This is a genomic window from Bradyrhizobium sp. Mp27 (genome assembly GCF_029953005.1).
GTDB lineage: Bacteria > Pseudomonadota > Alphaproteobacteria > Rhizobiales > Xanthobacteraceae > Bradyrhizobium > Bradyrhizobium barranii.
In genome coordinates, this window is record NZ_JASAUS010000076.1 from 1 (window position 1) to 42,521 (window position 42,521).

A 42,521-nucleotide genomic window follows, 5' to 3' on the forward strand; every position below is an offset into this window, starting at 1 on the left:
GGCTCAGATCAAGCTGGACATGAACAAGATCACTTGCGGAAATTGGCTAGGATACGGTTCAGCAGACCGAGATTTCGTAAGGTATTTCATGAGCGGCTACTATAACGCGGCTGCAAATAATAATGTTTTGGACTACGACCGCCTGCAAAAGAATTCCGAAAAAGTTGTCGCCTATTGCAAAAAGCACAAATCCGAAACGCTGCCAACCGCCATTCAAAAAAGCGCCAGCTAGGTTGTGGGCCCCGACGGCGGCGTCGCGGCCGGACTCTTGGCCGGCCACATTGCCACTCCTCGACCGAGAGTTGAACGGGCCACTGGAACTGCGCAACCGCCTCATTGTTGCGCGCATAACCGCGCGTGCTTCAGTACGTCTCCTTTTGTTGGCCCCTTTCGGACTCGACAGACTTGGCTGATAATGTCCGCTCACGCGGCTGAAGCGGGCATTAAACATTCGCAGTTTGCGGCCTGCTTATGGCCAATCGGCGCACACGGAATTTGTGTACCAATTCGCATAAATAAAGCCGGGATTGCGCGATTGCAAATACGCTTGCGCGGGGCCGTCGCGCGGTCCCCGCAGGAACTCGCGCCCTCCACAGGACCCTGACGACCGATTGGTCATGGCCCCGGCCCTCTTTGACTGAGCGGGCCCGGAACAGACTTGCTCGAAGAGTGTTGGTCCTGCATCACCGCCCGGTCATAGGCTCTTATCGGTGATGTGAACGCCGGTTGCGCTTCCCGCCTTCCTCTTGAAGAAAGGAGCGCGCCACGAAACGGCGTCGTTTCAAGCAACAAGTGCCGCGGCAAGATCGTCTTGCGTCATTCGCCAAGACGGCGCGCGAAGTTGCGGCGCTTCTTCCCCCCGGGGCAGAAAAAGACAAACTGCTCCGCAAGGCGTCCGGGGCCGATACGGCGGACTGGCTGAACGAAAGCTTAGGGTCAACCGCCCAGCGGCCGCCCAAAGCAACTCCATGAGGGATTATCAAGCGGCTCTTGAAAAGCTTCGGAAGGATGCTGCTGAGGCCGCGCTACTCCGCGATCTTGCCACTGTCCCGACCAAGCGGGAAATGTTCGATATGTTGGCCCTGCGTCTGACCAGCCTTGCCGATCATGTTGAGCTTGCGATGATCGAAGCTTCCAAGACGGCGAAGCGGGCGTAACGCCCTCAGTGCCTTGGTTCACACGGGCAGCGGCTCGCACCGGCAGCGCCACCGCGTCACCATCGCCAGCCGCCGCGCAACGCAAGCGCAGTTCTGTTCTTGGGACAAAAGCGCAAAATCTGCAACTTGATCGAAGCCGCGCGCTCGACCGCGCCAGCATCACGGCGCGGACAGGCGACCGACAGCGGACGGCAACCAACGGAGCATGGATGATGATGGATAAAATCCAACGCGCCATTTTAGAAAATCAAGTCATCCTTGCCGAAGCCCTGTGGATGCTCCTGCATTCGCAAGGTATCAGTTCGGACGCAACGCTTCAGAACGTCTCCGCCCGCATCAGGGCTACCCGGAAGCTGCTCGAAGAACACAGCGAGGAGAACCCTTAGCGCGGCGTCGCCTCATCACCCGTCGAGCGCGGCAGCACGTCACCGCAACGGCGACAGGCGGCCTACGGCACCGCCAAGGCCCGGCAGAAGGCCGTACAGCGCGCCGCCAGCGCCGGGCCATAGGGCGGACACCGGGAGGGGCAACAGCGCACAGACCCTCCGTTGATCTAGGTCAACGTCAGCGATCCTTTAGCGCTCATGCCATGTTCAGCCGCACCTGAGGCGGCTCCCGTCACCTTTCAGTGACGCAAGCGCGAAGAGGGAGGTCCAACATGCATCCGGAGAAGCGTCTTTCGATCAAGTCAGCGACTGTTGCCGGGATTGCTGCTAGCGCCCTGTTGGGGCTTGCAGGTGTCACGCTCAATCCAGCGCCAGCCCAGGCGGTCGTGTACTGCCAGTACGTTGAATATCCAGTGGGTTGCGTTGCCCGGGCAGGCGTCGTGCTGAGGCCTCGTCCGGTGGCGCGCGCTGCGGTCCGTCATAACGCCGGTGGCAATGCAAATGGCGGCGTCAATCGCGTTGGGGCGGGGCGGTAAAGACTTGTTTCGCGGTCACGAGCGAGAAAGAAGCCGTCACCGCTTCGTCCCGGTGGCGGCTTTTTTATCGCCCCCGGCGCGGGCGCAGGCGACCGATGCGGCATCACGGCATGAAACACACTTGGTACGTCACTTTTGAAGTGCCGCCGGATGGCACGCTGTTAAGACGGCGACATCCGCGCTTAACCAAGACGTTTGAAACCGAAGCAGAAGCGAAGGATTTTGCGCGAACCAAATTCAACGAGGGATTGGTCGTCACCGCGGGGACCATGATCCCCCACCTGCCGAGAACGTCAATCCCGTCGCCGGAAATTCCAGCGTGGCTTGAAGCTGACCAAGTAAATGAGAGCAGCGGGCCGACCAAAAAGTAATCTTTGACGACGTTGGCACGCTGCCGGGTGCAACTGCGCCTATTTGATCTAGATCAAGCGCCGGCTCTCGACCTCAGGTGCCATGCTCTGGGGCAACAGCAACCGGGAGCCTGACGATGAGTGAACGTTCGGAGCCGAAACAGGTCTGTCGTCGCAACGCACTCACTTTCCTTGGATACGCGGCCGTGTTTGGGCTTATGGCCTCGCCCGCAATTTTGGCGGTGTCAGAGGCGGAAGCTCAGACCACCACGGCGCCCGCCACGCCCACGACGCCGCCCGCAGACGCGCCGATGTCTGGGACAGAGCGCCGTCAGGAGCGGCGAAGCGGGCGAACAGAAAGGCGCCAGGAACGCCGGACCGGACGCACAGAACGGCGTCAAGACCGGCGCACAGGACGCGACGAGCGACGGGACGCGCGCGACGGCACCCCGACCACTACAACCACCACCGAGCAGAAAAAGTAGTCCGTTCATTAGGGCCAACCACGGCAACCGGGCCGCAGCGCAGGCCCGGGAAGGCCGTACAGCGCGCGCGGATCGCAGGGCCACCGCATGGGGCGCGCCGCGATCCTCAGGCCGTTCGAGCGGCTTAAGCTTCCCGAACTCCAACTCGCGCCCAACGGCAGGATGTGAAACTAGGGCCTAATAGGGCCCGGCAGGTTCGGGCGGGCCTTTCGTTAGTGCGACTAAAACCGAAATATACCTTTAGTTTCAGGTACTTTCACCGCTTTTAACCGGCCGAAAACAGCGCTTGCGGAAAGGACCACACGGTTTTGCCGTACGCACGGCCCGCCATTTCGCCGCAGTTTTTCCAACCCTGTCGACGGAGCCGGAAACTTACAGACGAGACGAACCTGACAGCGCCGCTCATCCGGCGCGAAGTTTTGGGCTCACGGAGAGCAATCCGCCCTGCCCTTGACCTCTCACGCCCGACGCTGCCGCGTCCACCGCAAGCCCGGCTCGCGACAGTGACGACACAAGATCGCCCCTCTTGGTGAGCCGGGATGGGCGACACATACGTCATTTCCGAATTTCGGTAAAGTGGAATATTCTTGCAAGCGCGGCTTGACACCGGCGCAGCTCGGAATGACCCGGTGTTTTGCCCGACGGCCGGGCCCGGCGGCGCGCTCGCGAATATCGTCCCGAACGCGACACGCCTCGGAACCCTGGTTGACGTCGCGCCGTTGTTGAGCACTATCTGCGACAATTCGAGCACGCCGCGGACATAAAGGCGCGGCAATCTCAGGGCTTGTCGATCGCCCCCGCCCTGCTTCCCCGGAGTTCCCATGCATTCTGCCGACCGGCCGGCAACGCGCCTCGCGACGCGGCTCGCCTTTCTCGTCGCGGGCTTCGGCATCGCATGCTGGGCGCCGCTTGTGCCGTTCGCAAAGACGCGGCTCGGCGTCGATGATGGCGTTCTTGGATTGCTCCTGCTCAGCCTCGGCATCGGCTCGGTCGTCGCGATGCTTCTGACCGGAGTCATGAGCGCGCGCTACGGCAGCAAGCCGATCATCATTGCGGGCGGGCTGGGTCTGGCGCTGGTGCTGCCCCTGCTGGCGATCGCAAGCTCGCCTGCAACGCTGGCGCTGGCCCTGTTCGCATTCGGCGCCGCGCTCGGCTCCATCGACGTCGCCATGAACATCCACGCGGTCGAGGTGGAGCGCGACGCGGGCAGCCCGCTGATGTCCGGCTTCCACGCGCTGTTCAGCATCGGCGGCTTCGCGGGATCAGCCTTAATGACTGCGCTGCTTTCGCTGCAACTCGGGGCGCTCGCCTGCACGCTGATCTGCTCCGTGCTGATGCTGATTGCAATGCTGGCGGCCTGGCCGCGCCTGCTTCGTTCGGTGCAGGTGCTGGACGGACCGCTCTTCGTGCTGCCGCATGGCTCCGTGCTCCTGCTGGCGCTGCTCGGCGCCATCACTTTCCTCGTCGAGGGCGCGATGCTCGATTGGGGCGCGCTGCTCGTCATCGGCGCGGGCCTCGTCACGGAGGCGCAAGGCGGGATCGGCTACATCGTGTTCTCGATCGCGATGACCGCGGGACGGCTCGGCGGCGACGCCGTCGTTGCACGCATCGGGGATCGCGCAACATTGTTCTGGGGCAGCATCATTGCGATCGCGGGCTTCGTAGTCCTGCTCAGGGCGCCCGTAGCGGCGGTCGCCATCGGCGGCTTCCTGCTGATCGGCCTCGGTGCATCGAACCTCGTGCCGGTGCTGTTCCGCCGGGCGGCGCGGCAAACGGTGATGCCGACGGGGCTCGCCGTCGCCGCAATCACGACAGCCGGCTATGCCGGCATCCTGATCGGCCCCGCCGGCGTCGGCCTCGTCGCACGCCTTGGAGGATTGCCGACTGCATTCTGGCTGCTGGCCGCGCTGATGGGTCTCGTCACGCTGTCGGCCCGCATCGTCACGGCGGAGCGGCGCCAGACAGTGCGCGCCGATGCCTGAGCGGCCTCACAAATTGCTCAGCCCGATCGACTTGATCACGGGCGCCAGGCTTGCCGTCGTCGCGTCGATGATGCGCTGGAATTTGTCGGGACTCGAATCGATGTCGGGCTCGATGCCCTGGGCACGGTAGTTTGCCTGCATCGCCGGATCGGCCATCGCGACCAGCGTCGCCTGCGCGATCCGGTCGATGATCGCATCGTCGGTGTGCCTGGGTGCGAAGATGCCGAACCAGCCCTCATAGCGGAGATCCGGCATGCCGGATTCGACCGCGGTCGGAATCCCCGGCGCGCCGCTCAACCGCTTTTCGCTGGTGACCGCCAGCAGCCTGACCTTCCCGGCCTCGCCCAGTTGCTTCAACTGGTCGGACATGACGCCGATGACGAGCGATATCTGGCCACCGGCGAGGTCGTTGGTCGCCTGCGAAATGCCCCGATACGGCACGTGGACGATGTCCAGCGCGCCGGCTTGCTGCTTGAAGGATTCGCCAACCAGATGATTGCCGGTGCCGATGCCGGGTGTCCCATAGGACAGCTTTCCCGGATTGTCCCTAGCGTAGGCGATCAGTTCACGCAGATCCGCGGCAGGCACCGACGGATGGACCGCGAAAACCAGCGCAGTGTTGATCAGGCGATAGATGGCGCGAAAATCGTCGACGGAATAGCCGGGATTTCTCGAGGTCAGGGGAATGATGACCTGCGTGCTGCCGTTGCCGAGCAGCAGCGAATAGCCGTCTGGCTCCTCGCGCGCGACCGTCGCGGCCCCGATCGCGCCGCCCGCACCGCCGATATATTCCACGAAGGTCGGCCCAAGCAGCGATGACATCTTGTCCACCCAGGGACGCCCGATCTGGTCCCCCGCTCCACCGGCTCCGTACGGAAGCACCAGACGAATGGGACGAGACGGATAATCAGCGGTTTGTCCGCTGCGCGGGATCGCCGCCAGCGCCGCTGCGCCCGATAGCGCATGGACGAATCGTCGCCGCGAGAAGGAAGCCATGCTCGAATTCCGGAAGTCGGTGGTCACTGTCGAGGCGGGACCGGCTCCCGAACCATCCAGTCTCAGCAATCTGCTACCGCCGTCAATGCGACATCCGGGTGAGAGCACCGGTGTCATCGCCCCGTCATGTCAACATAACCCATTACGTCTTAAGGGTTATTTCGGCGAACCGACCGACCCGAGCCATGCGTGCAGGACTGCCAGCTCTGCCCACTGCTTTCGGCCAGTTTACTGTACGCCTCGTTCTGATAGACCCAAAAAGTAATACATTTTGACTCCCGTTGCGGGGGCAATGGCGCGTGCCAGATCGTACCGAAGACTCGGCCATTTCCTTTGGGCCATTTCGACTATTTCCGAAGTCGCGGCTCTTGGAGAAGGAGGGCTCGCCGCTTCACGTCGGCGGCCGCGCGCTCGATATTCTGATCTTCCTCGCCGAGCGCCCCGGCGAAGTCATCGACAAGAGAGAGCTGGTCAAGCGCATCTGGGCCGACGTCAATGTCGACGAGGGCAGCCTGCGCTTCCACGTCGCTGCACTGCGCAAGGCGCTGGGCGATACCGGCAAGTCCGCCCGTTATGTCGTCAATGTGCCCGGCCGCGGCTACTGCTTTGTCGCCTCGTTCGCCCAGGCGGCCCCGCCGGCCGCTCAGCCCGCCGTGAACATCGCACCTCCCCGCTCCCTTCCCTCGCCGCTCTCGAAAATGGTCGGACGGGAGGAGATCGTCGAGAAGATATCGAACGGGCTTTCGTTGCATCGCTTCATGACGGTGGTCGGCCCCGGCGGCATCGGCAAGACCGCCGTCGCCGTCACCGTCGGGCATCGCAGATCGGCGGATTTCGGCGGGCGCGTATTCTTCGTCGACTTCGGTCCGCTGAGGGATGCCAGCCATATCGCGACCACCATCGCCTCCGCACTGGGACTGACCATCAGCGCGGAGGATCCGACGCCGGCCCTGCTGACATTCCTGAAGACCAGCCCAGCCTTGCTGATCTTCGACAGCTGCGAGCATGTGCTGGATGCGTTGGCACCGCTCGTCGAGCGCATCGTTCGCGACGCACCGCAGCTTCGCGTTCTCGCGACCAGCCGCGAGTCGTTCCGGAGCGACGGCGAAAGGATTTTCCGCCTGTTCCCGCTGGATTGCCCGCCGGAGCGCGAGGACCTGGGTGTCGCCGAGGTCCTCGCTTACCCCGCGGCCCAGCTCTTCGTCGAGCGCATTGCGCAGAGCTCGGGTCCGTTCCAGCTCAGTGCGGAAGAAGCGCCGCTCGTCGCGAGCATTTGCCGGCGTCTCGACGGCATTGCGCTCGCAATCGAGCTCGCCGCCGGCCGTGTCAATGCGTACGGTATTGCCGGCACGGCGTCGCTGCTGGACAGCCGCTTCTCGTTGCAGTGGCGGGGTCGGCGCACCGCCGTGCCACGACATCAGACGCTCGCCGCGGCGCTCGACTGGAGCTACGATCTGCTACCTCCCGCCGAGAGTGCCACGCTGCGACGCCTGTCGGTCTTTTCCGGGCCCTTCGCGCCGGAGGCGGCCGCCGCGGTGGCCGCCGGCGACGGCCTCGGCGCGTCCGAAACGCTGGAGGCGATCGACAGCCTCGTCACCAAATCGCTGATCTCGCCATCCGGCTCGCGAACGCTGCGCTATCGCCTGCTCGACACCACACGCACCTATGCGCATGGAAAGCTGAACGAGCTCGGTGAAACCAGTCAGTTCGCGCGCCGTCATGCAGAGCATTTCCGCGACTTCTTCGAGCGCGCGGAGGCCGATACATCGACGCCGCTGCCGGAATGGCTGAGCATCTATGGCGCGGAGCTGGACAATGTGCGCGCCGCATTGAACTGGGCCTTCGGGCCCGACGGCGACGCTGCACTCGGAATCGCGCTGACGGCGGCTGCCGTCACGCTATGGGTCCGCCTGTCCCTGTTCGCCGAATGCCGCGAGCGCGCCAAGACGGCGCTCACCGCGCTCGGCGACAGCGGCCGCGACGATCGCATTCGCATGCAACTCCTGTCGGCGCTCGGCTGGTCGCTGATGTATGGCGAGGGTCGCGCCCGCGAGGCACGTCCGATCCTCGAGACGACCCTGGAGCTGGCTGACAGGCTCGACGACAAGGACTTCCGGCTGCGCGCGCTCTGGGGCTTGTGCATCGACCAGTTCAACAACGGACAGTTCGGCAAGGCCCGTGCGCTCGCCGACCGGTTTGCGAATGCAGCGGCGAACTCGTCGGACAGGACCGATCTCATGCTGGGCGACCGCCTGATGGCGGTGGCGCTGCATTATCTCGGCGATCAGAACGACGCACGGCTGCGCATCGAGCGCGTTAACGCGTCGCTGCACGTGCTGGCGGAGAAGCCGAAGATCTTCCCGCTCGACCTCAGGATATCGACGCAATATTTCCGGGCCCGCATCCTGTGGCTTCAGGGCCTCGCCGATCAGGCCCAGGCGCTCGCCGCCCGAAACATCGAGGAAGGCCGTGCCAACGGCCACGCGCTGACTTTCTGCAGCGTGCTGGGGCAAGCCGCCTGCCCGATCGCCTTCTGGTCCGGCGATTTCGAGGCCGCGGAGCGCCACGGCGCCGAGCTGCTCGAACACACCGAGCGCCACGCCATCCGGCTGTGGGGCCTGTGGGCACGGGCCTTCAACGCGGCGGTCGTCGTAAGGCGTGGCGACGTCGCGACCGGCCTGCCGCTGCTGCGCGAAGAGCTCAATCGCGCCGGCGATGCGCGTTTCCTGCCGCGCTTTCTTCCGCTGCTCGGCGAACTTGCCGCGTGTTCCGGCGAGGCCCACCAGGTCGACCGTGGCCTCGACGTGATCGAGGACGTCCTGACCCGCTGCAACGACCGGCAGGAGCTGTGGTATCTGCCGGAACTGTTGCGCATCAAGGGCGAATTGTTGCTCAAGAGCCCGCGGCATGCGGGCGACGCCGAGGCGCGCTTTCGCGAGGCCATGGACATTGCCAACCAGCAGGGCGCGCGGTTCTGGGAGCTGCGTGGCGCGATCAGCCTTGCGCGGTTCATGATCGGAGCCGGCCAGAGTCCAGAGGCCCTGGCAGTTCTCGAACATGCATGCGGGTCGTTCAGCGAGGGCGCCGGCATCGCCGATATCCGCAGCGCGCGCGATTTGATCGCGCAACTCCGGACTTGACGAGGCCGGCCGAAGGCCTGCGGCCTTCGCACTGCGCCGCTCGCTTCATCCTGCCCGCGGAATAAAGCCCGGCACGCCGGTCTCGACCACTGTGTTGAACCGGACATTCGTCGTGATGTGGTCCCGCATCTCCCGCATGGCGTCTGCAGGCAGCGTCGAAATATCGAAGTTTTCCTCGATCCGCCGAGGATTGGTCGAGGTCGTCAGGAAAGCCGTGCCGCGCTGGACGGCCCAGGCCAGGGCGACCTGAGCCGGCGTCTTGTGCAGGCGCTCCGCGATAGCGGTGATCACGGGGTCAGCGAGGAGGTTCGGCTTCATGGCGTGTCCCAGCGCGGCAAACGCCTGCAGGACAATTCCATGCTCCCGACAGAAGTCGAGCAGCTCCCATTCGGGCAGGTACGGATGCGATTCGACCTGCACCATGACAGGCCTGATCCGCGCGACCTCGACGATCTCGCGCAGCTTCTCCAAGGTAATGTCCGACAAGCCGATCGACTTGCAGTGCCCCTCGTCGACGAGGCGCTCCAGCGCCCCCCATGTCTCCGCCAACGTCACGCCTGAATCGTAGATCACATGGCCACTCTCGTCCCTCGGGTCCTGCTCGTCGCCGGGTTGAAAGGCGAAGGGGGTATGGATGATGTAGCAGTCGATCTCGTCGACTTGCAGCCGCCGGCGGCTGGCGTCGAAGGCAGGCCTGACCCGCTCCGGCCGATGATTGGTGTTCCATAGCTTCGTCGTAACGAACAGGTCCTGGCGACGAAGCGTGCCCGCCTTGAACGCATCCTGCATCGCGTCGCCGACGGCCGCTTCGTTGCGATAGCGCTCGGCACAATCGAGATGTCGAAATCCGGCCTCCAATGCAGCCCTGGTGGCCTGCCTCGTCACGAGCGGATCCGGAATGAGCGTGCCAAATCCGACTGCGGGAATCGTCACGGCTTCATGCGTGGGAATTCTCGTGTAACGAAGTGAATCGGAGGTCGTCATGGTGATACTCCTTGTTGACTGCTGGCCGCGCGATGCGGACGAAGCGAGCGAAGTTGCGGACACAACGTCATTTCACGACTCTCCGGCGTTAGCCGGCGGGCCGCGGCTTACGAAGAAAGAACACCAGCGGGATCACCACGAGCATGACGAACATCAGAATCTCGAACTGATCGATGACCGCGACCGTGGCCGCCTGGCGCGTGACCATGCCGTTGAGGGCGGCAAGGCCTGGCTTCCCGATCGGGCCCGCAGCATTCGCCGCGACACGATAAGGCGTGAGATGCTTGGCGAGCGCCATATGCACGGCCTGGGTGTTGGCATAGAAGAACAGCTGGACCACCGCGATGCCGATGGTGCTGCCGTAAAGGCGCGACAGGTTGATCAGCGCACTGCCTTCAGGGCGAAGCTTCGGATCGAGCGTTCCGAACGCGGCCCTCACCAGCGCCGGCAACAACATGCCGAGACCAGCGCCCTGGAGGAAACCTGCTTCGACGACCGGCCGCCAATCCATCGCCGGCGAATAGCCGAGCATCAGCCAGTTGGCATAGACCACCAGCGCCATGCCCCCCATGAGGAACGGCCGGTAGTTGACCTGTCCCGGAACCAGGCTGGTCAGCACCAGCGCGCCCACCAGCGCCACGCCGCGTGGAATGCTCATGTAGCCGGTGGTGTCGACAGGGTAGTTGAGCAACTCCTCCAGCATCGGGGACGTCAACGCCAATGTCGGCAGCAGGACGAAGCCGAGCGCAAAGGAGATCACCGTCGAGAGGACGAGATTGCGATCCCTGAACAGCGCCGTGCGGAGAAAATGTTCCTTCTTCGTCAGAACGTGCACGATGAAGAGATAGAAGCCCAGGACCGAAGCGATCGCTTCGACCCAGATCTCCGTCGAGGCGAACCATTCGAGGCGCTCGCCGCGATCCAGCAGCATCTGCAGCCCGATCATGCCGGCGGAGAAGGTCGCCAGGCCGAAGACATCGAAGGGCTGGCTGCGCTCTGCCCGCTTCTCGCCCAGCAACAGGGCCATCGTCAGGGCGATGAAGGCCGTCATGGGCAGGCTGACATAGAAGATCGACGGCCAGCCGTAATATTCGCTGAGCCAGCCACCAAGAGCGGGACCGGTGCTGATGCCGAGCAGCGAGCAGACCGTCAATGCCAGGCCCATGCGCGCTTGTCGCGCCGCCGGCGTCGCCTCCAACAGAATCGCCAATGAGAGCGGCGCAAGTGGTCCGCTCGCCGCGCCCTGGAGAATCCGCGCCAGCACGAACTGGATCGACGTCGTCGCCAGCGTGTCGAGGACAAGACCAAGCGTGAAGACGGCAAGGGCTGCCTGATAGACCGCCTTGCGGCCATAGCGTCCCGCGAGCCATTGCGTGATCGACATGGTCACGGCGCTTGCAGCGATATACGAGGAGAACACCCAGCCGACCTCGTCATTGGCCATCGAGAGCGTGGCCTGGATGTGCGGCAGCGCGGCATTCGGGATCGAAATGTTGACGGCCTGCATGTAGGTCGCAATCAGGGCGGCCGCCGAGATTGCATGATGACCGCCGGTCGCGGTCGATGGGAGGGGCGTGCTCATTTGACCTCCGTCGCAAGCGCAGGCTGGAGCAGATGCAGCCAGTTGCGACGATGGCCGGTGTCGACCCGCGCCGTCACGCTGATGCCGGAGAACAGTGGCCGGGTCGAATCGGGATCGTCGAGCTCGAGGCGCACCGGCAGCCGCTGGACGACCTTGACCCAATTCCCGGTCGCATTCTCCGGCGGCAGGATCGAGAAGTCCGACCCGGTGCCGGGACTCATGCTGACGATATGCGCCTTGAATTTTCGATCCGGATAGGCGTCGACGTCGATCGTCGCCTCCTGGCCCGGCCGCATGTGGGTCAGGCCCGTCTCACGAAAATTCGCCTCGATCCAGACGTCCCGGCTCGACATCAGTGAGAACGTGGGCGCGCCTGCGTTGACGAAACCGCCGATCTGCAGATCGTCGACCTTGGTGACGATACCGTCGTCGGGAGCCCTCACCGTGGCGTAGGAGAGATCGAGCCGCGCGCGATCGAGCTGCGCCCGGGCCGCGCGGACTGTCGGATGGCGGTCGACATCGATGTCGGGGTCGCCGTTGAGCGCGACGACCGTATTGGCGATCTGCTGTTCGATCGATGCCATCCGATGGCGCGCGACCTTCAGATCGGTCTCGGCCCGCTCGTAGACCGCACGCGGTGTGAAGTCGGAGGCGACCAGCATCCTCTTGCGGTCGAACTCGCGCTCGTCGAAAGAGGCCGAGTCCTTCGCCGATTGCAGTTCCGCCTGCTGCTGGCGGTAGGTCGCCTTGAGGGAGTCGATCTGGAGCCGCGCGCTGCCGAGCCGGGCCTCGGCCTGATCGACGGCGATCTGGTAGGGCTCCGCGTCAATTCGAAACAGGACCTGGCCCTGCCGGACGCGCTCGTTGTCGCGAACGGCGATCTCGACCGCCTGGCCGGACACCCGCGCGTTGATGGTGACTTTCGCGGCGCGCACGAACGCATCGTCGGTCGAGACGTATTGTTCCTGCGCCAGATACATGAAGGCGCCGAACGCGGCAGCCGCGGCCGGCACCACGAGCATCAGGGGCCGGCGCAGCCGCCTGGCAAGATCCGCGCCGAACAACAGCGCCGTAGCCTCGCTCCCGCGGAAGCTGCGATCGCCCAACCAGCCGGCCATTGGCGCAAAGTTCAAACCCATCGTCCTCGTCCTTATCTCATTTACTAACGCTCGCTACAAATATTGTACCCCGATGCGGCGATCAAGCCGCGCGGCCATTGATTTTTATAACGATCCATACAAATATACGTGTGAAACATGGCAACCAGGTTCGGACGACATGGCACGGAAAAAGAGCGAGGCGGGACCGGCGCGCCGGGGACGGCCACCCGCCTACGACACTGAGACGGCCCTCAAGCGGGCCACGGAAACGTTCTGGAGGACGGGCTATTCCGGCACGCCCCTGGACAAGGTCGCGGCCGCGACCGGCATGAGTCCACCGAGCCTCTACGCGGTGTTCGGCAACAAGCACGCGCTCTATCTCGAGGCGTTGGCGCGCTATTGGGAGATCAGCCTCGCGGCAACGCGTGAGGCTCTCGCAGGGGACCATCCCTTGGACGAAGCGCTGATGCTGGCCTATGACGCGGCGCTGTCGATCTACTTTTCCGGCAAGGGATCAGCGCGCGGCTGCTTCGTGGTCGGTACCGCGGTGACCGAAGTCGCCGAGGATGCAGCGATCCGGAGCAGCGTTGCGACGGGACTGCGGGCAATCGATGCCGATTTCGAGGCCCGCTTTCGCCTGGCGCAGGACAAGGGCGAGCTGGATCGCGAGGCCGATCCGGCTGCACTTGCGATCCTTGCCGCCGCCACGATGCAGACGATCGCCATCCGCGCCCGCGCCGGCGCACGCCGCGCCGATCTGAGGGAGATTGCCCGCAAGGCGGTGACTGTGATCTGCCGACGCCGGCCGGAAGCGCGTTGAGCCGCGAGGAATTCTCGTGATCGTACGATGAGGGGAGTTCGCACATTTTCACTCCTCGTCAAAAAGCCCTCGGCGGCCGTACGCGACAATCCAGCTAGCCTCCCACGGCGGCCGCGCGCCTTGGCAGCTTCCAGTCGGGCCGGATGAAGTGGCAGGTGTAGCCATCGGGATAGCGCTCGAGATAATCCTGATGCTCGGGCTCGGCTTCCCAGAACTCAGCCGCGGGCGCAATTTCGGTCACCACCTTGCCGGGCCAGAGACCTGACGCCTCGACATCGGCGATGGTGTCTTCGGCAATCCGCTTCTGCTCGTCACTGGTATAGAAGATTGCCGAGCGGTAGCTCGTGCCCAGATCATTGCCCTGGCGGTTGAGCGTGGTGGGATCGTGGATCTGGAAGAAGAACTCCAGCATGGTCCGGAAGCTCGTCTTCGCGGGATTGAAGATGATCTCGATCGCCTCGGCGTGGCCCTCGTGATTGCGATAGGTGGCGTTCTTCACATGCCCGCCGGTGTAACCGACTCGAGTGGAGATCACCCCCGGCTGCCTGCGGATCAGATCCTGCATGCCCCAGAAGCAGCCTCCGGCCAAAACTGCGCGCTCTGTCGTCATCTGATACTCCATTCGTTTCGTCGAGATAGTCAGCGCTTGTCCGCCGCCGGATGCAAGCGCGGGTCATCGTGGTCATCGTGATATTCGAGGCCCAGCGGCCCGATGGCGGAGACCTGTGTGACGTATTCGCCGGACTTCGCCCAGTGAAAATGCCAGGTCTCGCCGGGCAGCACGATAACGCTGCCCGGCGGATAGGCTTTCACCTGGTCGCCATCAAAACGCTCGCCGAGGCCGATGTAGAACACACCTGACATGACCGTGTAGATGCGATCTTCCGGATGCTTGTGCGGCATCAGTTTCGTGCCCCCGGGCACCTTCACCCGGACCACGTAAGGTCCGGGTTCGCTGGGATGGCCGACCATCACGGCCAGCCGCGCGCCCGGCGGGAACGCAGGGAACGGTTGCCAAGCGATGTCCTCGGGGAAAGTCGCCCGGAACCTGTCTTCATCCGGCTGATGCTGGCGAGGCAGATCTTGGCGAGACAGATCTTGGCGAGGCATGGCACCGCTCCCTGTGTTGGATCAGGTCAATTTGGCGTCGAGCGTGATCGCGGCGTTGAGCACCTTCGACACCGGACAGTTCTTCTCGGCCTCGCCGGCGATCTTGGCGAAACCTGCGTCGTCAAGGTTCGGCACCTTGGCGCGAAGCGTCAGTGCCGACTTGCTGATCTTGAAGCCCTTGCCTTCCGGCTCGAGCGTGATGGCGGCTTCCGTCGACAGCTCGTCCGGCGTGAAGCCGGCGAGCTGAAGGCCGAAGGCCAGTGCCATGGTAAAGCAACCGGCATGGGCCGCGGCGATCAACTCCTCGGGATTGGTGCCCTTCTCGTTCTCGAAGCGGGTCTTGAACGAATAGGGCGTCCCGGCGAGCACGCCGGATTCGCTTGACAGATGGCCGGTGCCGTCGCGACCGGTGCCCTTCCAGACTGCTGTTGCCTTGCGGATCATCTCAATTCTCCTTGTTGGTTTTTAAGTTGGTCTTTGGCACCGGTGCTCGGTAGCGGAGGAAAGCGACATTGGCACGACCGCCTGTCACCCCTCCAACCGGCCGAACGCCACAGCGGTTCCGTTAGCCGCTGATTTGACCCACATGGAAGCCGAGCCGGTTCTCGACGTCGCCGGCGCGGTGGAAGCCGCGCGCCATCAGCGCCTTGATGCGGGTCTGGCTGGCGGGACGGCCGAGCGCGGCCAGGAACGCGTCCCACTCCGGCTTGATCTCGTCATCCGGCGGCAGGCTCGCAACATCGACGAGACGCTTGGTCTCGGCGATCGCCTCCTTGTCGAACGACGCAATGCGCATGGCGAGCGCCTCGACGAAGCCGTCGAGCTCCGCATCCGGCAGCGAACGGTTCACGTAGCCGTAACGCTCGGCGAGATCGCCGTGGATGTCGTCGGCACCGAGCAACACTTCGAGCGCGCGGCCTCGGCCCATCAGCCGCGGCAACCGGGCCATCGGCCCGCCGCCGGGCACGAGTCCCGCGCCGACCTCCCATTGCGACAGGATCGCCTTCTCGCGGCTGGCAAAGCGCATGTCGCTGGCCAGCGCGAGCTCGCTGCCGACCCCGGTCGCACGGCCCCGGATCGAGGCAATGGAGACGACCGGCGCGCGGCTGAGGCGCACCAGCATGTCAGGCAGCGCCTGCAGGCCGGTCGGCCCCGGAGGAACGCCGAGAGAGTCCTCCAGCGGCGCTAGGAAGTCGTAATGCGTGATGAAGAAGTCTTCGACGGCGCTGTCGAATACGACGACCTTCACGTCCGGATCGGTCTCAATCGCGGTAATGATGTCGTTGAGCAGCGGAAGGTGCTTCGGGCCGAAGATGTTCACCGGCGGCATGTCGAAGGTGACGCGCCAGTATGTCGGCAGGCGACGCTCCAGGCGAATGTCCTCGGTGGTGAAGATCTGTACGGGGCGGCTCATTGTTCGCACTCCTGATATGTGTGTTCGGAAAAGGGACGCACGGCAGCGCGCGTCCCCTGCTCGGTTCAGATCGACTGGCGCAGCGGGCGGAAGGCGGTGCGCATTTCCGCAGAGAACAGCGCGGGCTGCTCCCACGCTGCGAAGTGGCCGCCCTTGTCGAGGCGGTTGTAGTGCATCAGCTTCGGATAGGCCTTCTCGGCCCAGCTGCGCGGCGCGGCATAGATCTCGTCAGGGAACACGCTGACGGCGACCGGGATCTTGATGTGCTTGGGCGCGAAGAACACCAGCTTGTTCTCCCAGTAGAGCCGCGCCGACGTCACCGCGGTGTTGGTGAGCCAGTAGAGCGTGATGTTGTCGATCACGTCGTCCCGCGACAGGCCTTCGGTCTTGCCGTCGAACACCCGCGCGATCATCCCAGCACTGCGTGCGTCGTGATCGAGCATCCAGGATGCAAGGCCGGCCGGCGAGTCCACGAGGCCATAGAGCGTCTGCGGCCGGTTCGACATCTCGATCGCGTAGCCGAGGCCATGCTTGTAGAAATCATCGAGCTGGTCGTAGGCAATGCGCTCGTCGGCCGAGAGGTTTGACGGCCGCGTCCCGCCCGGCTGAAGCGCCTTTGCGATGTCGTCGGGAACGGTGGCGGGCATGTTGGTGTGAATGCCGAGCAGCTCCGGCGGTGCGATCACCGCCATCTGCTCGGTGACGGCATTGCCCCAATCGCCGCCCTGCGCCACGTAGCGGTTGTAGCCGAGGCGCTTCATCAGCACGATCCAGGCGCGCGCGATGCGCTGAGGATCCCAGCCGAGCTCCGTCGGCTTGCCGGAGAAGCCGTGGCCCGGAAGCGAGGGGATCACCAGGTCGAATGCATCCGCGGCCTTCGCGCCATGCGCGGTGGGATCGGTGAGCGGGCCGACGATCTTCATCTGCTCGATGATCGAGCCGGGCCAGCCATGCGTGACGACCATCGGCAGCGCATTCTCGTGGCGGGAGCGGATGTGAATGAAGTGGATGTCGACGCCGTCGATCTCGGTGACGAATTGCGGCAAGGCGTTCAGCCGCGCCTCCATCTTGCGCCAGTCGTAGTCGTTCTGCCAGTACCGCACGAGCTGCTGGAGCGTCGTGAGCTGCACGCCCTGCGATTGGTCGGCGACGATCTCGCGATCGGGCCAGCGGGTCGCTGCGAGGCGGCGGCGGAGGTCAAGCAGATCTTCCTCGGGCACGCTGACGCGGAACGGCCGGATGGCACCGCTTGCAGCGGCCTTGGCCGGACGCAGCGGCAGCAGGCTCGCCACGCTCGCAGCAACCGCGGTCATCGCGGCCTGGCTCAGCAATTGACGGCGGTCGGGATTGAGAATGTCGGCTCGTGCTTGCGTTGTCATGGCGGATCTCCCTTGCTCTGGTCGGTGACGCCAACCGAATTTCGAAATCGACGCGTCGGTTTGTCGTGAAGAGAGATTGGCGCAGGTCCTGGCAATTAGCTCGTTATCGGTTGTTAGGCCGCGTTAGCCGTTGCGAGTCCGCGGGATGCAAGAGAGCGAGCGTCGATGACGATGCGCGCGATGCAGAAGCGACACGGCGCGCGACGAGTTCGATCGGCGCGCGCCTGTCTGTGAATTCAGGAGATGGGTTCATTACAACTCAGGAGGGCAGCGGTTGGCCAGCCTGCTCGCGGACGATGTAGTCGGCATACCAGTCCGCCCAGTTCTCGTCGTGTCCGCCGATGCGCTTCTCGTGCTCACCATGCGCGACAGCGGCACGTCGCAGGGTTGCGGCCAGATCGGCCGTTGAGCCAAACGTCGTGCCGTCACCCGCGATGCGTCCAGGCAGGCGCGTCGTGACCTCCTGGAACAGCCAGCCATTGCCGTCGGGATCGCTGAACGGGGCAAACGAGCTGTAGCTGCCGCGCTTCGGGTCAGCACCGCTGACCCGGACGCTGCCGAACAGATACGGCTCGTCCGGACCGGCGTGAACGTCGCCCGCACCATGGAATGGTGCGCTCACCGCGATGCCACGGTCGAGCAGATCCCGTCGCGCCGCCGCCAGATCGGAGACGATCAGGTACAGCCCGCGCGCCGAACCCGGCGCTGCCGGTGTAACGTTCTTGCCGAAGATCACCGAACAGGCCGAACCCGGCGGCGTGAACTGGATCACGCGCCATTCGTCACCTGAGGCAAAATCGGCGTCCAATCGCCAGCCGAGGCGCGCGTAGAACGCCTTGGCGCGGTCGACATCCGACACGGGGATGACGACGATCTCGAGCTTCAGATCAACGCCACGCGATGTCGAAGATGTGTTCGGAGACCCGGCCGCGGCGTCGCGGTCGATTTCGGTGGTGGCCATGTTGAACTCCCTGAGTTGAAATTGAAGCGAGCTTCAAGCGGCAGTGGGCATCACGATCGTCACGCGTGTGCCGCCCTGGCTCGCCTCGCCCTGCAACCGCGCGTCGATACTGCGTGCGAGCCCTTCAAGGATGCGGCTGCCGGTGCCCTGAAGCGGACCGGTCGCGCCGATGCCGTTGTCAGCCACCGTGCAGAGCCAGGCGCCGTCGCGGTTGGCCATTTCGATGCGGATCAGCGCATCGTTCCTGTCCGGGAAGGCATGTTTGGCGGCATTCGTGACCAGCTCCGTCAGCATCAACGCCAGCCGATGACACTGCGATGCCGGCAGTGCCCCGCTCTCGATCGCTGCCTCGCAGCGGATGCCGGCCGGTTCCAGCACTGCCTCGGAGAGCGCCTCGCACAGGTTTTCGAAGAAGGCCTCGACGGAGACGGCGGTCAGACTGTCGCTGTCGGACAGAAGCTGATAGAGCCTGCCGAACGCGACGATGCGCTGCTCGAACCGGTCCACCGCGCCCGACATATCCCTGGTGCCCGGCCGCGAGAAGTCGCGGCGGACTGACGCACCCAACAGCGTCAGCGTGTTCTTCATCCGATGGTGGGATTCCCGCAGCACGAGTTCCCAATCACGCGACTGATCATCAAGGCTGGCAATGTGCTGAGAACGAACGAAATGGTCGCTCGTCTCCAAGCCGATAGCGGACATGATAGCCTCCCCGTTGGATCTAGGACCTAACTCGAAGCCTATACTGGATGCACCGCGCGCGTTTTGCTCGTTAGACGTTGCAAGATTTTGTTATGATCGGCGGCATCACAAGTTGGCGGCCAGACCGTCCTATCGACGGTCAAGCACACTGACGGGTCGTCCCGATCGCTTCCCAAGCCGCTCGCGTTTAAGCGAAATTTGTCACACATCATCCCGGTGCGGCCGGATGATTTGCCGCGCGATTTCGCCACTTTCGACCAGTTTACTCATAACCTCGTTCTGCTAGATCAGGATGCGGACAACAGCCCCTTCACTGGATTCATTGGCGCGTGGTGGACACTAACGACCAGGATGCGGCGATTTCCTTCGGGCCATTCCGGCTGTACGCAAGGTCACGCCTGCTCGAGAAGGACGGCGCTCCGCTTCACCTCGGCGGCCGCGCACTCGACATCCTCATTTTTCTCGTCGAGCGCGCCGGCGAGGTCATCGACAAGCGTGAGTTGATCAAGCGCGTCTGGGCCGACGTGACGGTCGATGAAGGCAGCCTGCGCTTCCACATCACGACGCTGCGCAAGGCCTTGGGGGATGCCGGCGAAGGCTCCCGCTATGTCGTCAACGTGCCCGGCCGAGGCTATTGCTTCGCTGGCCCGCTGGCCCGGTCCGAATCGTCGGAGACGCGGACAGGCCCGGCCGTCCCGTCACCTCACATACTGCCGCCGCCGCTTGCCAGGATGATCGGACGAGACGACGCGGTCGAGCGGATTTCCACCGAGCTTGCGCAGCATCGCTTCGTGACAATTGTCGGCCCCGGCGGGATTGGCAAGACTTCCGTCGCGCTCGCCGTCGCGCATCGCGAGCTCCAGGCCTTCGGCGGTCAGGTCAACTTCGTTGATTTCGGCGCGCTGACGGATGCCAGGCTCGTTCCAAGCACCATCGCCGCCACGCTCGGCCTGACGGTCAATTCCGAGGACCCGATGCCGGGCCTGCTGACGGTGCTGCGCAACCGTCAAATGCTGCTGATCTTCGACAGCTGTGAGCACATCATCGACGAGCTCGCGCCCCTGGCCGAGCACATCGTCCAGGAGGCGCCCGAGCTGCATATTCTCGCCACCAGCCGCGAATCCTTTCGCACCGAAGGCGAACGCGTCCACCGGTTGTTTCCACTGGACTGCCCGCCCCAGCGCGATGGGCTCGGCATCGCCGACATCCTTGCCTATCCCGCAAGCCAGCTCTTCGTGGAACGCATTGCCGAGAGCCTGGGCGAATTCGAACTGAGCGAGGAGGATGCGCCGCTTGTCGCCGAGATCTGCCGGCGACTGGACGGCATCGCGCTCGCGATCGAGCTCGCCGCCGGACGCGTGAATGCCTATGGCATTGCCGGGACCGCCTCGCTGCTCGACAGCCGCTTCTCGCTGCTGTGGCGGGGACGCCGTACGGCGATCCCGCGGCACCAGACCCTGAGCGCCGCGCTCGCCTGGAGCTATGATCTGTTGCCGGCAGCCGAAAGCGCGACGCTGCGCGGTTTGTCGGTGTTCGTCGGGCCATTCACGATGGAGGCCGCGCTCGCCGTTGCGTTCAGCCAGGGCATCAGCGAGCCCGAGGCGGTCGAGGCGATCTCGAACCTGCTCTCCAAATCGCTGATCGCAACCTCACCTGCGGAGCGGCGGCTGCGCTATCGTCTGCTCGACACCACCCGCGCCTTCGTCGGCGCCAAGCTCGTCGAGAACGGCGAAGCGCCCCGTGTCGCGCGCGCTCACGCCGAATATTTCCGCGACTTCCTGCGCGACATCGCGCTCAAATCCACGGGCATGCAGACCGCGGGCGGCTTCCTTCCCTATGCCGACCATTTGCCCAATGTCAGGGCCGCGCTGACCTGGAGCTTTTCGGATAGCGCCGACCGGACGATCGGCGTGGATCTGGCGGCTTCGGCGGCCCAGTTTTTCCTCGAACTGACATTGCTGACGGAGTGCTATCGCTGGACGAAGCAGGCGCTTGTCTCTCTCGATACGAATTCGATCGACCGCCGCCAGGAGATGACGTTGCAGGCCGCGCTCGGCGTCTCCGTGATGTTCACGCAGGGCAATACCGAAGCGGTCCGGTCGGCGTTCACACGCAGCCTTCAGCTTGCGCGGGATCTCGAGGATCTGCACTGGCAGCTCTGGCTGCTGCGCGGATTGCACATCTACCTGACCAGGGTCGGGGATTTTCACGGGGCGCTCGGCACCGGCGAGCAGGGCGAGAGCGCTGCGCGCAAGCTGAATGATCCGGCCGCCGCGCTGAACGTGGAATGGATGCTGGGCGTCGCGCACCATCTGATCGGCAATCAGGACAAGGCCGTGCAGTTCTGCGAGAGCGCGATGGTGCACAATCCCGGCTCGCAGCGGCTGAACATCGGGCATCTCGGTTATGACGACCGCATCGTCGCGCTGGTCGCGCGGGCTCTGGCTCACCGGCCGGCCCGATCGCGCGATCGAGGCGGCGAGATACACCGTTCGCGAGGCCGAACTGCTCGAACAACCCCTCACCCTCGGCATCTCCCTGATCTGGACGATCTACGTGTTCCTCTGGGTCGGCGACTGGGCCAATGCCGAAATCCTGATCGAGCGGCTGATCGACCATTCGGCGCGGCACTTCCTCGGTCCCTATCACGCCGTCGGCATCGGCCAGAAGGGCGAGCTCATGCTTCGCCGCGGCGACACCGCCGGCGGGATCGAGCATCTTCGCCGCAGCCAGGCCACGCTGTACGCGACGCGGCACCGGATCATGACGACGGTGTTTGCGACGGCGCTGGCGGAGGGCCTCGTGGCGGAGAACCAGCCGGACGAGGCCCTGCGCACGATCAATGAGGCCATCGCGCAGATTCCAGATCATGGCGAATCCTTCGACATGCCCGAGATGCTCCGGGTCAAGGGCGACATCCTCGTCCGGTCGGGAAACACCGCGGAGGCCGAGCGCTGCTTCCGGAAATCGCTCGATCTGTCGCGCCGGCAGTGCGCGCTCGGCTGGGAGCTGCGGGGGGCGATCAGCCTCGGCCGGGTCTGGCGCCAGGCCGGACAAGCGGGCGAAGCACGCGCTCTGCTCGCCCCGCTCGTCGCTCGATACCAGGAAGGCCTCCAGACCCGCGATCTCGTGGCCGCCAGGGAGCTGTTGAGCGCGCTGAATTGACAGTATCTTCAACGAGATACCGCCCAAGCACCTGCTCGCAACTCCTAACAACTTCTAACACGCCAAGCCGCATCCGCCCCGCCATGGTGGTGGCACTTCACGGTGGATATGGCGGGATATGGCGCTTCTTGACGATGTAATTGATGCCAGCGGCGGTATGGCCCGCTGGAATAGCTTGACCCGATTCACGCTCCACCTTTCCGTCGGCGGCTCGTTGTTCTCCAGCGCCGGACATGCCAGCGAATTCAAGGACGTGACGGCGGAGGGCTCGACCCGCGCCCAGTCGGTCCGCTTCACCGGCATCACCGGGGGTGAACACTCCGGCTGCTTTCAGCCGGACGCGATCACGATCGAGAGCCTCGAGGGTGAGGTCCTGCGCACCTGGGATAACCCGAGCCTTGCATTTCCCGAGACCGGCTCTCCTGCGCTCGCGGACGAACTGCACCTCGTCCTCTTCTGCGGCGTTGCGATCTGGAATTATCTGACCAACCCATTTCTGCTCGCCCATCCCGACGTCGTCACGGAGGAGCTTCCGCCGTGGCGCGAAAACGCTGACACGTGGCGTCGGCTGCGCGCGCAGTTCCCGCCGAACCTGATCACGCTCGCGCCCGAGCAGATCTTCTACTTCGACGAGAACGCGCTGCAACGGCGGACGGATCACGATCTGTTCGGAAACAAGGTCGCGCATTATTCCTGGGCCCATGACAGCTTCGGCGGCATCGTCGTGCCGACATTGCGGCGTGTGCAGACGCTGCGGCCTGATGGAAGCGTGATCGCCAGGCCCGTGCTGATGGACGTCGAGATCTTCGACGCCGTGTTCGAGTAGCGGTGGCGACGCGCGAGAGCGGGAACCGTTCACTGCTCTCAACGCCTAACAATACATAACGAGCTAACACGCGGCCTTGGGTGCAACATTGGGCTCATGAGCAACGAAGTGTCGTGCTCGAACGAGACCGAGGCCGGCGCACCTCCACCACGAGGGAATGCGTCATTGCAGCGAACGCACTCAAGGAGATCGTCATGAAGATTCTTATGGTTATCACCTCCCACGACCAGCTCGGCAACACCGGACGCAAGACCGGGTTCTGGCTCGAGGAGCTCGCCGCCCCCTACTACGTGTTCAAGGATTCCGGCGCGGAGATCACGCTGGCTTCGCCCAAAGGCGGCCGGCCGCCACTCGATCCCAAGAGCAACGAGCCCGAGTTCCGCACCGACCTGACGCTGCGCTTCGAGGCGGACGCTGCCGCTGAAGCCCAGCTCGACAAGACGGTGCGCCTCGACAGCGTCAAGCAGGAAGACTTCGACACGCTGTTCTATCCCGGCGGTCACGGCCCGATGTGGGACCTCGCCGAAGACAAGGACTCGGTCAAGCTGATCGAATCCTTCCTCGCCGCCGGCAAGACCATCGCGGTGGTGTGTCACTCGACCGGTGCGCTGCGCCACGTCAAGACGGCCGATGGCAAGCCTTTGGTCGAGGGCAAGGAGGTGACCGGCTTCACCAACGGCGAGGAAGAGGACGTGGGCCTGACCCATGTCGTGCCGTTCCTCGTAGAGGACGAGATGTTGAAGCTCGGCGCGGTCTTCTCGAAAACGGCGAACTGGGGCGTACACGTCGTCAGCGCGGGCCAGCTCATCACGGGACAGAATCCGCACTCCTCCGGCCCGGCCGCGCAGACGCTACTCGCCGCCCTCGCCAGGAAGGCTAAGTCGGCCGCGTAAGTTAGGCTCGCATCGGAGCGGTGCTCATCAATGAGCACCGTTCCGGCACTGACCGGACACATCGAGGACGATGACGAAAGCTTTACGCCGGAGCTTACGAATGTGATCCGGCGAGCGGAAGCTACTGCGCACAACAGCGATCACGGTGGCAGCCGTGCCGCTTAATCCCGTCAGAGCGGTTGCTGGCGCATGACGAGCCGGCGCATCTCGACGCGACACGCCCACATAGGAGCGATGACATGAACATTCCAGCCACCCTCGCCCTCTCGGCCGCGCTGGCCTGCGCGACCGTGCAGGCCTCGGCACAGGATCTGCGGTCGAGCCGACGCTCGATCAGCTATCACACGATCGATATCGGGGGTCTCAATATCTTCTACCGCGAGGCCGGGCCCGCCGACGCGCCGACCGTGTTGCTGCTGCACGGCTTTCCCTCCTCGTCGCGGATGTGGGAGCCTCTGCTGCCGCTGCTCGCCGACAAATATCACCTGATCGCGCCCGATTATCCCGGCTTCGGCAACAGCAGCGCGCCGCCACCGTCCGACTTCACCTACACTTTTGACAACATCGCCGGCGTGATGGGCGAACTGACGAACAAGCTCGGCCTGACCAACTACGTGATGTTCATGCAGGACTATGGCGGCCCGGTCGGCTTCCGCATGGCACTGGCGCATCCCGAGCGCGTTCGCGCCATCATGATCCAGAATGCCGTTTCGCATGAGCAAGGCTTGAGCTCGCTCTGGGAAGCGCGTCGCAGATACTGGGCTGATCCGGCGCATGAGCTCGAGGCGCTCAAGACCAACTTCACATCCTTGGCCGCGACGCGCCAGCGGCACCTCGGCTCAAGCCCGCACCCCGAGCGCTACGACCCCGATAGCTGGACCGACGAATACGCGTTCCTGACGCGTCCCGGTGAGGCCGAGATCCAGACTACGCTGTTCCTGGATTACCGGACCAACGTCGCCTCCTATCCGAAATGGCAGGACTGGCTGCGCAAGACGCGGCCGCCGACGCTGGTGGTCTGGGGCAAGTACGATCCGTCCTTCGCCGTCGCCGGCGCTTCGGCCTATCGCGACGATGTGCCGGATGCGGAGGTCCACATCCTCGAAGCCGGCCACTTCGCGCTCGACGAGGCGACCGACGAGATCGCCACGCTGGTCCGCGACTTCCTTGCGCGTCTGGATGGGCACAAGGGGTGACGGCGACTTGCACAATGCACCGACCACAGGAGGCACACATGCCCGACAACATCAGCCACGAGCGACGTCGTTTCGTCGGCAGGGCTGCGATGGCGCTTGCCGCGACCCAGCTTGCGCTGAGCACGACGGCTACGGCGAAGCCGGCGAAGTCCGCCGCCGTCGTCAAGCCCGGCGCCAACACCACGTTCGCGTCCCTGAAACAGATCGACGCCGGCCTCCTCAACGTCGGCTATGCCGAGGCGGGTCCCGCGGATGGCCCGCCCGTGATCCTGCTGCATGGCTGGCCCTATGACATCTACGCCTTCGTCGATGTCGCACCGCTGCTCGCCGCGGCCGGCCGCCGCGTGATCGTGCCTTACCTGCGCGGCTACGGCAGCACGCGTTTCCTCTCCGACTCGACGATGCGGAACGGGCAGCCGGCGGCGATCGCGGCCGACATCGTCGCCCTGATGGACGCGCTTGGAATCGACAAGGCGACGATTGCCGGCTTCGACTGGGGTGCGCGCACCGCCAACATCATCGCTGCGCTCCGGCCGGAGCGGGTTAAGGCGATGGTCTCGGTGAGCGGCTACCTGATCGGCAGCCAGCAGGCCGGCAAGATGCCGCTGCCGCCGAAGGCCGAGTTGCAATGGTGGTACCAGTTCTATTTCGCCACCGAGCGCGGCCGCGAGGGCTACGACAAGTACCGCCACGATTTCTCGAAGCTGATCTGGCAGCTCGCTTCGCCCCAATGGCATTTCGACGACGCCACCTTCGATCGCAGCGCGAAGGCATTCGACAATCCGGACCATGTGGCGATCGTGATCCACAATTATCGCTGGCGGCTGGGCCTCGCCGAAGGCGAAGCGAAATACGCCGACGACGAGGCACGGCTGGCGCAGGCGCCCGTGATCGCCGTGCCCACCATCACCATGGAGGGCGACGCCAACGGCGCGCCGCATCCTGAACCGTCCGCCTACGCGAAGAAATTCTCCGGGCGTTATTCGCACCGGACCATCCAGGGCGGTATAGGCCACAATCTGCCGCAAGAGGCGCCGAAGGCCTTAGCCGACGCGGTGCTGGACGTCATGGCCGAAGCCTAGGCGCCGGACCCGCCAACGGCACTTAACAACGCTTAACGGGCGGTCGTCTGCGCACGGGGGTATCTCTATTGGGGCGACACCACCGATGCGAGAGGAAAACAGCCGGATGATTCCGCTGCTGGCGAATGCGATCGAGGCCCATGGCGGGCTCGACCGATGGAATGCCCACGAGCGCCTCACCGCCACGATCGTGACGGGCGGCGACCTCTGGATATTGAAGGGCGTCGATCAGGAGCAGGCGCCGCGCACGATGCGGATCGAGCTGCATCGGGAGCGGGCTTCCGTGGAGCCGTTCGGCAAGCCTGGCCAGCGCACCGACTTCAGCCCGGAGCGGATTGCCATCGTGGCTGCGGACGGCCGCATCGTCGCGGAGCGCAACAATCCGCGCGCCGCGTTCGCGCGGCACGATATGCGCACGCATTGGGATCCGCTGCATCGCGCCTATTTCAACGGCTATGCGCTCTGGACCTACATGACTGCGCCGTTCCTGCTGGCGACGGATGGGTTCCAGGTCCGGGAGATCGCACCCTGGCGCGAGGGCGCGGAGGTCTGGCGCGGATTGCGGGCGACCTTCCCGGCCGTGATCGCAAGCCACAGCGCCGAGCAGGATTTCTATTTTGGGCCCGACATGCTCATCCGCCGACATGATTACCGGGTCGAGATCGCCGGCAATTTTCCGGCAGCTCAGTACGTATCCGATACCGTCACCGTTGACGGCTTCATTCTCCCGACCCGCCGGCGCATCTATCTGCGCGGCGACGATCTGATGCCGCTGCGTGATGAGCTGATGGTGTCGATCGATCTCGCGGATCTCCGGTTCGACTGAGCCTTGTCAGGCTGATGCCTCGTCGAGCACGAGCCGCGCTGCCTTCAAATCCGCCGTCTCGAATCCTTCCGAGAACCGGGCATAGGTTGCGGCGAGATCGTCGAGCGGATTCTTGATGCCCTGCCGAAGCCGAAGTGTCGCGAGCGACATCTCCGTCCGCAATCGCCAGGACAGCGCGCCCTGCTGCTCCGCCAGCGCGAGCGATGCGGCAAGGCTCGCTTCGGCGGCACCGAGATCACCGGTCCGCGCTTCGAGGTCGCCGCGCCGGCGCAGGAGCTCGGGCATGTCAAAACCTCCGCCGCCCAGCTCGACGCGGGCGATCGTCTCGTGCAGGACCTGCAGCCCTTCCGTCAACCGTCCCAGCGCCGCCAGTCCCTGCGACAGGTCCGCGGCGAACGCGGATGCGTAGAGCTCGTAGCGATCCGCATGCAGGCGCGGCAGCGCGCTCCGCAGCAGATCGACACCGCCGGCCAGCTCGCCGCGGGCGATCATCGTCTGCGCGCGAAAGCCGGTCGCGACGGCTTCGTACGGCGCGAGCCCGTGCAAATTCGCATGGGTCGCGAGGCGCCCCGTCATCGTCTCGACGGCGGCCCAGTCGCCGACCCAGCCGAACACCGAGGATGACCAGCACAGCGCGATGCAATGCATCACCACGTCGCGCGGCGCGGCGGCGCCGACGAGCGGGCGGACGCAATCGAGTGCGCGGTCGGGAAAGCCACGCAGCCACAGCACCCGTGCGAGCGGAATCTGCGGCGTGCGCGAATAGGCGAAATGCCCGGGCTCCGTCCCGCGCAGCGCGGCGTCGTCGCGCACGCCTTCGTCGAGATGGGCCTGCGCCTCGGCCTGGTCGCCGGCGAGATGATAGGACACGCCGAGAAGCGCCTTGCTGCCTGCGATCCCCGCGGTGTCGCCGATCTGGCGGGCGATGCGCTCGGCCTGGCGTGCTGTCGGCACGAGGTGCCTATAGTCGCCGGTGCGGCGATAGAACATGTTCAGCCGCGACAGCAGGCGGAACGCATTGGCGTGATCGTCGAGCGCTTCCGCGATCTCCAGCCCGCGCCGCAGTGCGGCCTCGGCCTGCTCGCTGTTGCGCTCCGTGAACATGAAGGCGTGGCCGAGCGTCGACTGCAGCTCGAGTTCCCATTTGCCGCCCTGGTTGGCATCGTCGAGCATCGCGAGCGCGCGGCCCGACCAGATGCGCGCCTCGTTCAGCAGGTTGAGCTCGACGAACAGCCTTGCGGCGCTGCCGGCGAGCGGCACGCGCAAGGCGGTACCGTCGTGGTTGGCAAAACTCCATTCCAGCGCCGCACGGGCATCTGCGAGCAGGCTCGCGCGCGCCAGCAGGCGCGAAGCCGGGTCGCCGCCCTGCTCCGCCATGCCGGCTTCGAGCGTGCGCTGGACATAGGCCGTGTGACGGCGTGCGATCGCCGCCGCTTCGCCTGCGTCGACCAGCTTCTGCATCGCATAGGCGCGCGTGGCATCCAGCAGGCGATAGCGCCGCGATGCGCCATCGGGCTGCGCCGACACCAGCGACTTGGCCACGAGCTGCTCCAGCGCATCGACGACGCGGTCGGCCGCGGCGCCCTCATCCGCGGCGACTGCGATCGCCCCCTTGAGCGTGAAGGGGCCTGCGAAGATGGCGAGTCGCTGAAGCACCGTGCGTTCGCTCTCGCCGATCAGGCCAAAACTCCAGTCGAGCGTCGCGCCGAGCGTCTGCTGCCGTGGCGGCGCCGTTCGCCGTCCGCGCCATTCGAGCTTGAGCCTGGAGTCGAGCAGCGCGGCCATCTCCCGCAATCCGTAGACGCCGACGCGCACGGCGGCGAGCTCGATCGCGAGCGCGATGCCGTCGAGCTTGCCGCAGATCTCGGCCAGGACCTCGGCATCCTCGTCCGTGATATCGCCGCGATGGCCTGCGGCCGCGGCACGATCGATGAACAGCTGCGCGGCCGGATAATCCAGCACTTCGCCGGCACTGAGGCGGGCGCCTTGCGGCGGGCCGGCCAGCGGAACGAGCTCGAAGATCTGCTCGCCTTCCACCAGCAGCGACTCGCGGCTGGTGGCGAGAATGGCGATGCCCGGCGCCTCGCGATAGATGTTTTCGGCCAGACGCGCGACCTCGTCGATGACGTGCTCGCAACTGTCGAGGATGAGAAGCTGCCGCCGTCCGCGCAGAAAATTGACGATGCTGCCTGAGGGATCATCGTGATGCACGACGAGGCCTAGAGCGGCGGCAACCGTGCTCGCGACCAGCGTGGCGTCCTTCAGTGGGCCGAATTCGAGGAAATGAACGTGGCCCTCGAACGCCTGCCACATGTCATGCGCGAGCGCCGTCGCAACCGTGGTCTTGCCGATGCCGCCCGGTCCTCGCAGCGTGACGAAGCGGTCGCTCAGCAGACGCGCCGACAACTCGGGCAGCACGTCGTCCCGACCGATCATCCGGTCCAGTCGATGTGGCAAGGCCGCAGGCGCCGCCGTTCTTTCAGGTGCACGCGGCGCGAGTGCCGGAGCGGCGTTGCGCTCGCCACGTTGCACAGGCGCGACGAAGCAATAGCCGCGGCTCGGGACGTTGGTGATATAGCGGGCCCCGTCCTTGCCGTCGCCAAGCACCTTGCGCAGCTCCGCGACGTGGACGCGCAGGCTGATCTCCTCGACCGCGAGGCCGGACCACGCGTAGCTCAAAATCTCGTTCTTCGGCACCACTTCGCCGGCACGGCTGAGGAGCAGGCGCAGAATGTCCATCGCGCGGCTGCCGAGCTTGACCGGCGCCCCGTCCCTCTCGAGCAACCGCGACCGCAGCGAAAACGGTCCGAACGAGACTGCGTCGAAATCAAGGCTCGCCTTGGCTCCATTGCCGGGCGAGCCATGTCCTGCCGGGGGTACGGTCACTTCTGACTCATCTTGACGGCCATTTCATTCAAATGCGCGGCGACTATACCCGCCATCGATGCGCGGTCCAGCGAGGCACCGCGCCGGCCTCATACCGGCACATCGATCGCCGCGCGATGTTCTGCAATGTCCTCACACCGCGCCGATCTGCGCAAATAATTGAAAAGCTGGACAAAATCAAACGTCCTGCGGCGGGCTGTCACACTTCAGGCGCTCGCACAAAATCTAACACCTCCTAATCATCACTAACGGGCTTCTTGCCTGGCTCACGCCTATCCTCTGATCGTGGAAAGCACTGAGAGTTGGCCGATCGCTGCAAGCGGCGACGAGGCCAGGAGAGGACGAGCGATGTTCAATGACTTGCAAGCAGCGCATGCCTGGATCGAATTTCCCGCCAGCCGGTGTGATCGCGAGGCTTCGCACGGGATGCGAGCAATCGCGCTGGAAAGCGGATGGCGCAAGGTCGACCGCGGCCTGGACGCGGACATCACGATTTCGCGATGGGAAGACTCTCGGACCATCTCGTCGCACGAAGCGACGACGCCAGCCGACCGCTATTTCGTCGCCATCGCCCTGAAGGCCGCTCGGGTCAAGCTGACGCGGGACCGTCAGATCATCTTCGACGGCACCATGCCTGCGGGCACGCTGTATGTCTGTGCGCCATCGAAGCTTCTCGGCGTGCAATTCCAGTCGCCCTGCGCTTTCCTGCACTTCCACATCTCCTCCGATCATTTTTCGGCGGCGCGGCCGGCGACCGAGGGCCTCAACGACCTCGTCTTGCTGCGCGACCCGCTCGCCGCCGAGCTCGCCAAGGCACTGACCGAGCATGGCGATACCGCGGACCAGCAGTACGCGCGCTGCATCGGCGAGACCCTTGCGATGCATCTGACCCGGCTCGAGCTGCCACGCTCAAAAGTCAATGCCTTGCCGAAATGGCGGCTGCGGCGCGTCGAGCAATATATCGCCGATCACTTTGATCGCTGTATCAGCCTATCCGAGCTCGCCAATGTCGCAGGCCTCTCGAGGATGCATTTCGCGGCACAGTTCCGCGCCGCGACCGGCTACCGTCCACGTGAATATCTGCTCAATCATCGCGTCGAGCATGCGAAGACCTTGCTCACGACAACCGAGCGGCCGCTAGCGGAGATCGCGCTTGCCGTCGGCTTCAGCACCCAGGCGCATTTTTCGACCGTGTTCAAGCGCATCAGCGGCGAGTCGCCGGCACGCTGGCGTCTGGCCAGCAGGGCTGTGCTGCCTGCTACGGAGGCGCTTTCGCGGCGGCGCCCTGCCGCGGACATGGACTGGATGGTCGGCGCTGCCGCGTAGTTCGTGCGCCGGCAGGTGAATTGGGATCGAGGGATCTGGAATCAAGGCACTTGGAATCAAGCGACTTTGGATCAAGGCACTTGGCATCACGCCATCTGCACTTCGACCGGTTTACGATTTCTTTGGCGTGAGTGCCCTGCCACTCGCGCCGGCTCGAGCCCTTTCCCTCCCGGGTCTGCGAGCCACTCGGGGCCGTCCCTGCGCCCACACAGGACGGCCCCTTTTCTTTCTGCCTCTCGTGTCCTGAACGCGCTACGGCACGGGCACGAGGGCGCAGTATGATCCACACTCCCTCCACGTCGTCATTACGAGCGCATTTCGCGTAGACCGGATGGAGCGCAGTGTAATGCGGCGCCTTCGCAATACGGCCGCACGATCCCGGCGACGCGCCTACACCGGATCGAACGCCCGGATCGGCGGCAGATTGCCGGTGAACTTCTCCACCTCGACCGTCGTGAGCTGGCCGGTGCAGCCCTGCGCGAAGGACGAGGTGCCGATGTCGCGGGTGAGCACGTTGGGATTGCCGTGAACGCAGAGCGGCGCTTCGTCCTCGGGGTCCATCGGGTCGTACCACGCGCCGGTCGGAAGCTGCACGACGCCTGCCGCGATGCCGTCGGTGACGTGGGCGGCGGCGAGACAGGCGCCGCGCTCGTTGAACAGGCGGATGATGTCGCCGTCCTTGATTCCGCGTGCATCGGCATCGCGTGGATTCATGCGCGCGACCTCGCGGCCGCGATGCTTCGCGCCCAGCGAATGGCCGCCGAAGTCGAACTGGCTGTGCAGGCGCGTCACCGGCTGGTTGGCGACGAGGAAGCACGGCGCGCCGGGTTTCGGCATGTCGGTCTTGTCGAGCCAGACCGGATGGCCGGGGCAATCGGCATCGCCGTGCGCAGCGATCTTGGCTGAATAGATCTCGATGCGCCCGCTCGGCGTCGGCAGCGGATGATTGGCCGGATCCTCGCGAAAGCTGCGCAGCCGGCCGCCGTCGTCGGGCTGTTGCGGCACGACTAGGCTGCCGCGCCGCCAGAATTCGTCGAAATCAGGCGCCTCGAGGCCACGCGCTTGAAGCGAGGCGCGCGTCGGCTCGTACAGATGTTCGAGCCACTGCCGCGACGTGCGCCCTTCCGTGAAAGGTTCACGCGCACCCAGACGCTCGGCGAGATCGGCAAAGATGTCGTAATCGTCACGCGCAAGGCCAAAGGGCTCGGCGATCTGGTGCATCGCGACCACCAGGGGATCGTTGGTCGAATAGCCGATGTCCTCGCGCTCCAGCGTCATCGTCGAGGGCAGCACGATGTCCGCGTGCCGCGCCGTCGCGGTCCAGGCGAGCTCGTGCACGACGAACGTATCGAGCTGCGCAAAAGCCTTGCGCAAGCGGTTGATGTCCTGATGGTGATGGAAGGGATTGCCGCCGGCCCAGTAGACGAGGCGGATGTCCGGATAGGTACGCGTCTCGCCATTGTAGCGATAGGTCGTGCCGGGATTGAGCAGCATGTCGGCGATGCGCGCGACCGGAATGAAATCGCGCACGCCGTTGCGGCCCTGCCCCAGCGTGGGGCCCGGCACGTCGTTGACGCGGCGGCCGTAGTAGCCGATTGCGCCGAGCGAATAGGCATAGCCGCCGCCGGGCAGGCCGATCTGGCCGAGTGCTGCCGCCAGCACCATGCCCATCCACACCGGTTGCTCGCCATGCTCGGCGCGCTGGAGCGAATGCGAAACGGTGATCAACGCACGCTTTCCGGCGGCGCGGCGCGCGAGCTCGCGGATCGCGTCCGCATCGACACCGCAAATCGCGGCGGCCCATTCGACATGCTTGGCCTGCCCGTCGCTCTCGCCATTGAGATAGCGCAGGAACACGGGCCAGCCTTCGGTGTAGCGATCGAGGAAGGCCTGGTCGTGCAGGCCTTCGCTCACAAGTGTGTGGACGATACCGAGCATCAGGGCGGTGTCGGTGCCGGGCAGGCACGTCATCCAATCGGCGCCGGCCTCGACGGGAAGATCGTCGCGCAGCGGGCTGACCAGGATGAACGCGCAGCCGCGCCGGCGCGCGGCTTCCATGGCGCCGCGCTCGACATGCTTGCTGATCGAGCCGCCGGCCACCATGGAGTTCTTCAGCGCCATGCCGCCGAACGCCAGCACGATGTCGGTATTCTCGGCAATTTGCTCCCAGGTGACGTTGCGCTTGGTGATGTCCTCGTAGCCGGCGAGAATTTGCGGCAGCAGCACCGAGGATGCGCCCGAAGAGTAAGTGTTCACCGAGCGCACATAGCCGCCCATTGCGATGTTGAGGAAGCGATGCACCTGGCTCTGGGCATGATGGAAGCGGCCCGCGCTCGACCAGCCGTAGGAGCCGCCGAACACGGCGCCGGGGCCGCGCGTGTCGCGGATGCGGCCGAGCTCGTCGCCGAGCAGATCGAGCGCTTTCTCCCAACTGACGGAGACGAACTCATCGCGGCCGCGGCGATCGTCCGGCCCAGGTCCGCGCTCGAGCCAGGCGCGGCGGATCGCCGGCTGCGCGATGCGCGCCTGATGCCGCAGCGCGCCGGGGAAATTGCCGATGATGCCGTTCGGATCGGGGTCGCCCGCATAGGCCCTGACCTCGAGCCCGGCTTCGCTTTGACGCGCGGAAAACACGCCCCAATGCGAGGTGTGGGGCTTGAAGCCGTCAGACAGGTCGAGGCCGGGGTCGGGAAAGCCAATCGTATCGTCCATCGTCTGATCCTTGTTCCGCGCGGCACGGGCCCAGCCGCTGCCACGTCAATTCCGGTGGCAGTATACCGATCCGCATCCCGATGTCGTCGGGATCAGGGCCGTCGGAAACGCCGGACTCCCGCGCGCAAGTACAGCTTGGTGACCGTCCGACCGCGCGACCAGCGGCGATTCCTAAGACAATTTATTCTTTATTTTCACTATCTTGCTGGTTGACCTTCGGGACGCCCCGGTCGCGAAATCTCTTCAAACGACATCGACATGGAAATGTGCGATATGCCGCCCATCCCCACAGCAGCATCGGTCTCATCATGATCCAGCGCGTCTTGCCCTACGAAGGACTCCTCCACGAAGTGGTCGAGCATAATGGCGTGCTCTACATCGGCGGGATCGTCCCCGAGGACACCAGCCTCGATATGTCGGGCCAGGCCAACGACGTCCTCGGGCAGCTGGCCCGCCTGCTGAAGACGCTCGGCTCCGATCTCGCCAACGTCTTGCAGGTGACCATCTTCATGATCAACCTGAAGGAGAAGGCGGAGTTCAATGCTGCGTGGAAGGCGCACTTTGCGGAAGCTCACCTGCCGGCGCGCGCGGCGATCGGCGTGGCCGATCTCGGTCCAGGCGTCAAACTCGAGATGACGGCCATCGCGGCCCGGTAACCCCAGGCTCGAGGCACTCACTTCCAGGCGATCGTGATCGCGCTGATGTTGGAGGCGAGCTCAAGTCCGGCCTTCGGGCCTTGCAGCACGATCGTCACGCCCTTTTCGTTGCGCAGATGGGCGCCGTTGACGCCGCCGACGAGTGCGAAGCCGCCGCCGACGGAGCTGTAGGTGCCGACGAAGTCGCCGACATCGCGAATGCCCGATGCCCGGCCATCAAATCTGCCGACGGTCGCACCGGCCGTGATGCCGACGCTCAAGCCGGAGACCTTGAAGGGATAGTTCCGACCGCGGTAGTTCAGCACGCCACTGCCGGTGCCGCCTCCGACCAGCAGGCCAGCCTTGACGAACCTCACCTGAACATGGCCGCTCGCTTGCGCGAACGACGGCGTGGCCGGCATCGCGAGCAGGAGGAGCGCGAGCGCCGCAAGGCCGATTGCGATCGCGCGCCGCATGCGTTCCGGTTTAAGGCTTCGCGGCATCGACCTTCTTCCAGGTCTGGTCGGGATCGAACAACGTAGTGCGCTCGGCGACGACCGCCGTGCGGTTGCCGAGATCCTTCTGGTAGACGGTGTCGGCATGATTGACGAGAAAAGTCATCACGCCGGAATTGCCGTATTCGGCGGGCCAGGCGATCAGTCCGAAGCCCCCGATCATCTTGCCTTTGACGACGTAGTTGAGCGCGCCACCGGGCGCGTCGGAACCCTGGCCTTTCAGGATGCGAAAGTAGTAGCCGTGATAAGGCGCGGGTCCCTCGCCTGTGCCTTGCTTGTAGCCTTCGGCCGAGGCCTCCGCGACCAGCGCGCCGAGCGGGCTCGGATCACTGTCGTCACGCCAGAACAGGCCGTCCTTCTTGCCGGGCGTGGAAAGGAAGCGTTGCGCGTAGACACCGGCGCCCTCGCCGCGATCCTTGTCGGCGTATTCATTCTGGGCATCGACATAGGCGAGCGCGGTCTGGATCGCGTCGAGCTCGTTGCGGCCGATGCGGCGGCGAAGCACCTCGATCCGCCCCTCGTCGGTGTCGAACGCCCAGCCTGTCTTGGTGTTGACCAGCGGAACCGGGAACGGGAAATCGTCCGGCCCCAGTATCAAGGTCGCGGTCTTGTTGCCCTCCGCCTTGATGCCGTGCTTGGCGTCGAACATCGACGTGAAGCGCTGACGGATGTCGTTGTCGGCGACCTCGTCACCGGACGAGACGATATCCTCGGCGGCCCTGCCGAGCACCTTCAGAATGTCGCCCGGCCCGCTTTTGACTGCGGCCGCGAGCGCGGCGGCCGCATCCTCCGGTGTCTTGTAGGACTGCTGTGCCTGTGCCGCCGAGCCAAGCATGGCGAGCGCCACCACGCCCGACAGGATCGCGCGATGGAGCGATTTCAGGCCGATCATGGCGTCACCTCCGCAGGGATCTTCGCGCCGTCGGCGAGCCAATCGCGGTAGGTGCGGAATGTCAGACCAAGCTTGTCATAATACACGCGCAGATAACCATCGCTGCCGCGGGTCACGGCGTCAGGCATCACCTGCTCCACCTCCTGCGCCATCACGCCGACATAGGCCTTGTCGCTGCCGATGTAGCTGAAGCGATAATAGCCGAGGCCGTTAGAGAGATGGCCGAGCAGCGTGATGTCGTGCTTCAGCGCGATGTCGGAGCGCCGGCCACCGCCGCCACCGCCGCGGCCTCCTCCGCCGCCTCCACCACGGAAGCCGCCACCGCCACCACCATGCATGGCCATTCCGCCACCGCCGCCGCGCCCGGCAAAGCCTCCGCCGCCACCGCCGCGCGGCATGCTTGCCATGCTGGAGCGTCCGCGCGCCGATGCTGCGGCCGCCGCCCGGCCCGACGAGACGTTCATCGCACCGCCGCGATTGCCGCCACCGCCACGATTGGCGGCAGCGCCGCCGCCGGCACGGTTCGCAGCCTTTGCACGATCGCCGCCGCCCTTACCTGCATTCTTGCCTGCATTCTTGACGCGATCTCCACCACCCTTGGCACGATCTCCCGCGCCAGCGCGATCGCCGCCGCCGGGCCGGTCGCCGCGATTGCCGGCACGATCACCGCGATCACCAGCACGATCTCCTGCACGATCTCCTGCACGGTCACCCGGACCGCCACGATCACCGGCACGGTCGCCGGCGCGATCTCCCGCCCGATCTCCCGCACCCTGGCTCGGACGCAGCACCTGGTTGCCGTCACGGCCGCGGAAATCCATCCGGTCCGACGCGCCCGCCCTCACATTGGTGTTGCCGAAACGCTGCTGGACGTTGGTGTTGTTGTAGCGCACGCCGCCGCGATGCGCCGGATTGTGCTGCCATCCGTTGGCGATGTTGGTGGTGCGATGATTGACGTAGACATTGCGGTTGCCCCAGTTGCAGCCGCCGCCCCAGTAATTGCCCCAGCGCCCGATCGCCCAGGCCGTGCCAAAGGCAATACCGGCCGCGACCACGCCCGCGCCGATATAGGACGGATAGCCCCAATAATAGGGCGGGTACTCCGCGTAGGGCCAGGTGCCGTAGACCGTCGCCGGATCGTAATAGGGCACGTACATCTCGGCGGGATCGGCCTGCTGGATGACCACCACCTGCTTGCCTTCCTGCGACTGGACGCTGACCTTCTGCTGTTTGGTCGTGACCAGCTTCTTGTTGTCATAGGCCTTGTTGCGCAGGCGCTGGATCGCGTCCATCACGTCGGGCTGCTGCGCGAGAAAGGCATCGCCGAGTTTCTGGGTCCATTCGAGCTTGTCGCTCATCATCGACAACACATCGGGGGTGCTGGCGAGCGCCTTGACGCTGTCGTCCCAGGCCTGCTTGTCGACCTCGGCCCTCAGCGCATCGCCCTTCAGCGTCTTGCGCTCCTTCAGCCAGCGATCGGCCTGCACGACTTCCAGCGGATAGGTCGATGCCGCCAGCACATTGGCCAGCAGCTCGTCGGGATAGAGCGCGATCGGCGCCACTAGCGCCTCGAGCTGCTCGGGTTTCAGGAGTTCGGCGCTCGGCGGAGGCGGACTTGCGGGCTGTGCCTGCGTGCTTGGTGCCGCCGGCTTGTCAGCTGTCTGCGCGGTCGCGGTGATCGGCATCGTCAGCATCAACGCAAGCGCCATCAGAATCTTGCCGCAGCGAAACATGCCATCCTCCATCGAACTTCCGGCTACCAAGATCGGGCCGCGGCATGGGCGTTTATTGATCAAGATCAACGAAGGCCGGCTTCGCCGCCTTGTTGCGGCGCGAGAGCGATGCCGCGCGGCCGGATCGCAAGACGTCGGTGTTAATGGATGATCGGGAGCCTGATCGTGAACAGCGCGCCGCCCGACGGCTGGTTCTCGGCGGCTATGGTGCCGTGATGGGCCTCGACGATGGTCTTGACGATTGCAAGCCCCATACCCATGCCCTGAGGCTTGGTCGTGAAGAATGGATTGAAGATGTTCGGGAGGTCGCCGACCGCAATGCCCGAACCGGTATCGGCGATCCGGATCTCGGCGTGGCTTCCGGCGCGCCCGGTCGATACGCTGACCTCGCGCTTCTTCATGTCCGCGTCGGAGACCGCATCCAACGCATTGATGATCAGGTTGAGAACGACCTGCTGCAGCTGCACGGGATCGCCCTTGACGTTCAGCTCCGCAGCGGCCGGCGCGTAAGCCAGCGTGATCCGGCGCCCGTCGGCGACGGCTGTCACCAGGCCAATGGCTTCCCGTACCGTGTCGTTCAGTTCGGTGTCCCTGATTTCAAACGGCCGCTTCTTCAGAACGCTGCGAAGCCTGCGGATGACCTCGGACGCCCGCTGATCGTCGCGCCTGATGTCGGCCAGAATCTGGCGGATCTCGTTGATGTCGGGTGAAGTGGCCTTGAGCATGAGCTCCGCCGTCTCGGCATTGGTCAGAATGGAGCCGAGCGGCTGGTTCAGCTCGTGGGCAATCGACGTCGTCAACTCGCCGACGGCCGAATAGCGATTGGCGTGGGCGAGTTCCGCCAGGCGCTGTCGCGACTCGATCTCGGCCAATTGACGGCGATGGCGCTCGTGCAGAAGCCCGCTGATGAAACCGGCCTGTATCAAAATCACGGCCGCGATCAGCAGCATCTGCCAGCTATAGCGATCCCAGAGGGTCGACTCACGAAACAGGATTTCGCTGCCCGGCGGCAGACTGTTCTCGCCGATCCCCCAGCGCTGCAACTCCCGCCAATCATATTTCGGCGTCCCGAACCCGATCGGCTCGTATTTGATGCGGGCCGGCTTCTCGCCGTCGAGGATGCGGAGCGCGGCACTGACGGTCTTCGAACTGGTTTCGGCGATGGAGTGCATGGGCCCGCCGACGCTGGCGTCGCCGAAGAAAGGTTCCTGATACGAGAAGATCGGCGCGTTCGCGACAGCATGCAGCCTGTGCAGGGCTATATTGCCCTCGTGGACAATGCCGGCGGCATCGACCAACATCAACCCCCAGAACAGCGCGGAATGAGGCGGAAGCGCCGACGCGCGCTTCAGGGTCTCTTCAAACGGCAGGTCCGAGTACCAGACGAGGTCGAGCCGGCCTTCCAGCGGTTTCAACTCCCGCTTCACCTCCTCGATCCAGAATTTCTCGAGGGGCGAGGCACCGACCACAACGGCAACCGTTTTGGTATCGGGCAAAAGCCTGAGAATGTTCTCGAAGGCCGCCACGAAATCATTGCGGACGGACACGACCACGTCATTGTCGGTGAGATCCAGGCGGTTCACCAGTCGTTGTTCGACCACGGTCAGCACCGCCGGCGCTTCCGGAAAGAGTTTCGCACGGTATCTCTGCACGAACCGCGCCGCGGGTGCGCCGATGCTCAGCACGATGTCGGGCGGCTTGCCGTGGTAGAGCGAACCGAGATATTCGACGAAGGGCGCTTCGGGGCCCGCATTGTTGAAGCGCGCGCTGAGCAGCGCGTGCTCCTGGACGTCGAGCGGCCAGGGCGATTGCCGCTCGAGCTCGACCTTGATGCTCCGCGCGTATTCGCTCCAGGGGCGAAACTCGCGGCCGAAGGAGTGCAGGATCAGCACGCGCTTTGGCTCGCTGCGCGCAGCCGAGCCGGGCTCAGCGGCTCGCGCGGGCCCGGACAGCATGCACGCGGCGAGCAACAAGCCGAGACCCAACAGCGTGGCCGCAACCAGCCACTGCTTGACCGACGCCATGGTCATGCGCCCGTTCCCCTTCGCCTCGACCGCTCTCCGGCGCCTCCGGACCACAATTCTAGCGACAAATGGGCCGCTACGACAGTGCCGAGGACGCAGTCAAGCTGCACGCAGGACGGGGCGAAACGATCCGATCTGACACGTCAGTGCCCGCTCAGCACAAGCGTCTGGATCGGCAGCAGCAACGCCTGGATGCGCAGCAGCAGGGCATGGACCAGGCCGACGCCGTCGACGACGTGCAGCGCGATCTTTCGGCCGGTCGGCGTGTCCTTGGCGGAAATCTCTTCATGATTGCTGGTGTAGGCGTTGACGATACAGCTCGAGCCCGGCGTCACGCCCTCGAGGCCGCCTTTGTAGAGCGGCTCCAGGAACACCAGGATCGTGCCGGGCCGAACGGCGTTCTGTGCTTCCAGTAACTGCTCGCCGGAGCGGAATTGGCCGGTGGCGATGTAGTCCTGCACCGTCGTGATCACCATCGGGATGATGACCCACGGCTTCGAGATGCAGGTCGCTTCCGCCACCATGCCGGTCTTCATCACCTGGGCCTCGATCTGACCGAAGCCGGCCTGAAGGACCGATCGGCCGGCCTCCGTCGGAATCAGGATTCCCGCCGGCCGCATCAGCTGGTTGACGACGTCGCCGGGGCGGACAAGGAACTGCTCGACGCGCCCGTCGACGCCGGCGCGGACTAGTGTCTTGTCGAGATCGACCTGGGCCTGATCAAGCGTCGCCTCGGCACTCGCCTTCTGCGCTGGAAGCGAGGTCGAGACCTGCAAGGCCGCCGACTGCCGCGCGGCCGTCGCGGCATCGATGCCGGACTGGCGCTGGTCGACCAGCACCTGGAGCTTTTCGATATCGCGCTGCGGCACGATGCCGGGATTTCGGCGCTGCAGCTCGGTCTTGACGTCGAGCTCGTCCTTGGCCTGCTGGTAATTCGCCTTCGCCTCGCCGATCTGCGCATCGGCCTTGACCACGTCAGCTTGTGCCGTCTGCATGGCGGCATCGACTTCGGCAATCTTGCGCCTGGCGGTCTCAAATGCGGCCTGCTGCTTCGAGGCGTCGAGCGTGAACAGCACGTCGCCCTTCTTCACCGGCGCGCTGAAGCCGAACTTGACCTCGGCCACGCGGCCCGAGCCTTCGGGCAGGATCGGCACGGTGCGGAAATAAAGCGTCGCGTTGGTTGTCGACGGATGGAAATAGAAGATCATGGTGATCAGCGACACCGTCAGCATCAGGCAGCCGGTAATGCCCCAGCGCAGCTCGTACCAGACGGAGAAGAAGGTGATCTCCTTGCCAAAGCGCTTGCCCTGGACGTAGCGGCGGTAGAGATAGTCGGGCAGGATCGTCAGCAGCGAGCAGAACATCAGCTCAAACATGGCTGTGCTCCTTCTCCTTCGCGGGCCCCGGCTTTTCTGGAGGCGGCGTGTCGCCACCTGTAGGTCGCGGGCTGGCCTGCGTGGCCGCGTCGCTGTCTTCGGGCGTCGCATCCGCGATCTTCTCCACGGAATCGGCGATGCTGCGCAGCGGACCGCCGAAGTCGGGAATGTCGATCATGGCCAGCAGCAGGCCTGCGATCCAGAAGATGTGCATGTGCGTGAAGAGCGAGATCAGGCCGAGCACGGCTACGAATTCGAATTGCAGCTTCTGCGACTTATGCGCCATTCGCTCAGGCAGGCTGTGCAGTTTCCAATAGAGAGTACCGACCCAGAGCACGGTGCCGATCAGGAAAATTCCCATCACGACCATCAGCGGATCCGCCCCGCTTCCCGGTGCGAGATAGAACGGCAGATGATGCGGGGCCATCGGATGAAGCTGATCGCTCAACGTTCTCTCCTCGTCAGGCGCGTTCCACTTGAATGCGTCGAATGCAGTGTCGGTATCGGGTGGCGCAATTGCTTGATTTGGATCAACGGGCCTGGAACGGCCCCACCTAGCCTCGCCTGAAAGTTGACGTGCAACAACAGGAGCCGCCTGCCATGCCCGGCATCGATGATCTCATCCCCAGCGCCACGCAGATCCGCAAGGAAGCAGCCCTCAAGGAGGCAGCGAAGGCCGACGAATATGCGCGCCTTGCCGCCGCCGCCGAAGCCGAGAAACACGCCCTCATTGAACGCCTCAGCAAACCTTCTGGCAAGACCGAGGACGAGAAGATCAAGCTCGCCTCGACGATCATCCAGCGTGCGGTGCGGAACGGCTTGACCGAGGTTCAGGTCTATCGCTTCCCCAACACGCTGTGCACCGACAAGGGCCGCGCCATCAATCAGATGGAAGCGGGCTGGGAGAACACCCTGACCGGGATTCCGAAGGAAATCTTCCAGCTCTGGAGCGATTACCTGAAACCGCGCGGCTATCGCATCGCCTATCAGATCATCGATTTTCCAGGCGGTGTTCCCGGCGACATCGGCGTGACCATTTCCTGGGGTGATTGAGCATGGCCAAGGACGCGCCCGCGGAGCGGATGAAGCGGAAGGACTATGAGAAGGAGCTCGAAAAGCTCCAGCTCGAGCTGTGTCACCTTCAGGAATGGGTCAGATGGGGTATTCGGCCTGTTGCTGAGCCCCGCGTTAGCAGGGTGCTGCGCTTCAGGTTGATGATAAACGTGGTCTGTTTTCGAACAGCCACAAGCATCAGACGGAGAAGCGCAGCATGAAACATTACGCTGGACTGGACGTGTCGGTCAAAGAGACGTCCCTGTGCATTGTCGACGAAACGGGCCGCATTTGCCG

Annotated in this window: 36 protein-coding genes and 2 pseudogenes; 18 read left to right on the forward strand and 20 right to left on the reverse strand. The window is 64.7% G+C overall.

What is annotated here, in order from left to right; translation table 11 throughout:
- From QJT78_RS30365 to QJT78_RS30390, 6 genes are all read left to right on the forward strand, one after another.
- Positions 1–232, forward strand: a 232-nt coding sequence (locus QJT78_RS30365; protein ID WP_281460384.1) for an HdeA/HdeB family chaperone, incomplete at its 5' end; no start/stop codon positions are given.
- A 736-nt stretch (positions 233–968) separates the two neighbouring features.
- Positions 969–1,157 (forward strand): hypothetical protein, encoded by a 189-nt coding sequence (locus QJT78_RS30370; protein ID WP_028154499.1) that lies wholly within the window; start codon positions 969–971, stop codon positions 1,155–1,157.
- An 8-nt stretch (positions 1,158–1,165) separates the two neighbouring features.
- A complete protein-coding gene (locus tag QJT78_RS30375) occupies positions 1,166–1,543 on the forward strand; it encodes a hypothetical protein (protein ID WP_155258276.1) in 378 nt (125 codons plus the stop codon).
- A 272-nt stretch (positions 1,544–1,815) separates the two neighbouring features.
- Positions 1,816–2,079: a hypothetical protein gene (locus QJT78_RS30380; protein ID WP_080586857.1), complete on the forward strand. Its 264-nt coding sequence runs from the start codon at positions 1,816–1,818 to the stop codon at positions 2,077–2,079.
- 110 nt (positions 2,080–2,189) lie between these two features.
- Positions 2,190–2,450: a hypothetical protein gene (locus QJT78_RS30385; protein ID WP_080586859.1), complete on the forward strand. Its 261-nt coding sequence runs from the start codon at positions 2,190–2,192 to the stop codon at positions 2,448–2,450.
- A gap of 1,285 nt (positions 2,451–3,735) precedes the next feature.
- Entirely contained in the window at positions 3,736–4,896 is a 1,161-nt protein-coding gene (locus QJT78_RS30390) for an MFS transporter (protein ID WP_038942230.1), read from the forward strand.
- A 6-nt stretch (positions 4,897–4,902) separates the two neighbouring features.
- Here QJT78_RS30390 and QJT78_RS30395 read toward each other — a convergent pair whose 3' ends face one another.
- Positions 4,903–5,892 carry a tripartite tricarboxylate transporter substrate binding protein gene (locus QJT78_RS30395; RefSeq protein ID WP_038942231.1) on the reverse strand — a complete coding sequence of 330 codons (990 nt, stop codon included), beginning with the start codon at positions 5,890–5,892 and terminating at the stop codon, positions 4,903–4,905.
- A gap of 299 nt (positions 5,893–6,191) precedes the next feature.
- On the opposite strand from QJT78_RS30395, the gene QJT78_RS30400 reads away from it, so the two are divergent.
- A complete protein-coding gene (locus QJT78_RS30400) occupies positions 6,192–9,032 on the forward strand; it encodes a winged helix-turn-helix domain-containing protein (RefSeq protein ID WP_028149155.1) in 2,841 nt (946 codons plus the stop codon).
- A gap of 45 nt (positions 9,033–9,077) precedes the next feature.
- On the opposite strand, the gene QJT78_RS30405 is transcribed toward QJT78_RS30400, so the two are convergent.
- From QJT78_RS30405 to QJT78_RS30415, 3 genes are all read right to left on the reverse strand, one after another.
- Positions 9,078–10,016 carry an aldo/keto reductase gene (locus QJT78_RS30405; RefSeq protein WP_028149156.1) on the reverse strand — a complete coding sequence of 313 codons (939 nt, stop codon included), beginning with the start codon at positions 10,014–10,016 and terminating at the stop codon, positions 9,078–9,080.
- An 88-nt stretch (positions 10,017–10,104) separates the two neighbouring features.
- Positions 10,105–11,598, reverse strand: coding sequence for an MDR family MFS transporter (locus QJT78_RS30410; RefSeq protein ID WP_028149157.1), 1,494 nt, complete (start codon positions 11,596–11,598; stop codon positions 10,105–10,107).
- The gene (locus tag QJT78_RS30415; RefSeq protein ID WP_028149158.1) at positions 11,595–12,737 is read right to left on the reverse strand and encodes an HlyD family secretion protein; all 1,143 of its coding nucleotides are present in this window, start codon (positions 12,735–12,737) and stop codon (positions 11,595–11,597) included. Before QJT78_RS30415 ends, QJT78_RS30410 begins: the two co-directional genes overlap by 4 nt.
- Positions 12,738–12,876: 139 nt before the next feature.
- Here QJT78_RS30415 and QJT78_RS30420 point away from each other — a divergent pair, with 139 nt between their 5' ends.
- The gene (locus QJT78_RS30420) at positions 12,877–13,518 is read left to right on the forward strand and encodes a TetR/AcrR family transcriptional regulator (protein WP_028149159.1); all 642 of its coding nucleotides are present in this window, start codon (positions 12,877–12,879) and stop codon (positions 13,516–13,518) included.
- Positions 13,519–13,612: 94 nt separating this feature from the next.
- On the opposite strand, the gene msrA is transcribed toward QJT78_RS30420, so the two are convergent.
- The 7 genes from msrA to QJT78_RS30455 form a co-directional block, all read right to left on the reverse strand.
- On the reverse strand, positions 13,613–14,128 hold the full coding sequence (gene msrA / locus QJT78_RS30425) for a peptide-methionine (S)-S-oxide reductase MsrA (RefSeq protein ID WP_028149160.1): 516 nt from the start codon (positions 14,126–14,128) through the stop codon (positions 13,613–13,615).
- Positions 14,129–14,157: 29 nt separating this feature from the next.
- Positions 14,158–14,628 carry a cupin domain-containing protein gene (locus QJT78_RS30430; RefSeq protein WP_240537492.1) on the reverse strand — a complete coding sequence of 157 codons (471 nt, stop codon included), beginning with the start codon at positions 14,626–14,628 and terminating at the stop codon, positions 14,158–14,160.
- A gap of 21 nt (positions 14,629–14,649) precedes the next feature.
- The gene (locus tag QJT78_RS30435) at positions 14,650–15,072 is read right to left on the reverse strand and encodes an OsmC family protein (protein WP_014493564.1); all 423 of its coding nucleotides are present in this window, start codon (positions 15,070–15,072) and stop codon (positions 14,650–14,652) included.
- A 121-nt stretch (positions 15,073–15,193) separates the two neighbouring features.
- On the reverse strand, positions 15,194–16,042 hold the full coding sequence (locus QJT78_RS30440; protein ID WP_028149162.1) for an enoyl-CoA hydratase/isomerase family protein: 849 nt from the start codon (positions 16,040–16,042) through the stop codon (positions 15,194–15,196).
- A gap of 65 nt (positions 16,043–16,107) precedes the next feature.
- Positions 16,108–17,421 (reverse strand): epoxide hydrolase family protein, encoded by a 1,314-nt coding sequence (locus QJT78_RS30445; RefSeq protein WP_038942235.1) that lies wholly within the window; start codon positions 17,419–17,421, stop codon positions 16,108–16,110.
- Positions 17,422–17,680: 259 nt separating this feature from the next.
- Positions 17,681–18,382, reverse strand: coding sequence for a VOC family protein (locus QJT78_RS30450; protein ID WP_028149164.1), 702 nt, complete (start codon positions 18,380–18,382; stop codon positions 17,681–17,683).
- Positions 18,383–18,415: 33 nt separating this feature from the next.
- Positions 18,416–19,084 (reverse strand): sensor histidine kinase, encoded by a 669-nt coding sequence (locus QJT78_RS30455; RefSeq protein WP_028149165.1) that lies wholly within the window; start codon positions 19,082–19,084, stop codon positions 18,416–18,418.
- Positions 19,085–19,413: 329 nt separating this feature from the next.
- Between QJT78_RS30455 and QJT78_RS30460 the strand changes: the two are divergent.
- The 6 genes and pseudogenes from QJT78_RS30460 to QJT78_RS30485 all read left to right on the forward strand — a co-directional run bounded on the left by QJT78_RS30460 (position 19,414) and on the right by QJT78_RS30485 (position 27,072).
- Positions 19,414–22,249: pseudogene (locus tag QJT78_RS30460) on the forward strand (winged helix-turn-helix domain-containing protein).
- Positions 22,250–22,367: 118 nt separating this feature from the next.
- Positions 22,368–23,075 carry a hypothetical protein gene (locus tag QJT78_RS30465; RefSeq protein WP_038942236.1) on the forward strand — a complete coding sequence of 236 codons (708 nt, stop codon included), beginning with the start codon at positions 22,368–22,370 and terminating at the stop codon, positions 23,073–23,075.
- A 194-nt stretch (positions 23,076–23,269) separates the two neighbouring features.
- Complete coding sequence (locus tag QJT78_RS30470) at positions 23,270–23,968, forward strand: type 1 glutamine amidotransferase domain-containing protein (protein ID WP_038942237.1); 699 nt, start codon at positions 23,270–23,272, stop codon at positions 23,966–23,968.
- A gap of 239 nt (positions 23,969–24,207) precedes the next feature.
- Entirely contained in the window at positions 24,208–25,164 is a 957-nt protein-coding gene (locus QJT78_RS30475) for an alpha/beta hydrolase (RefSeq protein WP_028149168.1), read from the forward strand.
- Between the two features lie 38 nt (positions 25,165–25,202).
- Positions 25,203–26,246: an alpha/beta hydrolase gene (locus tag QJT78_RS30480; protein ID WP_038942238.1), complete on the forward strand. Its 1,044-nt coding sequence runs from the start codon at positions 25,203–25,205 to the stop codon at positions 26,244–26,246.
- Between the two features lie 106 nt (positions 26,247–26,352).
- Positions 26,353–27,072 (forward strand): hypothetical protein, encoded by a 720-nt coding sequence (locus QJT78_RS30485; protein WP_028149170.1) that lies wholly within the window; start codon positions 26,353–26,355, stop codon positions 27,070–27,072.
- A 6-nt stretch (positions 27,073–27,078) separates the two neighbouring features.
- On the opposite strand, the gene QJT78_RS30490 is transcribed toward QJT78_RS30485, so the two are convergent.
- The gene (locus QJT78_RS30490; RefSeq protein WP_028149171.1) at positions 27,079–29,958 is read right to left on the reverse strand and encodes a winged helix-turn-helix domain-containing protein; all 2,880 of its coding nucleotides are present in this window, start codon (positions 29,956–29,958) and stop codon (positions 27,079–27,081) included.
- Between the two features lie 348 nt (positions 29,959–30,306).
- Here QJT78_RS30490 and QJT78_RS30495 point away from each other — a divergent pair, with 348 nt between their 5' ends.
- Positions 30,307–31,284 carry an AraC family transcriptional regulator gene (locus QJT78_RS30495; RefSeq protein WP_028149172.1) on the forward strand — a complete coding sequence of 326 codons (978 nt, stop codon included), beginning with the start codon at positions 30,307–30,309 and terminating at the stop codon, positions 31,282–31,284.
- Between the two features lie 390 nt (positions 31,285–31,674).
- Here the strand turns inward: QJT78_RS30495 and QJT78_RS30500 are convergent, their stop codons facing one another.
- Positions 31,675–33,996, reverse strand: coding sequence for a molybdopterin guanine dinucleotide-containing S/N-oxide reductase (locus QJT78_RS30500; RefSeq protein ID WP_281460385.1), 2,322 nt, complete (start codon positions 33,994–33,996; stop codon positions 31,675–31,677).
- Positions 33,997–34,304: 308 nt separating this feature from the next.
- Here QJT78_RS30500 and QJT78_RS30505 point away from each other — a divergent pair, with 308 nt between their 5' ends.
- On the forward strand, positions 34,305–34,652 hold the full coding sequence (locus QJT78_RS30505) for a RidA family protein (RefSeq protein WP_028149174.1): 348 nt from the start codon (positions 34,305–34,307) through the stop codon (positions 34,650–34,652).
- Positions 34,653–34,669: 17 nt separating this feature from the next.
- Here QJT78_RS30505 and QJT78_RS30510 read toward each other — a convergent pair whose 3' ends face one another.
- The 6 genes from QJT78_RS30510 to QJT78_RS30535 all read right to left on the reverse strand — a co-directional run bounded on the left by QJT78_RS30510 (position 34,670) and on the right by QJT78_RS30535 (position 41,598).
- Positions 34,670–35,134, reverse strand: a complete 465-nt coding sequence (locus QJT78_RS30510; protein ID WP_028149175.1) for a hypothetical protein — start codon at positions 35,132–35,134, stop codon at positions 34,670–34,672.
- Complete coding sequence (locus tag QJT78_RS30515) at positions 35,118–36,038, reverse strand: DUF2950 domain-containing protein (protein WP_038942241.1); 921 nt, start codon at positions 36,036–36,038, stop codon at positions 35,118–35,120. The genes QJT78_RS30510 and QJT78_RS30515 overlap by 17 nt, the downstream gene beginning before the upstream one ends.
- Positions 36,035–37,771: a DUF3300 domain-containing protein gene (locus QJT78_RS30520; protein ID WP_028149177.1), complete on the reverse strand. Its 1,737-nt coding sequence runs from the start codon at positions 37,769–37,771 to the stop codon at positions 36,035–36,037. The genes QJT78_RS30515 and QJT78_RS30520 overlap by 4 nt, the downstream gene beginning before the upstream one ends.
- 140 nt (positions 37,772–37,911) lie before the next feature.
- On the reverse strand, positions 37,912–39,801 hold the full coding sequence (locus QJT78_RS30525; RefSeq protein WP_028149178.1) for a sensor histidine kinase: 1,890 nt from the start codon (positions 39,799–39,801) through the stop codon (positions 37,912–37,914).
- Between the two features lie 137 nt (positions 39,802–39,938).
- Positions 39,939–41,171 carry a biotin/lipoyl-binding protein gene (locus QJT78_RS30530; protein ID WP_038942243.1) on the reverse strand — a complete coding sequence of 411 codons (1,233 nt, stop codon included), beginning with the start codon at positions 41,169–41,171 and terminating at the stop codon, positions 39,939–39,941.
- On the reverse strand, positions 41,164–41,598 hold the full coding sequence (locus tag QJT78_RS30535) for a hypothetical protein (RefSeq protein WP_049807440.1): 435 nt from the start codon (positions 41,596–41,598) through the stop codon (positions 41,164–41,166). Before QJT78_RS30535 ends, QJT78_RS30530 begins: the two co-directional genes overlap by 8 nt.
- 173 nt (positions 41,599–41,771) lie before the next feature.
- Between QJT78_RS30535 and QJT78_RS30540 the strand changes: the two genes are divergently transcribed.
- Together QJT78_RS30540 and QJT78_RS53210 are read left to right on the forward strand one after the other, a co-directional pair.
- Positions 41,772–42,224, forward strand: coding sequence for a hypothetical protein (locus QJT78_RS30540; RefSeq protein ID WP_028149181.1), 453 nt, complete (start codon positions 41,772–41,774; stop codon positions 42,222–42,224).
- Positions 42,225–42,226: 2 nt separating this feature from the next.
- Positions 42,227–42,328 (forward strand): annotated as a pseudogene (locus tag QJT78_RS53210) (polyphosphate kinase 2); the annotation flags it as partial.
- Here QJT78_RS53210 and QJT78_RS30545 read toward each other — a convergent pair.
- Positions 42,313–42,521, reverse strand: a 209-nt coding sequence (locus QJT78_RS30545) for a hypothetical protein (RefSeq protein ID WP_281460386.1), incomplete at its 5' end; no start/stop codon positions are given. The pseudogene QJT78_RS53210 and the gene QJT78_RS30545 sit on opposite strands and share 16 nt — an antisense overlap.

Excerpts from the sequence above, each read along its gene's own strand:
- QJT78_RS30370 (WP_028154499.1), top strand. The coding sequence starts at position 969 with ATGAGGGATTATCAAGCGGCTCTTGAAAAGCTTCGGAAGGATGCTGCT.
- QJT78_RS30380 (WP_080586857.1), top strand. The coding sequence starts at position 1,816 with ATGCATCCGGAGAAGCGTCTTTCGATCAAGTCAGCGACTGTTGCCGGG.
- QJT78_RS30385 (WP_080586859.1), top strand. The coding sequence starts at position 2,190 with ATGAAACACACTTGGTACGTCACTTTTGAAGTGCCGCCGGATGGCACG.
- QJT78_RS30390 (WP_038942230.1), top strand. The coding sequence starts at position 3,736 with ATGCATTCTGCCGACCGGCCGGCAACGCGCCTCGCGACGCGGCTCGCC.
- QJT78_RS30395 (WP_038942231.1), bottom strand. The coding sequence starts at position 5,892 with ATGGCTTCCTTCTCGCGGCGACGATTCGTCCATGCGCTATCGGGCGCA.
- QJT78_RS30405 (WP_028149156.1), bottom strand. The coding sequence starts at position 10,016 with ATGACGACCTCCGATTCACTTCGTTACACGAGAATTCCCACGCATGAA.
- QJT78_RS30410 (WP_028149157.1), bottom strand. The coding sequence starts at position 11,598 with ATGAGCACGCCCCTCCCATCGACCGCGACCGGCGGTCATCATGCAATC.
- QJT78_RS30415 (WP_028149158.1), bottom strand. The coding sequence starts at position 12,737 with ATGGGTTTGAACTTTGCGCCAATGGCCGGCTGGTTGGGCGATCGCAGC.
- QJT78_RS30420 (WP_028149159.1), top strand. The coding sequence starts at position 12,877 with ATGGCACGGAAAAAGAGCGAGGCGGGACCGGCGCGCCGGGGACGGCCA.
- msrA (WP_028149160.1), bottom strand. The coding sequence starts at position 14,128 with ATGACGACAGAGCGCGCAGTTTTGGCCGGAGGCTGCTTCTGGGGCATG.
- QJT78_RS30430 (WP_240537492.1), bottom strand. The coding sequence starts at position 14,628 with ATGCCTCGCCAAGATCTGTCTCGCCAAGATCTGCCTCGCCAGCATCAG.
- QJT78_RS30435 (WP_014493564.1), bottom strand. The coding sequence starts at position 15,072 with ATGATCCGCAAGGCAACAGCAGTCTGGAAGGGCACCGGTCGCGACGGC.
- QJT78_RS30440 (WP_028149162.1), bottom strand. The coding sequence starts at position 16,042 with ATGAGCCGCCCCGTACAGATCTTCACCACCGAGGACATTCGCCTGGAG.
- QJT78_RS30445 (WP_038942235.1), bottom strand. The coding sequence starts at position 17,421 with ATGACAACGCAAGCACGAGCCGACATTCTCAATCCCGACCGCCGTCAA.
- QJT78_RS30450 (WP_028149164.1), bottom strand. The coding sequence starts at position 18,382 with ATGGCCACCACCGAAATCGACCGCGACGCCGCGGCCGGGTCTCCGAAC.
- QJT78_RS30455 (WP_028149165.1), bottom strand. The coding sequence starts at position 19,084 with ATGTCCGCTATCGGCTTGGAGACGAGCGACCATTTCGTTCGTTCTCAG.
- QJT78_RS30465 (WP_038942236.1), top strand. The coding sequence starts at position 22,368 with ATGGCGCTTCTTGACGATGTAATTGATGCCAGCGGCGGTATGGCCCGC.
- QJT78_RS30470 (WP_038942237.1), top strand. The coding sequence starts at position 23,270 with ATGAAGATTCTTATGGTTATCACCTCCCACGACCAGCTCGGCAACACC.
- QJT78_RS30475 (WP_028149168.1), top strand. The coding sequence starts at position 24,208 with ATGAACATTCCAGCCACCCTCGCCCTCTCGGCCGCGCTGGCCTGCGCG.
- QJT78_RS30480 (WP_038942238.1), top strand. The coding sequence starts at position 25,203 with ATGCCCGACAACATCAGCCACGAGCGACGTCGTTTCGTCGGCAGGGCT.
- QJT78_RS30485 (WP_028149170.1), top strand. The coding sequence starts at position 26,353 with ATGATTCCGCTGCTGGCGAATGCGATCGAGGCCCATGGCGGGCTCGAC.
- QJT78_RS30495 (WP_028149172.1), top strand. The coding sequence starts at position 30,307 with ATGTTCAATGACTTGCAAGCAGCGCATGCCTGGATCGAATTTCCCGCC.
- QJT78_RS30500 (WP_281460385.1), bottom strand. The coding sequence starts at position 33,996 with ATGGACGATACGATTGGCTTTCCCGACCCCGGCCTCGACCTGTCTGAC.
- QJT78_RS30505 (WP_028149174.1), top strand. The coding sequence starts at position 34,305 with ATGATCCAGCGCGTCTTGCCCTACGAAGGACTCCTCCACGAAGTGGTC.
- QJT78_RS30510 (WP_028149175.1), bottom strand. The coding sequence starts at position 35,134 with ATGCCGCGAAGCCTTAAACCGGAACGCATGCGGCGCGCGATCGCAATC.
- QJT78_RS30515 (WP_038942241.1), bottom strand. The coding sequence starts at position 36,038 with ATGATCGGCCTGAAATCGCTCCATCGCGCGATCCTGTCGGGCGTGGTG.
- QJT78_RS30520 (WP_028149177.1), bottom strand. The coding sequence starts at position 37,771 with ATGTTTCGCTGCGGCAAGATTCTGATGGCGCTTGCGTTGATGCTGACG.
- QJT78_RS30525 (WP_028149178.1), bottom strand. The coding sequence starts at position 39,801 with ATGACCATGGCGTCGGTCAAGCAGTGGCTGGTTGCGGCCACGCTGTTG.
- QJT78_RS30530 (WP_038942243.1), bottom strand. The coding sequence starts at position 41,171 with ATGTTTGAGCTGATGTTCTGCTCGCTGCTGACGATCCTGCCCGACTAT.
- QJT78_RS30535 (WP_049807440.1), bottom strand. The coding sequence starts at position 41,598 with ATGGCCCCGCATCATCTGCCGTTCTATCTCGCACCGGGAAGCGGGGCG.
- QJT78_RS30540 (WP_028149181.1), top strand. The coding sequence starts at position 41,772 with ATGCCCGGCATCGATGATCTCATCCCCAGCGCCACGCAGATCCGCAAG.